The following is a 56963-nucleotide window of genomic DNA, read 5'->3' on the forward strand; positions in this document are numbered from 1 at the left end:
TTTTTATGTACTTCTCTAGAAGATGAACTTCGAGATACCTAAGTCTAGACTTGGTTGCTTTCTTCTCTGTCAAGTCGTTTTTTTTTTTCCGCATGTCTCGTGGGCTCGGAGACGTGTATAAGAGACAGCTTCCTGGCATCCGACGGCAGCGGCTCAGGAAACTGCGAACCGCGCTCCACTGAGCGAGGTTCCGGTTAGCTACATGCAGAGCCAACATCTTAAGAATTACTGTGACAGAACCTCTGCGGGACTTAACTTCTCGCGCCAGATCATCGCCAGTTGTGAAGTGCCTGGACGGTGTGATATCGCAGCGATGGACCATGCGGTCAACTCCTACCTGCGCAGGCACGACACGTTCCGCAGTTGGTTCAAACAGACCGACGACGGCAAATTTGTTAGACATGCAATCGAAGATCCGGCGGAAATCGAGTTCATGCCGGTCGATCAGGGCCACATGACCGTCGACGAAATACGCGATCACGTCGTGGGGATACCGAATCCACTGGAGTGGGGCTGCTTCACTTTCGGCATTATTCAGAACGAGAATCATTTCACGTTCTTTGCCGCCATGGATCACGTGCACGGCGACGCCACCTTGATCGGCACGACGATGATGGAAGCCAATGGCATGTATTCGGCGATGAGCGGAAGCGGCCAGGCACTCGAGCTGCCGGAAGCGGGAAGCTTCGACGATTTCTGTGTCCGCGAACGCGAGTACACGTCGGCCCTGACGCTGGATTCGGCAGGTGTGCGCGCATGGATCGAGTTCGCCGAGAACAATCGTGATGGTTTCCCGGAATTCCCACTGCCGCTTGGTAATCCGGACAAGTCATTGAGCAGTGCCTGGAGTTCTCAGGTTTTGATGGACACACCGCAGACGGAGCGCTTCGATGCGGCATGTGCGGCCGCGGGAGCCCGTTTCGTCGGCGGATTGTTTGCCTGCCTTGGTCTGGTCGAGCATGAGTTCACCGGTGCACTCACCTATTACGGTCTCACGCCGAGAGATTCGCGTACGGCGGGCGACAATTTCATGACGCAAGGGTGGTTTACCGGCCTGATCCCGATTGTCGTGCCCGTCGCGGCGACCTCTTTCAGCGACGCCGCCGGCGCGGCTCAGGCGTCATTCGATTCGGGTCTGGACATGGCGAGGGTGCCGTACTACCGCGTGTTGGAGTTGGCGCCGTGGTTGAACTGGCCGCAGCCGAACTTCCCGGTTTCCAATTTCCTGCACGGCGGTGCAGCACCGCTCAACGCTATCCTCGCGGCAGGCGATCTGGGCCTCGCGAACAACATCGGGATGTACCCGGACAATCGGTTCTCGTACCAATTGACGATCTACATCTTCAGGTACGGCGAGGGCACGGTGATGGCGATCATGCATCCGGACAATGCGGTCGCCAAGAAATCGGTCACGCGGTACATGGACGCAATGAGGTCGGTGGCTTCGCGGGTTGCTGACAGCGGGCACTGGGGGCGCGTCGCGTAGCGGCGAGCAAATCGATGCGATGCGCAACTTGGGCGCGAGGGTGAGGACGAGATGCGACGGCTAGCCGATTTCGTGGTGCGGTGGCCCTGGGCGGTGATCGGGGTCTGGGCGGCACTGCTGGTGGCTCTGCCGCTGGCATGTCCGTCGCTGAGCGACATGGCCCAGAAGCATCCGCTCGCCATCCTGCCCAGCGATGCACCGTCGAGTGTCACCGCGGAAAAGATGACCGAGGCGTTCCACGAATCGGGGAACAACGACCTGCTGTTGGTGGCCCTGATCAACGAGAACGGGCTCGACCGCTCTGACGAGGCGACCTACCGCAAGCTGGTGGATGCGCTGCGCGACGACGTCGCGGACGTCGAGAGCGTGCAGGACTTCGTCGCCACCCCACAACTGCGGCAGTTTCTGACCAGCAAGGACAAGACCACCTGGGTCCTCCCGGTGGGGCTGGCCGGCGAGTTGGGCACACCGCGGGCCATCGACTCCTTCAACCGGGTTTCCGAGATCGTCAAGCTCAGTACGGCCGGTAGCCCGCTGCAGGTGCACCTCACCGGGCCCGCGGCCACCGCCGCCGACCTCACCGTCGCGGGGGAGAACGATCGGCTGCCGATCGAGATCGCCATCGCGGTCCTGGTGCTGGCCGTGTTGTTGGTGGTCTACCGAAGTCCGGTCACCATGCTGTTGCCGCTGGTGACCATCGGCTCGTCCCTGCTCATCGCGCAGGCACTGGTGGCGGGGTTCTCCGCGTTGACCGGTGCCGGCGTCTCGAATCAATCCGTCGTGTTCTTGAGCGCGATCATGGCCGGTGCGGGCACGGACTATGCGGTGTTCCTGATCAGCCGCTATCACGACTATCTGCGGTCGGGGGATGGCTTCGACCAGGCGGTTCGCGCGGCGATGCTGTCGATCGGGAAAGTGATCACGGCGTCGGCCGCGACGGTGGGGGTCACCTTCCTGCTGTTGAGCTTCACCAAGATGGGTGTGTTCAGAACGGTCGGAGTGGCCGCAGCGATCGGTATCGCCGTCGCCTACCTGGCCGGGCTGACGTTGCTGCCGGCCATCCTGACGCTGGTCGGGCCACGCGGATGGGTGAAGCCGCGGCGCGAACTGACCTCCCGGTTCTGGCGGCGGTCGGGAATCCGCATCGTGCGCAGACCGGTGCCGCACCTCGTCGCCAGTCTTGTGGTGCTGGCCTTGCTGGCCGGTGCCGCGATCTTCGCCCAATACAACTATGACGATCGCAAGGTCGTGGACGCGTCGGCACCGAGTTCGGTCGGCTACGCCGCGGTCGAACGTCACTTCCCGATCAGTCAGTCGATTCCCGAGTACATCCTGATCCAGTCTCCGCACGACCTGCGCACACCCAAAGGCATGGCGGACCTCGAGCAGATGGCTTCGCGCGTAGCCCAGCTGCCCGACGTGGGCCTGGTCAGCGGCATCTCCCGGCCCCTGGGCGAGGTGCCTGCCGAGTTCCGGGCCACGTTCCAGGCCGGCATCGTCGGTACCCGGCTGGCCGACGGTTCCCAGCAGATCGACCAGCGCTCAAGTGACCTCAATCGACTGGCGGCCGGGGCCAACACGCTGGCCGGCAGCCTCGCGCAGGTGCGAGCTCAGATCAACCAGATCGCGCCCAGCCTGCAGAGTGTGGTCGACACCTTCTCGTCGGTGCGCACCGAATACGGTGGCGACAAACTGGTGAAGGACGTCGAAACCGCGGCCAAGCTCGTGCAGAGCATCAATGCGCTGTCCAACGCGATGGGATACAACCTGTCGGCGGTCAAGAACATCTTCGGCTGGATCGAACCTGTCCTGGCGGCGCTACAGAACAACGCGGTCTGTGACACCAACCCGTCCTGCGCGGAAACCCGGGTCCAGTTTCAGCGACTGGTCGACGCGAACAACGGCGGCAGCCTCAACGAGATCAACGATCTCGCCCACCAGTTGAACGGCGCGGGAGACGACAAGCAGACCGTCAACTCCACGGTGACCAAGCTGAACGCGGCACTGGCCAGCGTCAACAAGGCCGTCAAAGCCATGGGGCTCAACAAGCCCGGTGGTCCGCAGTCGGGCCTGAAGGATCTGCAGCAAGGTGCCAACCGCCTGGCCGGCGGAAGCCGGGAGGTCGCCGGCGGCGTGGACGAACTCGTCAAGCAGATCAAGGTCATCTCCTCCGGATTGGACCAGGCCTCGTCATTTCTGTTGACGATGCGCAATGAAGCGACCGATCCGGCACAGGCGGGGTTCAACATCCCGCCCGAGGTGCTGAACATGCCCGAGTTCAAGAAGGCCTCGGCGGCATACGTTTCGCCGGACGGCCGCTCGGTGCGGTATCTGGTCCAGACCGAGCTCAACCCGTTCAGCTCCGAGGCGATGGATCAGGTCAACCAGATCCAGGATGTCGCCCGGGGTGCCCAGCCGAACACCACGCTTGCTGACGCCGAGATCTCGATGGGCGGCTTCCCGGCCGCACTTCGCGATACGCGTGACTACTACCAGCAGGACATCAAGTTCATCATGATCGCGACCCTCGTCGTGGTCCTGGCGATCCTGATGTTGCTGTTGCGTTCGATTCTGGCACCTCTCTACCTCGTCGGGTCGGTGTTGGTCTCATACTTCGCGGCGTTGGGTATCAGTGTCCTGGTGTTCCAGAACCTGCTCGGCGAGCAATTGCATTGGAGCGTGCCCCCACTCGCGTTCGTGGTGCTCATCGCGGTGGGTGCCGACTACAACATGCTGTTGGTGTCGCGTCTGCGCGACGAGTCCCCGCACAGCACGCGCTTCGGTGTCATCCGCACCCTGAGTTCGACGGGAGGCGTGATCACCGCCGCGGGTCTGATCTTCGCCGCCTCGGTGGCCGGCCTGATGTTCTCTTCCATCGGCATAGTGGTGCAAGGCGGTTTCATGATCGGGATCGGCATCCTGCTGGACACGTTTGTGGTGCGCACCATCACGGTGCCGGCCATCGCGGCCCTTATCGGTAAGGCGAACTGGTGGCCCTCGCGCGCCGCGGACGGGAGGTTGCGCACGTGAGGAGCAGTTTGGGTCCCGCGCACGTGAGCACGGGTGAGCGCGCACGCGTGATGTGTGTGAAACTACGAAACGAACCGGGGTGATCGGGAGTGGAGATGAAGAAACTCCTTGCAGGACTTGCTTTGCTGATGACCACAAGCGTCACCGGATCCTTCGGCGTCGTCGGGAACGCGTGGGCCGATGACGCCCCGCCGCCCGTGCCTCCGCCCGGCGGCCCGGCCGCACCGACGCCGTCGAACCCCGGGACCGCTTTCGCCTTGGGCGGCGCGCACGTTCTCGGGATCCCCTACGACGAGTACATCCGGATGACCGGTGAGCACTGGTTCCCCGGGATGAAGCGAACGAAGGTCGACTACCCGGCGGGCCAGGTTCAGGGCCATACCCTGGAACGTTTGTTCCCCGGCATCGGTGCGGTCGGAGAGCGGTTCTATCCGGGAATCGGCCTTGACGGGCCCAGCATCGGCGAGTCGGTCGATGAGGGCGAGGGAAACCTCGACGCGGCAATCCGCAACGGCGGCAAAGGAACAGCGATGGGGCTGTCCGAGGGCGCACTCGTGCTCAACGCCGTGAAGGCGCGCCTGGCCAACGACCCGAGTGCCCCGCCGCCAGACCAGCTGAGCTTCGCGACATTCGGCGATCCGATCGCCAAGCATCCCTTCGGCGAGAGTTTCCTGACCCAGAACTTCCCCGTCGGCAGCGTCGTGCCGTTCATGGACTACCGCATCCCGGCGCCGGTGGAGAGCCAGTACCACACCGACCAGTTCATCTCCGCCTACGACAGCATCGCGGACTGGCCGGACCGGCCGGACAACTGGATGAGCGTCATCAACGCGATCGCCGGGTTGGCCACCGGTCACACCGCGATCGCGTTCACCAATCCGAGTAACGTTCCGCCGCAGAACATCAGGACGACGGTCAACTCCAAGGGTGCGACAACGACGACGTACCTGGTGCCCGAGGAACACCTGCCGCTGGTGTTGCCGTTCAAGTACCTCGGATATGACCAGCACACACTCAACGAGCTGGACCGGGTACTGCTGCCCATGGTGGATGCCGGTTATTCGCGAAACGACGATCCGGCAACCGCGCCGGTCACGGTGGACCCGGTACACGGGTTCGACCCGGCCGAGGTCACCGCTCCTGCCAACGAGGCGACCTTCGGTGGCGGCACCGACCCGATGTCGGAGCTGGCCAACGCGGCGTTGTCGGTGCTGAACCCGAACGGCGCGGGCTGACGCCCTCTCCAACCGATTGATTCGACCAGTTACGGACGTGATGTGATGCCTAGCCCCCAGTCATCAATTCTGTCGATGCTGCACGGACGCGCCAGTTTGCGCCCTGACGACGTTGCCTTCACCTTCACCGATTACACCGCCGACCCGGCGGGCGTCGTCGAGACGCTGACGTGGTCGCAGCTTTCGCACCGGACGATGAATGTGGCGCGCGAAATCAGCCTGCACGGGTCGGTCGGGGACCGGGCGGTGATCCTGGCCCCGCAGGGCCTCGAGTACATCCTGGCGTTCTTGGGCGCGATGCAGGCGGGGTTGGTGGCGGTTCCGCTTCCCTTGCCTCATCGCGGTTCGAGTCATGACCGGGTCAGTTCGGTCTTCGTGGATACGAAGCCTTCGGTCGTGCTGACGACCTCCGCGGTCGCCGAGGACGTCGGTGACTACGTGGATCAATCGCGGATGAACACCGCGCCGAAGATCGTTGCGATCGATTCGCTGAACTTGGACGCCGAGGACGGGCCAGCCGGGTTCGACAGCGGTGCAGTCGAATTCCCCACCACGGCGTATTTGCAGTACAGCTCGGGTTCGACCCGGTTGCCCACCGGTGTGATGATTTCGCACCGCAACGTCCAGGCGAACTTCGAGCAGCTCATGCGGGGCTTTTTCGCCGACACCCAACTCGGGTCCATCCAAGACGCCACGATTGTTTCGTGGCTGCCCTTCTACCACGACATGGGCCTGGTGCTGGGCGTCTGTGCACCGATCCTGAGCGGCTATCGCGCGGTGCTGACGAGCCCGCTGGCGTTTCTGGAACGCCCGGCCAGGTGGGTACAGGCGCTGGCTGAGCATCCCCGGACTTTTTCTGCCGCACCGAACTTCGCGTTCGATCTGGCTGCCCGCAAGACCAAGGACGCCGATCTTGCCGGGATGGACCTCAGTGGCGTGGTGGGCATCATCAACGGTGCCGAGCGCGTCGAGCCCGCTACGTTGGAACGATTCGCAGATCGGTTCGCCCACTTCGGATTCCGGGATCACATGCTGCGTCCGTCCTACGGATTGGCCGAGGCGACCGTGTTCGTGACGACCGGTACGTGGAGTGAGTCGACGGAGCCCGTCGCGTTCGACGTCGACGAGCTGTCTGCGGGCCGGGTCCGGCGCTGCCCAGCTGGAAAGGGCTCTTCGCTGGTCAGATACGACCTGCCGCGGTCGCCTGCGGTGCGCATCGTCGACGCCGAGACCAAGCGGGAATGCGCCCAGGATGTGGTCGGTGAGATCTGGGTGCACGGCGAGAACGTCGCCGCCGGTTATTGGAGCAGGCCACCGGAGGAACAACAGTGCTTCGGAGCCACCCTCGTGGACCCCAGCCCGGGCACCCCGGACGGACCGTGGTTGAAGACCGGTGACCTGGGCTTCGTCTCCGGGGGTGACCTGTTCATCGTCGGGCGCATCAAGGATCTGTTGATCATCCGCGGCCGTAATCACTACCCGGAGGACATCGAGGCGACGGTCCAGCAGATTACCGGCGGCCGGGTCGCCGCGATCTCCGTTCCGTTGAACAGCACCGAGAAGTTGGTGACCGTGATCGAGGTCAAGAAGCGGGCCGAGTCCTCGCTGGAGGCGGTGCACTGGCTCAAGGAGATCAAGAGCGACGTCACCTCCGCGATATCCAACGCGCACGGCTTGAATGTCGGGGATCTGGTCCTGGTCTCCCCGGGCTCGATTCCCACGACGACGAGCGGCAAGGTCCGCCGCGCGGCCTGTGTCGAGCAGTACCGGCAGGACGAGTTCACGCGCCTGGACGCCTGAGCGGCGCCGGTATCACCGGCTGGGTGTTCAGAGGCCGGCGAATCCTACGGCGAGGAGTACGCAGCCGACCGTGCCCAGCACGGCGGCCACCTTGCGGTGGCGTTGTGTCTGCAGCCAGTCGTGTAGGGCGGCGAGGCCGGCGCGCGTGCGCTCCGGCGCGACCAGATACGAGATCAGCGGGATTTCGACGAGACCGAACGCCACCACGTTGAACAGCAGGAGCGCACCCACTTGGGTGGCTGCCGCGGCGCCGGAGGCGACGATGAGCGCCAGCGCGGCGAGATAGTCGACCGACGGCAGGGCGATGCCGAGTCCAGCGGCGCTCGCGGTCCACAGCGAATGGCCGCCCAGCAGCTCCTTGAGGCGCGTCACCAGTGGTCCGGGTTGCCGGTCAGGCCGCGGACCGAACATGCGGGCAGGCCTGCCGATGGCGAGGACGGCCGCGGCCACCAGGGCCAGCGCCCCCACCGCCAACTGGACCCGGGGCAGGGTGAAATGTGCCGACCCCAGGGCGGGCCGCAGCATGAACAACACGATCAAACCGACCGCCGTGCCCATCGCGAAACCTCCGATGAGGAATGCCAGCAGCTGCAGCAGAGGTCGTGGCCGGTTGAGCATCACGACGGTCATTCCGATGCGGAACGGCTCCAGGCTGACGGCTGCGGCCATCACCAGAAGCGGAATCCACATGATGGACGCCAACCTACCGGCCAGTGGACCGGTGGGCTGAGCAGGGACAGGGAGCTGTGTGAAGATGGAGGTGCTATGAGTGCAACAGAATTGAGCCCGACGTCGCTGCGTGAAGCGTTCGGCCACTTTCCGTCAGGTGTCATTGCGATCGCGGCCGAGGTAGCGGGCACTCGGGTCGGATTGGCTGCCAGCACCTTCGTGCCGGTGTCGCTCGACCCGCCGTTGGTGTCGTTCTGCGTGCAGAACTCGTCGAGCACCTGGCCGAAGCTCAAGGATCTGCCGTCGCTGGGGATCAGCGTGCTCGGCGAATCCCATGACGAGGCGGCTCGTACCCTGGCGGCCAAGACCGGTGACCGGTTCGCCGGCCTGGAGACCGAGTCACGCGAATCCGGCGCGGTGTTCATCCATGGAACCAGCGTGTGGCTGGAAAGCGCCATCGAGCAGTTGGTGGAGGCCGGCGATCACACCATCGTGGTGCTGCGGGTCAATGACATCACGGTCAACGCCGACGTGGCACCAATCGTTTTCCACCGCAGCACGTTCCGTAAGCTCGGCGCCTGACTCCGGCGGCCGGAGTCAGGGGCGTGCGGCGAGTTCGTCGCGGTATTTGGCGATGCGCTGCTCGATCTCGCCCGCATCGTCTGGGCGGCCCTCTTTACGGGCCAGTTCAGCCCGGACCGACAGTTCCCTGATCGCCGTCCGGATCTCGTTGATGCTGTGAGTCTGTCCCATGCTCATAGAGCTGCCTTTCGACGCTGATTGGCTGCTTTTCTCGAGCGTACGCCGCTGACCCTTGGCGGCCGGTTCAGATTTTCTGTAAGCCGATGATGACCGTTCGCCACAACTGCGCACCGACGTCCTTCTGTTCGGGCGGACAGTCGACTTGGACGACCAGTCCGCGGACGAGTGCGTAATACGACAGCTCCTTCCTCGAAGACAATGCGAAGGAATCCTTGGTCGTCGATTCCGGAGGGGCAACCACCGCGTGCTCCAGGGCTCGCGTGCCGGTCTCGATAACCTGACCGCCCTTTGTGGTGGTCCAGGTGACCTTGCCTCCTGCGCACCGCTCGTACCACTGCTTGGCGTAGTCGAGGCTGGTCGGGTCGTCCGACACAAAGACCGTGAGTGCGAAGAATGAACTCTGTTCGTCGTTGCCGCCCGGGTCGTCGACCGGATACATCGTCCGCGAAATCGCGGCGTAGTTGTAGAGTTCAGGGTCGTCGTTGCTCAACCCTATGTCGGTGTTCCTGGTGAATGGATCCCGCGTGCAGCCTGGTGGCTCAGAAGTGAATTCATCCTCAGCGTCGGGGTCGTAGTGGTACGTCGAAGGACGGGTTCTCTTCTTCGGGTCGTATTCCGTGTAGCCCGGTGGGTACAGCGAGTCGAAGTCGATCGCGTTGAGGACCATCGTGGGCGGCTTGTCGCTGAGCAGGGGTTTTGCCTCCCAACGAGCGTCGGTCTGATCGACGGGGACCGAGCGTGGCCAAAGCAACCACATCACCAATGCGATCACCATGAGGAGAACCGCTAGGCCGGTGCCGCCCACGACCAAGCCGCTGCGCGATAGTTTGCGCGGACCATCTGTCCTGGGCGGATCCGAGTACCCCCACGGGTCAGGAATCCCGGCGGGCCCAATCATGGTTGCGGCCCTGCCGTATCGCACATGACAGCGGCCAGTCGACTGAGCGGAGTGCCGCCTGAATCGCAGAAACCAGGTTCGCCCGGCGGCCGAATCTCCGTATCGTCCGGGTATTCCGGCCGAACCTGCTCACTGCTCGGACCTTCCACTCGAAGCGGGCCCTCGGCTGGTCCAGGGCTTTCCGTTGGAGCGGATCCCGGGGCTGGTTCTGGTGCTTCGGGTTGTGCGGTCGCGGGTCTGGGAGGTTGCTCGGCGGCATCCTCCTGCTGCTCTTTCGCCAGGCGCGCAGCTTCAGCCTGCTGTGCGATCTCTCGGTCACGCATATCGATGCACTGCTTCATGCGGTCCTCGTCATCTGCGTAAGGGCAGGGCCCGGTTTCGGACTCGGTGAAGTCGATTCCACCGCCAGGTCCGCGTATGTAGTCGTAGCCGTCCGGCGTCTTGGTGAGCGCCCCACCCTTGAGGGCCGCGAGTTTGATGGCCAGCCGCTGGGGCGTTTCGCGTACGAACGTTCCGATATCGGCACTCCGCGACGGGAATTTCGTGAAGCACCCGGGGTCTTCTTTGGCGGCCTCGACGGCAGGTGTGAGCATCTCTCGTGCCTTGGTGAAATGGCCTTGTTTGAGTTCGTCGTCACTCAACTCTTCTGCGATCAGGGCGAAGTTTCCCCGCGGCGGGCAGGCACTCGGCTCCATCTCGTGCGCCAACCGAAACTGTTCGAGCGCGCCGGCAACGTCGTCGCGAAGCATGAGCAGATCACCGTGCGCGAACTTCTCCCGGAAGCCGGACCCCATACTGCTGGCATCGATCCACTCCAGCGTGTTCTGCATGGCCGCGTCGTCGCGAGTGGCGAACTCACCGGTCAGCTTGTTGCCGAGGACGCCGACGCTGGCGAGCTTGACTGCGAGCAGGAGTAGCAGCACCAGTATGGGAAGCGACCGCAGCAGCAGCTTGCGCCGGAGGATCAGCCGACTCGGGCGCGCGGTACCAGATTCTCGTTGCTCGGTTTGGTCTGCCGAGCTGGATTCGGCGGGTGACAGAGGCTGCATCATTTCCCTGCCGTGCCCCTTCTGCGCCGTAGCCAGTTCCCGGCCAGCCCGTAAAACTCGACACCGAACAGCACCCCGGCGATCGCGGTGAAGAGCCAGTAGTACTCGGTCCGACCCGGGTGCGGCAGATTGGGATTGACCGGGTCGGCAGTAGTGGCCTGGGGCATCGCCGATGGTAGCTCTTCCACGTCGAGCATTCCGTTCTCCCGCTTGATGAACGGAATCCCGAGACTGTGGGCCGCGGCGGTCAGCGCCTCTTCGTTGAGCGGCACGTCGGTGTTGTAGCCGAACACCGCGCCACCGGACACCTGGCCCAGCGGAATGTCGAACGCCGAATCGTCCGAGTCACTACCGGCGCCGAAGATGAATACCAGGTTCGCTGAGCCGGGGTAGGCGTGAGAGGCGGCGCTGAGTTGTTCTCTTAGTAGGGAATTCGACGCTGCTACATCGGTTTCCGCCACACGGTCGGTAGAACGCTCTCCGTAGAAGTTCTGTAGGAATGGAACCAGGCTCCACTCGTCAGGGGAAATCGGCCATTCAACCTGAGCGGTGTCCGCATAGGAGATCACACTGAACCGGGCGTCTGGGTACTTCGACAACACCGCCTGGGCATCGGTGCTGGCGCCTTTCAGGCGAGTTTGTTTGGCGCCCATGGCGGTCGATGATCCAAAGTCGTTCGCCCCCATGCCCAAGGAGCGGTCCAATACCAGGAACACGTTGGTATTCGATTCCTCAGCCGTGGTGGTGAGCCGTGGTGGAGGCTCGGCTTTTGATTCGTCACCGATGCGGGTAGCGGCCACGGCCACACACACGATCGCCATTACCGCCGCACTGAGCTGTAACCAGGCCGTACGGCTGGGCATCCCGTGGTCACGGCGTGCCGAGGCGACGGTCGCCATGATCCGCAGGACGATGGCCACGAGCGCGAGTGCGACGATGAGCCAGATCGGAAATGCTGGGGCGACACTGAGTTTCATTGCCTCATCCCCAATCGTGCTGCAGCTAGTCCAATGGCCGCGATCAACGCGATCTGCAACAGAATGTCTGGCACATCCCACTGGAACGGGGGAAGTTTGCGTGCCTCGTCCTGATCATCAAGTGCCGACGGCGGCGGGCTCGACAAGATTTTGTCAACGGCACTCTGCAACTCTTCTTTTTGGTTGGCGATCTTCCTAGGTGTCGGCTTGTCCCAGCCGACGCCGTAGCCCAGGTTAGTGAACAGATATTGGCGGCCACCGGAATCCTTGACGAGGCTGTCGAAGAACTCGCCGGCGGTGGTTCCCGGCACTATCGTGTTCAACTGGATCGCGGCATCTCTTATGACTCCGGCAAGCATGTCATTGGAATAGATGGGCGGGGTGCTGCGCGAGTACTTGGTGTCGCCGATGTAGATGATCGCCCGGCCGCGGCCGTTGTCCGATCCAATTGCGGGTAAGCCCATCGCGCACAATGCGATTGTGTCGTTGACGTTGGTGACAGCGGTAAGGGTGCCCCGCTCGAACAGCATGACTTTTTGCTTGAAGTCTCTGTTGTCATCATCGTCCGATGGGCCCTGGGCTATCTCGGCGAGCTCATCGAGACGATTCGACACCCATGGTAGGTCCGAGGTGACGGGGAAACTGCGGTAGAACTCCTTGGTCATCCCGATACGCTGATTGTCGAACCCGTCCACTTTCTCGCGCATGATTGACATCAAATTGCCGATGGCGATGCCGTCGGAGTTGGCCGAGGTAATGTGGAATTCCGGACCGAAACACAGCATGATGTCGACGTGCGGGTTGTCGGACCCGGTCGGTTGTGGTTGAAACGTCTTGGCCGGTCGGAGGGTGGCACCAATGAGCATGACCACCGCTACGAGCGCCATTACCAGGGCCGCGATCGAGAGCCGTTCGTGCACCCGCAGCGCGCGTTGGTATTCGGGTAGCTGGGTGAGCCGGAACGACCTTGCCAGATAAGGCAATTCGCCTCGAAAGCCGCCACTCGAGCTGCGCATGAGCTGCCACAGCGCGACGCCGATGGCGATCGCGATCGGCAGCAGTAGGAGAGGCCATTTCACGCCCATGTCAGCACCGCCGTCCGCGCTGCCTGGACGACGTCGGGAACGGCCTGTGGATCGACTTCGTGGAACTGGCCCGGATAGGTCATGGCCAGGACATTGAGAGCAGAGCTGGCCAGAGGGCTGTATGCGACGTCCGTCGCCGTCATCCTGCGGGCCTGGAATCCGGTACGAAAGTCGATGAAATTCCTGAAGATTCGGCTGATCTCATGAAACGCGTCGCGGGTGGAGAGCTGCCCTTCGCGATGCTGTTGCTCAACCTTGGTCAGTGACCGGGAGAACTTGAACCGCAGCACCTTGTAGCTGATGTCGCGGATCGCCGGGATCCGCCGTAGCACCTCTATGGGCAGGGTCCACACGATCACCCCGACGATCCAGCCGATGACGAGGACGACCAGGAACGCGGCGCCGATCACCCACCACACCGGGTAGGACATGGGGGGAAACAGGAAGTCGATCGCGTCGTGCATCAGCGGCGTCCCTCCGACAGCGTAGACAGGGCCGGGCCGATGTCTGCCCGCGACGAGATGCGTACACACGGGCTGGCGAGTTGCGCGATGAACGACTCCCATTCGGCCCGCCGCGCGGCCTCCGCGCGGCGGTAGGACTCCAGTACCTTGGTTCCGAGGACCGACGGGGTGAGCAGGGCCTTGCCGGTGGCGACGTCGAGCACTTCGTCGGCAGCGTGCGGTTGCCCGAGGATGTCGAGGTCTTCGATCAGGATCCAGTGAATCGCGTTGCGGCCCCGCAAAGTCATTGCCGCTGCCACGAGTTCAGGTGTGACGGCGGGCTGGTCGCACACGATGTAGATCGCGTACCGCTTGTCCAGATTGCCCGCTACGAACTCGAGCTGCCTGACGATGTTCGACGGGTTGCCGACCTCGATGTTGATGTGGCTGAGCAGGATCAGGATCTGCTCAAGATGGTCCTCGCCGGTCTTGCCCGGTTCGATGGACGATCCGCGGTCGTCTCCGTAGACCAGGCTGATCTTGTCGGCCTGGGCCGAGGCGACCAGCCCGACCGCGCCGAGGGACAGGATCGCCAGGTCGCGTTTACTTTCCCCGCTTGGGGAATGGGCCAGCAGGTTGGCCCCGGTGTCGGCGATCAGCAGGAACTCCTGGGCCTTCTCGGCGACGTACCGGCGGACCACCAAGTGGGTGTTGCGGGCCGACGCCTTCCAGTCGATATCGCGGACGTCGTCACCGATGGTGTACTCGCGCAGGTCGACGAAATCATCGCTGCGGCCGAACTGCAGCGAGGTGTGCCCGCCCTCCAGGACCCGATGTGACCGCAGGCGCATCCCGACGGCCCGAGGGTCGAAATTGAGTTGGGCCCGGACCCGGTTGAGAATTTCCCCCATCGTGGCTCGCTACGGCGTCGGAACGCGGTGCAGGATGCCGTCGATGAGATATTCCGGGGTGATGCCTTGGGCCGACGCCTGGAATTTGAGGATGATGCGGTGCCGGAGAACACGCTTGGCTACGGCTTTGACATCGTCGGGAACCGCGTATGGTCGGCCTTCCAGCAGCGCGTGTGCGCACGCTGCGCGGCAGAGGGCGATGGTGGCGCGGGGACTGGCGCCGAACTGGATGAGGTCGGCGAGTTGGGGCTCCAGGTAGTTTTTGGGATGCCTGGTCGCGTTTACGATGTAGCTCGCGTACCTGACGATCGAGCGGTCGATGAACACCCGCTTGAACATGGTCTGCAGCCAGAGCACCCGCTGCGTATCGAGCTGACCGTTCCCGGCTTCCGGATGCGCGTCGAACACCCCGCCGGCGATCCGGGCGACGACTTCCTCTTCCTCCTCGGGCGTCGGATACGTGAGGATGTCCTTGAGCATGAAGCGGTCCATCTGCGCTTCGGAGAGTTGATAGGTGCCTTCTTGGTCGATCGGGTTCTGCGTCGCGAGCACCAGGAACGGGTTTGGCAGAGGGTAAACCGTTCCACCGATGGTGGTCTGGCGTTCCTCCATCGCCTCCAGCATTGCGCTCTGAGTTTTCGCCGACGACCGGTTGATCTCGTCGAGCAACACGATGTTGGCGTGCACCGGACCGAACGAGACCTTGAACTCACCGTTCTTCTGGTCCCAGATCTGACCGCCGGTGATGTCGCTGGGTAGCAGGTCAGGTGTGCATTGAATGCGCTGGAACCGTGCGGCCAGGCTTTCCGCGAGGGTCTTGGCCGCCGTCGTCTTCGCCAGCCCGGGAACGCTTTCCAGCAGGACGTGCCCAGAAGCGATGAGCCCGATCAACAGCGACTGCTGCAGAGTTTTCTGGCCGACGATCTTGGCCGAGAGCGCGTTCTGAAGGTAGTGGACCGTCCCGCCGACGCGTTGGAGGTCCTCATGGGACAGCTGAGGTCCGGACAACTGCATGCGTAATCCCCCGTCGAAGCGCGCCGTGTGTCGGATTGAGACTAGCAACGGTCGGCGCAGCCCAGGTGCAGGAATTTTCCGGTCCCGGATGGGGGAGATTAGGCACCGAATGTGCGCTCAGATCGCGTCCGCCGAGCGAATTCACGATCTGAGCGCACGCTCGGGTTTCAGGGGCTAGCGCCTGAACAGCTTGTTGCCCAGCCACACGATCGGGTCGTACTTGCGATCGGCGACTCGTTCCTTCATCGGGATCAGCGCATTGTCGGTGATCTTGATGTTCTCCGGGCACACCTCGGTGCAGCACTTGGTGATGTTGCAGTAGCCCAGGCCGAAGTCGTCCTGAGCCATGTCCTTGCGGTCCAGTACGTCGAGCGGGTGCATGTCCAGCTCGGCGATGCGCATGTGGAACCGTGGCCCGGCGAATGCCTCCTTGTTCTCCTCGTGGTCACGCACCACGTGGCAGACGTTCTGGCACAGGAAGCACTCGATGCACTTGCGGAATTCCTGGCTGCGCTCGACATCCTCTTGCTGCATCCGGTACTCGCCGGGCTGCAGGTCCTTGGGTGGGGTGAACGACGGGATCTGGCGGGCCTTTTCGTAGTTGAACGACACATCGGTCACCAGATCGCGCATCACCGGGAATGTCCGCAGGGGCGTGATGGTCACCGTCTCGTCCGGGTCGAACGTCGACATCCTGGTCATGCACATCAGCCGTGGGCGGCCGTTGATCTCCGCCGAGCAGGATCCGCACTTGCCGGCCTTGCAGTTCCATCGGACTGCGAGATCGCCGGCCTGGGTGGCCTGCAGCCGGTGGATGATGTCGAGCACCACCTCGCCGTCGTTCACCTCGACGGTGTAGTCCTGCAGTTCGCCGCCGGTATCGTCTCCGCGCCAGACTCGCAGGCTCGCGTTGTAGGCACTCATGCTCAGCCTTTCCGATCGGGGTGCTCGGCCAGTTCTTGTGCGGTGTAATACTTTTCGAGTTCAGACAGCTCGAACGTCGCCAGCAGGTCCTCCCTCATCGGCAGCTGGGATTCCGGCGTCACGGTCACGTCCGGCACCACCTGATCGTCGCCGGCCGCACGGCACACCAGAAGCGTGTTGCGCCAGTTGGCGTCCATCTCCGGGTAGTCGTCGCGGGTGTGCCCGCCGCGGCTTTCGGTTCGGGCCAGCGCGGCCTTGGCCACGCATTCGCTGACCAGCAGCATGTTGCGCATGTCGATGGCCAGGTGCCATCCCGGGTTGAAGACGCGACCGCCCTCGACGCTGACGTTGTGTACGCGCGTGCGCAGCTCGGCGAGCTTGGCCAGCGCCTCCTCGATCTCGTCGGCCTTGCGGATGATGCCGACCAGGTCGTTCATGCACTGCTGGAGCTCGGCGTGCAGGGTGTACGGGTTCTCGGGATGCGCGTGAGATTCGAACGGTGCCAACGCCAGCTCGGTGGCCTCGACGAGCGCGGCCTCCGTCACCTTAGGTCGTTCGGACAGCGCGGCCACATAGTCGGCCGCACCGAGACCGGCGCGACGACCGAAGACCAGCAGATCCGAAAGCGAGTTGCCGCCAAGACGATTCGAGCCGTGCATACCTCCCGAGCACTCGCCCGCCGCGAACAGCCCCGGCGTGGCCGCACCACCGGTGTCGGGATCCACCTCGATGCCGCCCATCACGTAGTGGCAGGTGGGGCCGACTTCCATCTCGTCCTTGGTGATGTCGACCTCGGCCAGCTCCATGAACTGGTGGTACATCGAGGGCAGCCGGCGCTTGATCTCCTCGGTCGGCATCCGGGACGCGATGTCGAGGTAGACGCCGCCGTGTGGCGAGCCGCGGCCGGCCTTCACCTCGGAGTTGATGGCGCGGGCCACCTCGTCGCGGGGCAGCAGGTCAGGCGTGCGCCGTGCCGAGTCGTTGTCCTTGAGCCACTGGTCGGCTTCTTCCTCGGTCTCGGCGTACTGGCCCTTGAACACCGCGGGGATGTAGTCGAACATGAACCGCTTGCCCTCGGAGTTCTTGAGCACCCCGCCGTCGCCGCGGACACCCTCGGTGACCAGGATGCCCTTGACCGACAGTGGCCAGACCATGCCGGTCGGGTGGAACTGGATGAACTCCATGTTGATCAGGCCGGACCCGGCGCGCAGCGCCAGCGCATGGCCGTCGCCGGTGTACTCCCACGAGTTCGACGACACCTTGAAGGACTTACCGATACCGCCGGTGGCCAGCACGATCGCCGGCGCTTCGAACAACACGAAGTTGCCGCTCTCGCGGTAGTAGCCGAAGGCGCCCGCGATCCGGTCACCGTCCTTGATGAGATCGGTGATGGAGCATTCGTGGAAGACCTTGATCCGGGCCTCGTAGTCGCCGAGTTCCTTCTTGTCCTCCTGCTGCAGCGAGACGATCTTCTGCTGCAGCGTGCGGATGATCTCCAGGCCGGTGCGGTCACCGACGTGCGCCAGCCGCGGGTAGGTGTGCCCGCCGAAGTTGCGCTGGCTGATCCGACCGTCCTTGGTTCGGTCGAACAGCGCGCCATAGGTTTCCAGTTCCCAGACCCGGTCCGGGGCTTCTTGCGCGTGCAGCTCGGCCATGCGCCAGTTGTTGAGGAACTTGCCGCCGCGCATGGTGTCACCGAAGTGCACCTGCCAGGAGTCCTTGGTGTTGACATTGCGCATGGCCGCGGCGCAGCCGCCCTCGGCCATCACGGTGTGGGCCTTGCCGAACAACGACTTGGTCACCACCGCTACCCGCAGACCGCGTTCGCGGGCCTCGATCACCGCGCGCAGACCTGCTCCGCCGGCACCGATCACGACCACGTCGTAGGAGTGCCGTTCCAGCTCACTCATTGATTCCACTCGCCTTCTCGCGTGTACGTACTTGTCGGCCAAAGAAACTCGGTCAACCGAGGTCAGCCAATGAACCTGAGATCAGAAATGGTGCCGCTGGCCACCAACATGACGTAGAAGTCGGTGAGGACCAGGGTGCCCAGTGTGATCCAGGCGAAGAGCATGTGGCGGGTGTTGAGTTTGCTCACCTGTGTCCATATCCAGTAGCGCACAGGGTGTTTCGAGAAGTGCTTCAGCCGGCCGCCGGTGACGTGACGGCATGAGTGGCAGGACACCGTGTAGACCCACAGCAGAATGACGTTGCCGACCAGGATGACGTTGCCGAGGCCGAATCCGAAGCCCGATGGGGAGTGGAACGCCACGATCGCGTCGTAGGTGTTGAGCAGTGAGATGAGCACCGCGGCGTAGAAGAAGTACCGGTGCACGTTCTGCATGATCAGCGGAAGACGGGTCTCCCCGGTGTATTTCGCGTGTGGCTCGGCCACTGCACAGGCGGTCGGTGACTGCCAGACCGACCGGTAGTAGGCCTTGCGGTAGTAGTAACAGGTCAGCCGGAAGGCCAGCAGGAACGGCAGCGAGATGAACGCCATCGGGATGAACCAGGGCAGCTCGCCGACCCATTGACCGAGGTGGCTCGATCCGGGCGCGCACGCCGTGCTGACGCACGGTGAATAGAAGGGCGTCAGGTAGTGGTAGTCCTCTACCCAGTACGCGCTTCCCCAGAACGCCCGGACCGTCGCATAGATGACGAATGCCGCGAGCCCCAGATTGGTCAATAGTGGTGCCTGCCACCACCGGTCGGTCCGTAGGGTGCGTTGGGGGATCTGCGCTCGTGTCGGCGAGAAGACCCCGGTCGCGCGACGGTCAGCGGTGGGTGCGCTCACGGTTCCCTTTCTGAGGTTCAGTTGTTTTCTCGGGCGTCAGACGCCCGTGAGCTCAGCGGTATCCGCCGAGACCCTCGTCGGCGACGTCCTGCCAGAACTCGCTTCCGTATTGGGTGTCGGGGATGCCGATCTTCTCGCGGGCCGGTTGTTGGCGTGTCACGCCGTGACGCATCTCCAACTCTTCGGCGTCGATGTCCAACCGCTCGATATCGTTGAGGATCCGCTCGGCGTCGTTCACCACGCGGCGCGTCGCGGGGGAATCCCCGTACTTCGACGCCAACGTGGTGACACAGCGACGCATGTCGCGGATCAGGTTGTGGAGTTCGGAGAACTCGGTGGTGGTGGACAAGTGACCTCCTCGGGCTGAAGGTGTCAGGGCTCACAGTACGACAACCAATGCTAGCCACATCACGATCGCGACGTGATGCGCATCACGTCCGCGGCGGCCTCGCCGAGCGCTCGCAATCACCGACCGGAACCCGGGTCGTAGGCTGGCTTTCGCCGGCTTCGCATCTGGCCGAATGACACCTGAGCAGGACATCTGAGCACCCGGAGGATCTATGAGTGAGACCACGTTGCAGCAGCGGGCGGCGGCGTTGCTGGCGCTGCACCAGCCCGGCAACCCCGTTGTGTTGCCCACGGTGTGGGATGCCTGGTCGGCCCGGCTGGTGGTCGGTGAGGGATTCTCCGCCCTGTCCGTGGGCAGCCATCCGCTGGCCGATTCCATCGGCAAGGCAGACGGCGAGGTGATGTCGTTCGACGATCTGCTGACCCGGGTGCGGCAAATCACCGACGCGGTCGACGTGCCGGTCTCGGTGGATATCGAGTCCGGCTACGGAGAGCCGCCGGAGCGGCTCATCGAGGGACTGCTCAGCGTCGGCGCGGTCGGGCTCAACATCGAGGACACCGTGCATCGGGAGGGCAAGCGCCTGCGTAGCTCGGCCGAGCACGCCGAGCTGGTGCGGCAGTTGCGTGTGGCAGCCGACGCCGCCGGTGTGCACGTGGTGATCAACGCGCGCACCGACTTGTTCCTGCGCAACGACGGAGACGACGCCGACGAGCGCTCGCGCGAGGAGCCGACAGGCACCGACCGTGTGGATCGCGCGATCGCGCGGTTGTCCGAGGCGGCCGCCGCGGGTGCCGACTCGCTGTTCCCGCCCGGCCTGCGTGACCCGGAGGCGTTGGCACGCTTGGTTTCTGAGGTGCCACTTCCGGTCAGTGTGACCGTTCCGCCCGATACCGCCGACCTTGCCGAGCTGACGGCCGCCGGCGTCGGGCGCATCACTTTCGGCCCGTTCCTGCAGGCCGTGCTGAGCGCGCGGGCAAAAGAGGTGCTCGGCCGCTGGCGGTAACCGTCGGCGATTTGTGCGAACTGCCGCTTCTGGACGTGCGATTTGTGCCAATAATGACGCACTGATACATCGAGCAGGCAGGGTGCATGCGATGGACTGGCGCACGAGACGCGCGGTGACGTTGGCGGCAGCGGGCGGGGTGGTGCTCGGTGGGGTGGGCAGCCCACCGGCGTCGGCGACGACGATGGTGCCGTTGTCGAATCACATCCGGAACTGCGATTTCGCCGAAGGTCTGTTCCTTGACGGTATGGGTTCGGGCAGTGGCGGCGGATTCGCTCAGATCGGCAGCGATGGGTCGCACGTGAGTGCCCAGGTGACCATGCAATCGGCAAGCCCGGATGCGGACTACCGGGTGCGGCTGATCCAGATGCCGCGGTCGGCGGCGGCCACCTGCAGTGCCGGTGATCCGGGGGTGTCCAACGGCGTCTTGCACACCGATGCCAGCGGCACTGCCACCATCACGGTCTCCGGCCCGGTGGCTGACGGAGCAACTCAGGCTTGGGTGGTGGTCGAGGGGCCGCCGGCGCCTGGGCGCATCCGCGGTGCCGTCTACAGTTCGGACTTCCTCGCGAACATCTGATGCATGCAAAAGCCGGTGGGGTCCAAGGGATTTCACCGGCCTTTGGTGTCACCGCAGGCGGATGCGGACGGCCAGTGCGGCGCAGCCGATGACCACGGCGCCCCCGGCCACCGTCGTCCAGGTGAGCCGTTCGTGCAGTAACAGTGCCGCCCAGGCGATGGTCATCACCGGCTGGACCAACTGGACTTGGCTCACCTGCGTCATCGGCCCGATGGCCAAGCCGCGATACCAGGCGAAAAACCCCAGATACATGCTGACCGCGGCCAGGTAGCCGAACGCGGCCCACTGCGCAGGCGTCGCGTGTGGCGGATGCTGCGCCATGTCCAGCACCGTCAACGCCAGCATCACCGGCGCCGCGATCACCAACGCCCAGGACACCGTCTGCCAGGCACCCAGTTCCCGCGCCAGCAGCCCACCCTCGGCGTATCCGACCGCCGCCGCCAGCACGGCGCCGAACAGCAGTAGGTCCGGCCAGCTCAGGTGGCCGAATCTGGAGCCGTGCACCATCGCGAATACCACCGCGGCCAACGCCCCGGCTGCCGCCATGGTCCAGAAGGCGACCGGGGGACGCTCATGGCCGCGCAGTACCGCGCACACCGCGGTGGCGGCAGGCAGCAGTGCGACCACGATGGCCCCGTGGCTGGCGGGAACGACGGTAAGGGCGTAGGAGGTCAGTAGCGGAAAGCCTGCGACGACACCGGCCGCCACGACGGCCAGCCGGGCCCATTGCCGGGGCGAGGGTCGGGTCTGCCGGGTCAGCGCGAGGGCGGCCCCGGCGATGGCGGCGGCGACGACGGCGCGGCCGGCCCCGATGAACAGCGGGGACAGCCCGTCGGTGGCCACCTTGGTGAACACGATGGTGAAAGAGAACGCGGTGACGCCGAGCAGTCCCCACCACAGCCCAGTGTGGGATAGCGCCAACGGGCTCCTCCGAGTAGCGCTACTCTGTATCGACATGGACAACGATAGCACTGAGCGAATCGTGTCTGGCCTGCGGAAGTGGATCGCCACCGCGCCACCGGGCGCGCAGCTGCCCTCCAACCGGTCCCTGGTGGCCGAATACGGAGCCAGCCCGGTGACGGTCGCCAAGGCCATGCGTGCGTTGCGCAGCCTGGGGCTGGTGGAGAGCAGGCCCGGGGTCGGGACGTTCGTGCGGGCGGTGCGTGCCGCGCGCCTGCCCGATTACGGCTGGCAGACCGCTGCACTCGGATCGCCGCAGGCCCGCCTCCCCGCACTGTCGGCGCCGCTGCGCGGCGTCGCGCCGGACATGATCGCGCTGCACTCGGGTTATCCCGACCGCGAACTTCTTCCCCAGCGGCTGGTCCGTCCGGCCTTTGCGCGGGCGGCCCGCGGTGACGCCGCGCTGAGTCCCGCCGGCGTGGCCGGCCGGCCGGACCTGCAGGCCTGGTTCGCTCAGGAGCTGGCGGAGGCCTTCGGGGCGGGCGTCACACCGCCGACGGCGCGCGAGGTGATCGTGCTCCCCGGCAGTCAGAGCGGTCTGAGTTCGATCTTTCGCGCCCTGGTCGGGTTCGGGCAGCCCATGTTGATCGAGTCGCCCAGCTACTGGGGCGCCATCCTGGCTGCGGCCCAGTGCGGTGTGCGGCTGGTCCCGGTGCCGAGTGGACCGCGCGGGCCTGAGCCGGAGGAACTGTCGCGGGCTTTCGCCCAAACGGGTGCCAGGGTGTTCTACGCCCAACCCAACTACGCCAATCCGACTGGCGCCCAATGGGATCCTGAGCTGGCAAGCCAGGTGCTCGAGGTGGTACGCAGCCACGGCGCCTTCCTGGTCGAGGACGATTGGGCGCACGACTTCGGCATCGACAGCACCTCCAGGCCGGTCGCGGCTGCCGATGACGCCGGGCACGTCATCTATCTGAGGTCGCTGACCAAGAGTGTGTCGCCGTCGATCCGGGTCGCGGCGATGGTGGCCAGAGGTCCCGCCCGCGACCGGCTCCTGGCCGACCGGGGCGCGGAGTCGATGTATGTCAGCGGTGTGTTGCAGGTCGCCGCACTCGATGTGGTCACCCAACCGGCCTGGCGTACCCACCTGCGCGACGTGCGTCAGCAGTTGCAGGCGCGGCGCGACCTGCTGATCGGTGCGTTGGCCGAGCACGCTCCCGGCGCTCAGCTCGAGCACGTGCCCCGCGGCGGGCTGCATCTGTGGCTGCGCCTGCCCGATGCGATCGACCTGGGGCGCCTGGTGCGCGAGTGTGAGACCGATTCGGTGCTGGTCGCGGCGGGCAACGAATGGTTTCCGGCCGAACCGTCCGGGCCGTATCTGCGACTGAACTATTCGGGCCCGGATCCGCAACGTTTCGCCGAGGCGGCGCGGGTCATCGGTCACGCGATCGCTCGGCAGCTGGGTTAGCTGGACCTCACTGCCGGGCTTCCTCACATGTGCGTCGCGGGGACCGTGAGCACACCGTGACGGGCGGTTCACACAGGGCGACAATTCGGCAACTTCGGGTTCCTAACCTCGCCGTATGTCGTCAACACAGAACGTCGTGGTCGTCGGACACGGCATGGTGGGGCACCGCTTCGTCGAGGCGTTGCGGTCGCGTGACGCCGCAGGCGCCTGGCGGGTCACCGTCCTGTCGGAGGAAGCTGACGCAGCCTATGACCGGGTCGGACTGACCGGGTACACCGAGCACTGGGACCGGGCCCAACTCGCGCTGCCGGGCAATGATTACGCCGGCGATGACCGGGTGGATCTGCGCCTGGGATGTGCGGTCGCCGAGATCGACCGGGAAGCCCGTACGGTGCGAACCGTCGCCGGCGAGAGCTTCGACTACGACGCACTGGTGCTGGCCACCGGGTCGTACGCCTTCGTGCCGCCGGTGCCGGGGCGCGACCTGCCGGGGGTGCACGTCTACCGCACGCTCGATGACCTCGACGCGATCCGCGCCAGTGCCAAGAGCGCCATGGACTCGAAGTCGCCGGTGGGCGTGGTGATCGGTGGCGGTCTGCTGGGCCTTGAGGCGGCCAACGCGTTGCGGCAGTTCGGCCTGCGCACGCACGTGCTGGAGATGTCACCGCACCTGATGTCGGCGCAGCTCGACGAGGCCGGCGGCACCTTGCTGAACCGGATGATGCGGGGCCTGGGCATCGAGGTACACACCGCTGTCGGCACTGACAGCATTCAGCCGGCGCAGCGGCACAAGCCGCTGCGCAAGTCCGACATCGACGATTCGATACGGATCTCGCTCAACGACGGGACCTCCATCGACGCGGGGCTGGTGGTCTTCGCCGCCGGTGTGCGCCCACGCGATGAACTGGCCCGCGCGGCAGGTCTGGACATGGCGCAGCGCGGTGGCGTGCTGACCGATCTGTCCTGTGTCACAAGCGATCCCAGTATCTACGCGATCGGTGAGGTGGCGGCCATCGAAGGCCGCTGCTACGGCCTGGTGGCGCCGGGCTACACCACCGCCGAGGTGGTGGCCGACCGGCTGCTGGGCGGTGAGGCCGAGTTCCCGGGCGCCGACATGTCGACCAAGCTCAAGCTGCTGGGCGTCGACGTCGCCAGTTTCGGTGATGCCAAAGGGGTTACGCCGAACTGCTTGGAGGTCGTGGTCAACGACCCTGTCAAGCAGACCTACGCCAAGCTGGTGCTCTCCGATGACGCCAAGACGCTGCTGGGCGGCATCCTGGTCGGTGACGCATCGGCCTACGGCGTGCTGCGGCCGATGGTGGCCAGCGAACTCCCCGGAGACCCGCTGGCTTTGATCGCCCCGGTCGGGGACAGTGACGCGTCCGCGCTGGGCGTGGCCGCGCTGCCGGACATCGCGCAGATCTGCTCGTGCAACAACGTCACCAAGGGTGATCTGAAGGAAGCCATCTGCGGCGGCTGCGACGATGTGCCCAGCCTGAAGAAGTGCACGCTGGCCGGCACCTCGTGCGGCTCCTGTGTGCCGCTGCTCAAGCAGCTCCTGGAGGCCGAAGGTGTCGAGCAGTCCAAGGCCCTGTGCGAGCACTTCAGTCAGTCGCGCGCAGAACTGTTCGAGATCATCAGCGCCACCGAGATCCGCACCTTCTCCGGCCTGATCGAGAAGTTCGGCACCGGAAAGGGTTGCGACATCTGCAAACCCACCGTCGCGTCGATCCTGGCCTCGACCAGCTCCGACCACGTACTCGATGGCGAGCAGGCCTCGTTGCAGGACTCCAACGACCACTTCCTGGCCAACATCCAGAAGAACGGCAGCTACTCGGTGGTGCCGCGGTCGCCCGGCGGTGAGATCACTCCGGAACAGTTGATCCTGATCGGCGAGATCGCAAGGGATTTCGACCTTTACACCAAGATCACCGGCGGGCAGCGCATCGACATGTTCGGCGCACGGGTCGAGCAGTTGCCGCAGATCTGGGCGCGCCTGGTCGAGGGCGGAATGGAGTCCGGGCACGCCTACGGCAAGTCGTTGCGCACCGTCAAGAGTTGCGTCGGTAGCACGTGGTGCCGTTACGGCCAACAGGATTCGGTCAACATGGCCGTCGAGATCGAGAAGCGGTACCGGGGCCTGCGGTCACCGCACAAGATCAAGATGGCGGTCTCGGGATGCGCCCGGGAATGCGCCGAAGCGCAGAGCAAGGACGTCGGCGTCATCGCCACCGAACAGGGCTGGAACCTGTATGTGTGCGGCAACGGCGGCATGTCGCCACGGCACGCCCAGCTGCTGGCCGGCGACCTGGATGACGAGACGCTGATCCGGTACATCGACCGGTTCCTGATGTTCTACATCCGCACCGCGGACCGTCTGCAGCGCACGGCGCCGTGGCTGGAGGCGATGGATGGTGGGCTCGACCACCTGCGCGAGGTCGTCTGCAACGACTCCCTCGGTCTGGCCGCTGAGTTCGAGGCGGCCATGGAACGCCACGTCGCCGGCTACGCCTGCGAGTGGAAGGGCGTGCTGGACGACCCGGAGAAGCTGTCACGCTTCGTGTCGTTCGTCAACGCACCCGACGTCGACGACCCGACCGTCACGTTCACCGAGCGCGGTGGCCGGAAGGTGCCGACAAGTTTGGGTATGCCGTCGATCATCCAGGAGGCGAAATGACACTGCTCGACGACCACAAGGACATTCACGCCTCGACTCCGTGGGAGTGGACGACGGCGTGCCGGTATGACTTCCTGATGCCGTGCCGGGGTGTGGCGGTGCTGCTGCCCGATGGCTCGCAGGCGGCCCTGTTCCGCCTCGACGACGGCTCGCTGTATGCGGTGGGCAACATCGACCCGTTCTCCGGTGCGGCGGTGATCTCCCGCGGGATCGTGGGTGACCGGGCCGGCCGGGCGACCGTGCAGTCACCGATCAAGAAGCAGGCCTTCGCGCTCGACGACGGCAGTTGTCTCGACGACGACGCCGTGTCGATCCCCGTCTACCGGACCCGCGTCACGCCGGGCGGGTTTGTTCAGATCTCCGCCTGATCGGCTGTCCGGCTCCAGTGGGCGTCGCGCCCCTGGAGCTTGCGGCGCTGCACCACGCCGCGCCGTTCGAGCACCGTGAGATTGCGGTACACGGACTCGATCACGACCGGTGCGCGGAAGTGCTCGTGCATGTCGTCGCGTAGCTGTGCGGTGGTCATCGGCCGAGACGTGCGATCCAGTGCGTTGAGCAGGTGCTGACGCAGACGTTCGGCCGGGACCCGGTCACCGGGTCGCACTGCCGAGCGCGTCGTCTCGACGGGCTGCGCCCGCCGGTGTGGTCACCTGCACGTTTGTCTGTACTCCCGCCGAATAGCCCGATGATCGCGACAACGATAGCTGAGTTTTCGGCCCAGATCTGACGCCCAGAGCCGCCGGCAAACCGTCGGGTCCTGGTTACTTGGGCAAATACCTGTACAGAGCTGGTTTTGCCGCGAAATTTGCCAGAATTGCACGGTCGGGATAGTTCTCGAAGCTGTGGTGCGCATCTCGCTGGCTAACTAGAATAGTTCGCTGGAGTGTGTTTAGACTCCCTCTCAAGGAAGCGTCGTCAGAGGGGCTGACAAGGGATGTTTGCGCGTTCGGTAGTGAATTTGGTGGGGGCGGCAGCGATGCTGGGCGCACTCGGGGCGTTGTTGATGCCCCTGGCCTTGAACGCCGTGGATCGCACCGGTCAACCCATCGCATGCGGTAACGGAGCGCGGCCGGACTACCGCGTCGCCGCCCAGCAGGACCAGCTCAACCTCGATCAGCACACCTTGGCCGGGCCGGGATTCATGGCCAGCGATTACGTCGAGCAATGTTCGGCGATGGTCGGCACGCGGCGTTCGGCGGTCTTTTCGGTGGCGGGCGCCGGCAGCGCGCTCCTGCTCGCGGGATGTGCCGGGCCGCTCATCGCCCGGTCGATCCGCTTACGCCACGGCCGGCAGACTGAGCACCCCGGCGCGGCGGAACCGGTTCGCAATCAGCCGCACCATGCCGGGGTGGGTGCCGAGTGGCTCACTGACGATGTCGGCGCCGGATTCACGCAGCCGGTCCTGGAAAAGCCCGTCGGCGAGCAGGTAGGACGCCACAGCTATGCGGCGATGGCCGCGGCTGCGTTGCGCGGCGACGGCTTCGGCAACGCTCGGCGCTCCGGTCGCGGCGAAGGCCATTTCTACGCGATCGCCGGTCACCGCTGACAGCAGCGCCGCGGTGCGACGAAGGTCGGACTGCGCGCCGCGGTCCGAGGTGCCGGCTGCCGCCAATATCACCGAATCGCCCGGACGCCAGCCTGATTCGATGAGGCGATCGGCCAGCACCCGGACCGTCCCTTGACATGGGCCCAGCGGCGCGGTGACGGTGACGGCCGGGTGCCCGCTGGCCGCCACATGGGTGGGCACGTCGACGCGGACGTGGTACCCGGCAGCCAGGAATGCCGGCACCACCACCGCCGGGCAGTCCGTCGGCAACGATGCGAGGACCTCGCTCGGGGGCGGGCCCACCACGTCGACGAACGAGACGTGCACGGGCCGGCCCAGTACGTCGGACACCCGTGCGGCGAGATCGCCGATCATCGCCACCCCGCCGGGCTTGCGGGTTCCGTGGGCGACCAGAACGAGGCTCATTGTGCCCTGACCATCTCGCTGTCGTCGACAGCGAGCCGATAGCCCCGTTTGACGACCGTCGACACGATGCTCTTGTCTCCCAACGCAGTACGAAGCCTCAACACCGCGGTCTCCACGGCGTGGGTGTCGGTGCCGGTGCCGGGCAATGCGCTCAGCAGATCGAACCGGGACACCACCGCGCCCGGACGGTGTGCCAGGGCCCGGATGGTCGCCATACCGGCAGGGGACAACGACTTGACCGCGCCGTCCACCAGAACGCAGGTGCCCCGGATCTCGAGCGTGTGCCCGGCGACCCGCACGGTCCGCGCCTGCAGCAGCGGCAGCTCATCGGTGATGTGACGGGCCAAGGCGCCCAACCGCATTCGTTCCGGTGCCGAGGTCGGGACACCGAGCCGGACCAGTGGTCGTGCGGTAACCGGGCCGACACACATGGCGTGGACGTCGGTGCGCAGTGCAGCGAGCACCCGGTCGGCGATATCCATCTCGGTGGCGCGCATCAGCACCGAGGCCACTGCCATCGCCGAGGTGAAACTGACTGCGTCAAAACGTCGTTCGGCGATTCCGGCGACCATCTGGTCGAACTCGCCGTCCCGCGGCGCGGGATGCCAGCGGTACACCCGGATCGGCACCACCTCGGCGCCCGCGGCGCGCAGCTCGTCGAGAAACTCGGGGAACGGATCCCATTCGTCGGTGGCCCCGTGGAGTTGCACGGCGATGCGCTGTCCGGCGACGCCCTGCTCGATGAGGTAGCGCAACACTTCCCGGGAGGATTCCGATTCCGGTGACCATTCCTCGGGCAGGCCCGCGGCCCGCAACGCCCCCGTGGCCTTCGGGCCACGGGAGACGATGCGGGCGTTGCTCAGGGCGTCGGTGAGCTCGGCGGCCAGCCCCCAGCCGTCCGCCGCGGCGAACCAGCCGCGAAAGCCGATACCGGTGGTCGCCACCACGATGTCCGGTGGGACGCCGATCAGCGACGCGGTGTGGGCGCGCAACTGTTCGTCGTCGGGCAGCGGAACCATCGTGATGGCGGCCGCACTGGTCACCGTGGCGCCACGCCTGGTCAGCAGTGCGCTCAGCTCATCGGCACGTCGGGCGGAGGTCACCGCCACACGAAAACCGGTGAGCGGTGCCCAGTCGGGCTCGTTCATATGTCCAGTAGAGGCATCGCTTGTTTCCAAGTGATTAACCGGCCATTGCCGAGGCGTGTCGGTCTACCGGGGCTGATGTGACTGCCGTCGCAGCCGGGCGCCGGACGTAACGGAACCAGGTGCATGCCGAGGCCAGCACGTAGAAGGCCAGGAAGATGCAGAACGCGGCGGTGGCCGATCCGCTGGACAGGTAGGACTGCCGCAGCGCCATGTTGATGCCGAATCCGCCCAGGGCGCCGATGGCGCCGGCGAAGCCGATCAGGGCACCGGACATCGACCGCGACCAGTGCTGGCGGTCGTCTTCGCTCATGTCCAGAGAGTGGCTGCGGGCCTCGAAGATGGACGGGATCATCTTGTAGACCGAGCCGTTGCCGAGGCCGCTGAGCAGGAACAGGGCGACGAATCCGATGACGTAGCCGGCCATCATGAGGCTGTTCGCGGCAGCGGCGGTGTGATCGTCGATCATGCTGATGGCGACCAGCAGGCCGGCTGCCATGATCATGCCGCCGAACACCGCGAGGGTCACCCGCCCGCCGCCGATCCGATCGGCGAGCTTGCCGCCGTACACACGGGACACCGAGCCCAGCAGCGGGCCGATGAAGGCGATCTGTGCGGCGTGCAATGAGGCCTCTGCCGCGGTCTGGCCGCCGGCGGCGAAGTTGATCTGCAGAACTTGGCCGAAGGCGAACGAGAACCCGATGAACGACCCGAAGGTGCCGATGTAGAGCAACGAGATCACCCAGGTATCGCGTTCTGACAGAATGGCTTTCATCGCGCCCAGGTCGATCTTGTGTTGTTCGAGGTTGTCCATGTACAACGCCGCGCCGATGCCGGCGACGGCCAGTGCCACCAGGTAGACCGCGCACACCCAGTACGGGGCGCGGTTACCCGCGGTGGCGATGACCAGCAGACCGACGAGCTGGATCATCGGGACGCCGATGTTGCCGCCGCCGGCGTTGAGGCCCAGTGCCCAGCCCTTGAGTCGTTGCGGGTAGAAGGCGTTGATGTTGGTCATCGACGACGCGAAATTGCCACCGCCGAAGCCGGCCAGGGCCGCGCAGATCAGATAGGGCCACAGCGGCAGGCCCGGATTGGCCAGCAGCGCGATGGTTCCCACCGTCGGGATCAAGAGCACGAAGGCCGAGAACACTGTCCAGTTGCGACCGCCGAAAGTGGCGGTGGCCAGCGTGTAGGGAATTCGCAGGCAGGCACCCACCAGGGTGGCGGTGGCACCCAGCAGGAACTTGTCGCCGGCGGAGAAGCCGTACACGGCTTCGGGCATGAACAGGACCATGACCGACCAGATCGACCAGACGGAGAAGCCGACGTGCTCGGCGAACACCGACCAGATCAGATTCCGCCGCGCGATGTATTTGTTTCCGGCCTCCCAGGCCACGGTGTCCTCGGGATCCCAATTGGCTATGCGATTCGATTTCAGCAGAGTGGGCATGGCGCAAAAGTAGGAAGCGTTTATTGCAGAGGTGCTCCCGGCGATGACCCGGCCGTGAAATTCCGCTCACCCGCTCACATGCAGGGATGTGAGCCTGTGCTTTCGGTGGTTACCAGACGTCCCCGTTGCGCCAGTCGCAGGTGATCTCCGCGGTGGTGTCGAGGTCCATGCCGGCCGGCAGGTCGGTGGGCAGCACCAACAGCGATCCGTCGTCCTCAGGTGTGCGCGTCACGCCGGCAGGCGTCAGCACCGACGTCGGCCCCTGCCAGGGCACCCAGCCGCGGGCCGAGTACATGTCTCTGGCGGACTCCGTCGAGCTGAGCCCGCCGACTTGGTAGGCGCCGCGCAGTACTTGCTCGACGGCATCCATGACGGCGGTGGCCAGGCCCTGGCCGCGCCAATCCTCGCGCACCGCCACGGCTTCCACGTAGCCGCAGCGCAGCGCGGTGTCGCGATAGATCAGCCGCCGCTGGACCACGGCCGCGTGGGCGATCAGGGCGCCGTGATGGCAGATGAACGCGTGCATGCCGCCGAGGGCGTGCTCCCAGTCGGCTTCTGTAAAGGCACCGCTGGAGTCGTCACTGGTTGCGCTTCGGAACGCCTCGACGACCATGCGCCGAGCACCCTCGCGGGTCTCGTGGTCGAGATCGGAGGTGTGGACCAGACGCGCGGTGTGCAGGATCCCGCCTCGGACTGACGGCGCGCTGACATCCTGGAAGGGCACACCCATGTTCTACCAGCGCTGTGCGCCGGTGTCTGCACGTTGTGGGCCGCCCAGCGCATCGGCAGAGCGCCCCGGGCGCCGTTTTCCACGCCTGGGTCGTTGATCGCCGGCGGGATCGCAACCCTGACGTAGAAAACGACGACGGGAATGGCGCCTGCGACTAACCCTCGAACGGCTTGCGGGGGTGCGCCCAGTGCAGTCGGACGGTCTGACCGGGCCGGACCTGGCCCAGCTTGTCGATGTCCTCGTCGGTCACCACACCGATCACCGGATAGCCGCCCGTGACCGGGTGGTCGGGACCGAGGATCACCGGAAAACCGTTGGGCGGTATCTGGATTGCCCCTCGGGTCGCGCCTTCGCTGGGCAGCTGGCGGTCGGGCCAGCGGTAGTCCAGCGGCATGCCGACCAGACGCATCCCGACCCGGTCGCTGCGGGTGGTCACCAGCCAGTTGGTGCGGATCAGCACGTCGGGGTCGACGAACCAGTCGTCGCGCGGGCCCGGTACTACGTTGAGTTCCAGCACGTCGTCGCTGATCGAGGCGACCGGGGCCTGGTCGGTCTCGGGCAGGTCGGCGGTGTGCTCGCCGACTGGCAGGATGTCGCCGGGCCGCAGCGGGGCCGGGCCGATCGCCGACATCACGTCGTAGCTCCGTGAACCCAGTATGGGTTCGATGGCGATGCCACCGCGGACCGCGAGGTAGCTGCGCAGCCCTGAGTGCGGCGCCCCCAGCGAGATCACCTCACCCTCGTGGACGTGGTGAATGCTGTTGGTGCCGAATGGAATTCCATTGACGGACGGGTCGGTGTCGGCCCCGGTGACCGCGACGGTGACGTCACCGCCGACCACCCGCGCCGAGAACCCGCCGAACATCACCTCGACCGTGGCATGCTCGCCGGGGTTGGCGACCAGCCGATTGGCCAGCGTGTGGGATCGACGGTCGGCGGCGCCCGATCGGGTGACGCCGAGGTGGGCCATGCCGGGCCGGCCGAGATCCTCGACCAGCGCCAGCGGTCCGGTGCGCAGCACTTCCAATGTGGTCATGACGTCCTCCTCGCCGACTAGCCGATGGCCCGGAACTGCACCCAGGTACCCGGGGTGAGCAGCGCGGGTTCCTCCCGATGAACGTCGAACAGCACCGCGGCGGTGCGCCCGATCAACTGCCAGCCCCCCGGCGACTGCCGGGGGTAGATGCCGCTGAACTCGCCGGCCAGCGCCACAGCCCCGGCCGGAACACTGGTGCGGGGCTCGGACCGGCGTGGCACCTGGAGTCGCTCGTCACCGCCCACGAGGTAGGCGAATCCCGGGGCGAAGCCCATGAATCCGACCTGCCACGGAGTGCCGGTGTGCGCCGCGATCACCTGCGCCGGGGTCAGCCCGGTCAGGGTCGCGACGTCGTCCAGGTCGGCGCCGTCGTAGACCACGTCGATGGTCACGTCCGGTTGGCCGGTGGGGCGGACGGGCGCCGATCCGGGTTGCAGCCGCAGCTTGCTGAGCCGCTGCCGGGTGGGCGCCTGGTAGCGCGGGTCGGCCAGCTTGATCAAGATCGTGCGCGAGGCGGGCACGATATCGAGCACACCTAGCAATTTGGCCGCCGTGAGGGTGGCGGTCCACGCCAAAACATCGGCAGTGCTGTCGAACTCGAGCAGCAAAGCCTGATCGCCGTAGTCGCGGGCGGTGCCTGGGTTCAGGCTCGGTCCCGCGTCCATCAACTCTGATGTCACACTCATGACCTGAAGCTACCCGTCGGTAGCTAAGAATGCTCCAGCTCTATGAACCTTGCCAGAGGTGCCTTATCGAAGCCTCACACGGCGACCTGATAGGTGGGCTCACGGCGCTTGATCGCGGCGATCACCCGGTAGGTGATCGGCAGCATGATCACCTCGACCGCGGTCTTGTAGACCCAGCCCAGCGCGGTGTAGGTGACGAAGTCGCCGAAGGTGCTGATGCCGATTGCCCCGGCCGCGATGGCGCAGAAGACCAAGGTGTCGCCGAGTTGGCCGGCGAATGTGGATCCGATCAGCCGGGCCCACAGGTGCTTTTCTTTGGTTCGTTCTTTGATTGCGACCACGACCCACGCATTGATGGTCTGTCCGACGATGAAGCCGGCCAGGCCGGCCACGATCAGCTGGGTGTAGGCGCCGACGACGTTCTCGAAGTGTTCCTGATTGGTGTAGAAGTCCGCTGCGGGAAGGTAGATCGTCACCCAGAATGCCAGGGCGGCAAGGGCATTCATCGAGAATCCGAGGAAGATGGCGCGACGGGCGGCCTTGAATCCGTACACTTCGGACAGCACGTCGCCGATCACATAGGTGAGTGGGAAGACGATGAAGCCGCCGTCGGTGATGATCGGTCCGAACGCGACCCCTTTGGTGGCGGTGACGTTGGAGATGATCACCAGTGCGGTGAAGACCGCGACCAGCACCGGATAGTAGGCCGAGCCGACGATGGCGGTGCCGCGGTGCTCGGGGCTCTCCTGGGTGCTTGTCACCCGGTCATCTTGTCAGGTCAGTGCCTGGTGGAGCAGGGGCGGCAGTTGGTCGGCCACCACGGGGTAGGACAGTGGCGACGCGAATGCGATGGCGCCGGCCAGGTCTTTGGGGGTGAAAATGTGCCGCTTGCGGGTTGTGGCCCGCAGCTCGGCGATCGCCGGATCGGCCAGCAGGGCGTCGCGCTCCTGATCGCTCTCGGTGGTCCAGATCAGGACATCGGCGGCGTCGAGTGCCGCGGCGATGTCTGCACGCGGGATGAGGGTGGGTGTCTGGGGCACGGCGAAGCCCATCTGGGTGAGAAACTCGGTGCGCCATCCGGTGTGCGCCTGCACATTGTCGCGGAACAACGTGCCGCCCAGCAGCAGGGCCTTTTTGCCGGCGAATCCCGGGTTGTTGGTGGCCACCGTCTTGAACTTGTCGTCCACCCCGGCGATCAGCCCGGTCATCGCGTCGTTCTGGAACAGGGCCTGGCCGATCAGGGTGGCTTGGTCGCGCCACGGTTCGAAGAACGCGTCGGGCCCGGACTGTGCAAGGGTCGGGGCGATCTCGGAGAGCTTGGCGTAGGTGTCGGCGTCGAGCCCGGCGTTGGTGGCCACGATCAGGTCTGGCTTGAGGGCTTCGATCTCGTCGACCTGGATGCCCTCGGTCAGGTTGAGCACGGTGGGCCGGGCGCCGCCTAGTCTCGGTTGGGCCCAGGGCCAGACCGCGTACGGCTGGTCCCCGAACCACTCCGTCGTGGCGACCGGTACGGCACCGAGGGCCAGCAGGTCATCCTGTCCGGTGAACCCAGCGCTGACCACCCGCTGCGGCGGACCCGGGATGTTGGTGTCACCGAAGAGGTGGCGGACGGTCACCGAACCGTCCTTCCTGACCTCGCCAGGCTTTTGCGTGCTACATGCGGCGACCAGGGCCATCGTTGCGGTGACCGTGAAAAACCCTCGCCGTGACCAGGTTGTCGGCACTTAGCCAGGGTAACCGTTGGCCCGCGTCGAGGTGCGCACTGCAATGGGACCGATTACTGTCGATCCCGCATATTTGGCGTCCTCGGGATTACTCTCGGCACGCGGGGACCTACTGAGGAGTGGTCATGCGGAGCATGCGGCGTCCGGCGTTACTCGGTCTGGTTGCTCTGACCGTACCGATCGCGATCGCCACTGCGCCGCCCGCCGCCGCTGATTGTGTCGACGCCGGCGGTTCCACGGTGTGCGCCCAGGGCGACATCCGCGGTGGGGGTCCCACTCCGCCGAAGGCCGGCCCCTACTACCCGTACCCCTGCGCCAACGACTGGTACTGCGGCGACTGGGGTTTGGAGATCAACCTCGATCCGGACCGGCCTGACAACGGCGGCGGTGGCGGCGGTTGGCGACCGGGGCGTCGTTGAGCCGTAGCCCAGTCATTCGAGTCATCTAGGAGCCACGATGTTCACCCGTGCGATCGCCACCGGCGCAATCAGCCTGTCGCTCTTGGTCATTGGTGCGCCCGTTGCCGCGGCGGAAGAACCGAACTGCACCGCTGCCGACCTGGCCGGGGTGATGGCCGGCGTCCGCGCGGGCACCTCGGCATACCTGTTCACTCACCCCGACGTGAACGCGTTCTTCACCAGCCTCAAGGGGCAGTCGAACGAGCAGATGGCCGATTCGGTGCGGGTTTATCTCGAGGACAAGCCGCAGATCCGGGCTGAACTGACGGGGATCCGCCAGCCGGCGATCGATTTCCGCAACCGCTGCGGCGGTTAGCCGCGACGATCAGGTCCTTTCCAGCCCACGAAGCAGCACGGCCATCCCGTACTCGAACGCATCGTCGGCACGCGCGGGTCGGGGCGCGCCGGTGGCGAGCGCGGCGGTCAACTCCGGGCCGACGGGGACCCCGGACTCCCACGGTCTGTCGGGTGCGGTCAGGTCGAGGGCCGATCCCAGCACGTAGTTGTCTACGAGGGTGATGATCCGCAGGGTGTCGGTGGGGTTGAACCCGGCCCGGGTCAGGGTCACGGCCAGTGCGTTGTACATCCTGAGCGCCTGGCTGCTGTTGACGGCATGGGCGGTGAGCAGGGGAATCAGCCGCGGGTAGCGGGCGAAGCTGTCGCGGTACGAACGCATGATGTCGGCCAGGATCTCGGCCCACGGCCGGTCGGTGTCGATGTCGGGCAGCTCGACTTCTGACATCGCCCGTTCGCGGAGCAGTTCGACGATGTGCTCGCGCCCCGATACGTGGTTGTACAGCGACGACGGGCTGACCTTGAGTTTGCGGGCCAGTTCGGGGACGGTGAATCCGCCGGTTGTGTTGACGAGATCCATTGCCGCACTGGCGATTCGGTCCGGTGACAGGATCGGTATCGACGGACGCCCCATGGGTTGTTCCCCCTTGATTTCGTCTCTTCGCTTTACATCTGGTGGTCTGCGTCACACAATAAACGAATTCCATTCGCTTTAGAAGTAGATGAGGAACGGTTCGTGACTTCCTTCCCCGTGCCAGACAAGGCCCGGACGCTATTCCACGGCGGTGTCATCTGGACGCCCACGGTGACCACGGATGCGCTGCTCATCGCCGACGGGGTCGTGCAGGCCGTGGGCGCCGACGCGTTGGCATCGGCGCCCGATCGCAAGGTCGACCTCGAAGGCGGCTTCTTGATGTCGTCGTTCGGTGATGGTCATGCGCATCCGTTGTTCGGTGGCTTGGAGTCGGCAGGCCCGGCGGTTCGCCCGTGCCAATCGGTCGACGAGATCGTCTCGGTCGTCGGTGAATTCGCCGATTCTCACCCCGACCAGGAGTGGATCATCGGCGCGTCATATGACGGCAGCCTCGCACCCGGCGGGTTGTTCGACGCCCGATGGCTCGACGCCGCTGTCCCGGACCGGCCGGTGGTGTTGCGCGCCTGGGACTACCACACGTTGTGGGTCAACTCGGCTGCGCTGCAACGCGCCGGGATCACCACTGACACCCCGGAACCGGCGCTCGGCGAGATTCCGCGCCACGAGGACGGCTCACCGCTGGGCACCCTGCGCGAGTGGGGTGCGACCGATCTGATGGGCGCGGTCATGCCGGCGCGGGACGAGGCCGTGCGCGTCGCGGCACTGGCCACGGCCGCCGACTACTATCTGGCCCGTGGCGTGACCTGGGTTCAGGACGCCTGGGTCGAGCCGGCCGAGTTGGACACCTACCTTGCGGCCGCTCGGCAGGGCGCCTTGCGCATGCGGTTCAACCTGGCGTTCTATGCCGATCCGCGCCACTTCGACGCTCAGGTGACGCAATACGCCGCTGCCCGGGACCGGGTCCAGGCCGCCGGCTCGCCGATGCTGACCGCGCAGACGGTGAAGTTCTTCGCCGACGGCGTGGTCGAAAACGAGACCGGCGCGCTGCTGGAACCCTACTGCTCAGGCCTGCATTCACACGGTATGCAGCTGTGGGAGGGCAACGCACTGGCCGAAGCGGCCAGACGAGTCGATGATCTGGGCTTGCAGATCCACATCCACGCCATCGGTGATGCCGCGGTCCGTCAGGCGCTCGACGCCATCGAATACGTTGCCCGGCACAATGGTCCGCGGGATCGGCGGCCTGTGATCGCGCACGCGCAGTTGGTGGACGACGCCGATCTGGGCCGGTTCGCCGAACTCGGGGTCATCCCGAACATGCAGCCGCTGTGGGCGCAACTGGATGCCTTGATGACGGTGCTCACGATTCCCCGGCTGGGGGCGCAGCGGTCGGATCGGCAGTACCGGATGCGAACGCTGGAGAACTCCGGTGCGGCGCTCGCATTCGGGTCGGACTGGCCGGTGTCCTCAGGCGCGCCGCTGGACGGTATCGCGGTCGCTGTCTCGCGGTGCACCGCGGAGGGAGAGCCGGCGGGCGGCTGGACACCGCACGAGATCCTTCCGATCGAGCACGCACTGTCCTCCTACACCACTGCCGTGGCGTATCAGGCGTTCGCGGAAGAGAATTGGGGCAGCATCGCGCCGGGCGCGAGTGCTGATCTGGTCTGGTTGGACCGTGATCCACGGTATGTCGCGCCGCCGGAGCTTCCGGCGGTGACGGTGCGCGCCACCTATCTGCAGGGCACGCAGGTCTATTCGGCCGCGGAATGAGAGGAACTGGCATGTCCGATGTGGCTGAAATGACCGAGGGGCGGCTGCGCCGTGCCCTGGGGCTGCCATCGTTGGTGCTCTTCGGTCTGGTCTACATGGTGCCGCTCACGGTGTTCACCACCTACGGCATCGTCACCGAGACCACCGGCGGCCGGCTGTCGGTCGCGTACTTGGTGACGCTGGCCGCCATGGTCTTCACCGCGCGGTCATATGCCGCGATGGCCGTTGCCTTTCCGGTCGCTGGTTCGGCGTACACGTACACGCAGAAGTCTTTCGGTGCTCCGGTCGGGTTTCTCGCCGGATGGTCCCTGCTGCTGGACTATCTGTTCTTGCCGATGATCAACTACCTGGTGATCGGGATCTATCTGAATGCCGCGCTGCCGGCGATCCCGGCCTGGGTCTTCATCGTCTTGTCCATCGCCGTGGTGACGGTGCTCAATGTCGTCGGCATCGTGTCGGTGGCCAGGGCGAACTTCGTCATCATCGCGGTGCAGGCGATCTTCATCGTGACGTTCCTGGTGTTGGCCTGCTCCAAGGTGTTGAGCCTGGGCAACCTCGACCTGATGGCGCCGATTCATGGTGACGGCAGCGAGACGGGGTTCAGCCCGGTGCTGGCCGGTGCGGCGATCCTGTGCCTGTCGTTCCTGGGTTTCGATGCGGTGTCGACGCTGTCCGAGGAGGCCAAAGAGCCCAAACGGTCTGTGCCGCAGGCCATCATGATCGCCACGCTGGTGTCAGGCGTGATCTTTGTCGTGCTGTCCTATCTCGGGCAGCTGGTGTTCCCGTCCAATCAGTTCTCCGATGTCGAGTCCGGGTCCCTGGATCTGATGCTGACCGCGGGCGGGCAGTTCCTGCAGACCTTCTTCACCGCGGCCTATGTCGCCGGTGCGCTCGGGTCGGCGATCACCTCGCAGGCCTCGGTGGCCCGCATCCTGTACGCGATGGGGCGCGACGGCATCTTGCCGCGGCAGTTCTTCGGTTACGTCGCGGCGCGCTTCGCCACCCCGGTGTACGCGATCCTGGCCGTGTCGGTGGTGTCATTGCTGGCCATCGTGATCTCGTTGACCACGCTGGCCTCACTGATCAGTTTTGGTGCGCTGGTGGCGTTCTCGGCGGTAAACCTCTCGGTGATCAAGCACTACTTCGTGGACAACGGGGAAAGGCAAGGCGTTCAGGTGATCACCAACCTGGTGCTGCCACTGATCGGATTCCTGCTGACCGTGTGGCTGTGGACGAGTCTGTCCGGGTTCACCTTGATCGTGGGATTGTGTTGGCTGGCGGTGGGATTCGTGTGGCTGGCCGGGGTTACCCGCGGTTTCCAGCGGCCGACGCCGGTGCTGGATCTGAAGGAGTAACCCCGGGCGAATGCCCGCCGAGTGGCCACCTGTGACACGCGGTTGCGTGAAAGGCGTGCGACAAGTGGCCATTCGAGCCGTTGCCGGGTCAGGCGACGCTGATGGTGACGTCGATGTTGCCGCGGGTCGCGTTCGAGTACGGGCAGACCTGGTGTGCGTCATCGGCGATCGCTTGGGCGGTCTCCCGGTCGACTCCCGGGATGGTCACCTTCAGCCGGGTCCGCAGCGAGAACGCGCCGTCTATGTTGACCAGGTCCACCTCGGCGTCCACCGCGGTCTCGGCGGGCAGCTTCACGTTGTGCTTACCCGCGGTCAGGCCCATGGCGCTCAGGAAGCATGCCGACCAGCCGGCCGCGAACAACTGCTCCGGGTTGGTGCCGGAGCCGTTGCCGCCGGGCGGGGTGAGCTGGATGTCGAGGTTGCCGTCGGAGCTGTAGGCCTCGCCCTGGCGCCCGCCGGTGGTGTGGGTCTTGGCGGTGTAGAGGACGTTGCCGGTCTGGCTGGTGGTCACGGGGTTCTCCTTCGAGTGGATGGTCGGCTCCAAGTGGATGCGTTAGAGATGAACATGGGGGATCGCGTATTTCATCCCGTCCGATTAAATCGGATCCGATATAATTTGGACCATGGCACCCGAGGCTCCGCAACTGTCCGATTTTCTGTGCTTCGCGATCTATTCGGCCAACCTCGCGTACGGCAAGGCCTATAAGCCGATCCTGGACAAAGAGGGGATCACCTACACGCAGTACATCGCGATCGTCGCGCTGTCCGAACAGGACCACCAGACGGTCGGCAGCCTGGGCGAGAAGCTGTTCCTGGAGTCCAACACGCTGACTCCGATCCTGAAGAGGCTCGAAGCGCTGGGATACGTGATCCGGCAGCGTGATCCCGGCGACGAGCGTCAGGTGGTCGTCAGCCTCACCGACGCCGGGCGGGCGCTGCGCGCGCAGACCCTGGAGATGGACCTGCTGGCCGCGACGGGTCTGTCACTGGACGAACTCAGGACCATGCAACGCGGTGTGTCCACCCTGCGGGACAACCTGCGCAAGCACGTTCAGGACACCGTCTGACAGTTGTGCTGCTCGGGCACGACCAGGACCGGTGTCGTGGAATGCGCGACGACGGCCGCGGCCACACTGCCTTCCAGGTGACCCAGCAGGCCGTCGCGGCGGTGCGGGCCGACCACAATGAGGCTCGCGTTGTGCTCGTGGGCGGTCTCGACGATGCCCTTCCAGATCGGTGCCCCCTCGACCGCTATCGCCTGTGCCGAGAAGCCGGCCCGGGTGGCCAGCGACGCACCGTGAGCCGCTGTCTGCTGAGCGGCCCGACGTACCTCGGTGGCCTGATCGGCGTCGAAATGCGCGGTGCCGACCGGCGTGAATCCGACATCGACGGGTTGCCAGACACACACCACCAGGGCGTCACGCTCGACCGAGAGTTCAGCCGCGGCATGTTCGATGGCAGACGCCCCGCGCGACGTTCCGTCGTACGCGAACAGCACGGGCCCCGGGGTGCCGGGACTCGGTCCCGGCGCGGTCGGCACGACCGGACGGGCAGCGTCAGGCGGGACGTTCGGGGCGGGCAGTCCGGGGCGCAGCCGCGCCAGCAGCGGCGGCGAGTACCAGGCCGGGGATTCACCGTCGAGGAACAGGTCCAGGTCGGGCCGCTGCGGCCGAGCGCCACTGAGCGCGTAGACGGCCACCCCGAAGGCCGCGCCGCCGACCGACAGGCCGAACCCGACCCACAGCGCGTCACCGGCGCCCGCGGTGAGACCGCCCGCCGCGGTGGCCGCGAAGTGGGCGAAGATCGGCGCCACCATGAAGGCGGCCACCGCGCGCAACAACTCGATGATCGCGAACACGCGCTGAAGGCTGTTGGACTGCAGGGAGAACCCGGCGACGAACAACGCGGGGGCCACGGTGGCACCCAGCGCCAGCCCGGTCAGCGCCGAAGCGACGAGGGCGAGCGGTTGGTTCGCCGGAATCGCGAGCCGGAACATCACGATGCCCGCGGCGAGCAGGCCCATGCCGACGAGCGGGAGGTAGTGCATCGACCGTCTGGTGATGACGGCACCGAACACGAAGGCCATGACGATGGCGCCGGCCAGTTCCGGCAGATACAGCAGGCCGACCCGCACGGGACTGTAGGTCTGCATGAAGACTTCGGCCGTCAGCGCCGTCGCCGCCACCGAGGCCGCCGCCGCGAACAGTGCGACGCCCACTCCGGCGACGGGGATCGCACTGGTGAGCATGGTGCGGACAGTCAGCAGGGGGCGAGGAGCCTTGAACTGGTAGACGATGAGCACCACGATCAGCGCCAGGCCACCGAGCATCGGCACGATCACTGCGGGGTCGGTGAAGGCGTGGCTGGTCAGTTGGGACGCCCCGATGAACGCGGCGGCGCAGCCGACGGACGCCAGACCGATCGCCCGTAGGTCGCGCGGGGCGTCGAGATCAGCGGGCGGAGCGTCCTCGAATGTCAGGGCGGCCATCACCAGGGCCAGCAGCGCGATCATCGCGACGATCCAGAACAGCGGCCGCCAGGCGTGGGCCTCGGCCTGCACGCCACCGATGAACGGGCCGAGCGCTACCGCGCCGAACACGCACATGTTCATGATCACGGCGGTGTTGCGAAGCTTGTCCCTGGGGAAGCCGATGGTCAGCGGTGGTGCCGCGGCGATCAGCAGCATGCTGGTGGCCAGCCCTTGCAAGATGTGCCCGCCGATGAACATCGCCCCGTTGACCGCCGACGCGGCGATCACCGACCCGAGGACCAGGACGACCGCATAGGACAGCAGCATCCTGCGCTGCGGCAGGTGCTGGGCGAACTGCACGGCCAGGACCGTGCCCACCGCGTAGGCGGCATTGCCCAGGCCGAAGCCGAGGCTCATGGCCTGCGCCGACAGGTGCAGTTGCTCGGAGATGATCGGCACCAACGGGTCGACGGCCGCTGACAATGCCAGGTAGGGGATCAGGGCCAAGGTGACCATGGTGGCCACCGCGGGGTACCGGCCGGCGAGTGGACCTTGTCGCATCAGCGCCGCCCGGCGAGTTGGGTTGGCAGTGCGTGGCGTCGTTGCGCCACCTTCGGACAGTCAGCTGACAAGTTCGGTTGGCGCACGTGTCCGTTGAACCGGCACCGACCTTAGTTCTATTCCCTATGCAAATGTTTTGTGATGGGCATTACAGCTCCAGCCGGATTTTGAGGTGATCTCCCGAGCGGGACATGGCAGCGGCGTACCCCTCGGCGGCCTGCTCGAGCGGCAGGGTGTCGGTGAAGATGCCGTCGACATCCATCCGTCCCTCCTGCAGCAGGGGGATCAACTCGGACCAGGTCTGCTGCACCGGTGCGGTGGTGAGGCGGATGCTCAGACTGCGGATCAGGCAGGCCAGCGCCGGCAGCGGATAGGGCTGCAGGTCGTGCACGCCGACGATAGAGACGGTGCCGCCGGTGCGGACCGCCTCGATGGAGTCGTTGATCGAGGCGTCGGTGCCCACGGCGTCGATCACCGCGTCGACACCGAGCCCGCCGGTGGCTTCGCGGATCGCCTGAACCGCCGGTGGTGCGATCCCGACGGCGCCCCACTTCGCCGCGCGAATCCGCCTGCTCTCGACCGGGTCTACCGCGAAAACCCTTGCCGCGCCCAGCGTCAACGCGCTGCGCAGGGCGCACATGCCGACTGAGCCCAGCCCGACGATCGCCACCGATCCACCGATCGGGATGTCGGCACGTTTGGCCGCCGCCCACCCGGTGGCCAGGTTGTCGGTCAGCAGCAGGGCCTGCTCGGTGCTGATGCCTTCGGGGATGGACAGCAATTGGAAGTCGGCGGCGGGCACGGCCAGCAGTTCGGCCTGGGCGCCGCCCAATACGCCGGAGCCGAAGATCTGCGGCCCCTGCACGCAGCGGATCGGGTCATGGGTTGCGCAGCCGGTGCACTGGCCGCAGCCGGCAACCGACGACACCAATACCCGGTCGCCGGTCTTGAATCCGGTGACTGCCGAGCCGGTTTCGATGACGGTGCCCACCGCCTCGTGGCCCAGGGAGACCGGGTCGACGATCGGGTAGTGGCCTTCGAGGAAGTGCAGGTCCGACCCGCAGATGGCGGTCGATTCCACCTTGACGATGGCCCCGTCGGCGCCGGGCAGCACCGGGTCCGGCCGCAATTGGACACTGACCTGCCCAGAACTTTCCACGACGACCGCGCGCATCTCAGGCCTCCTGCATTGTGAAGTCAGACCAAACGGGTTCGTTGATGGCAGAACGGTATTCACTCAACCGCCATGGGCTGACGGTGTGGATCTCACCGTCGGCGTTCTTGAAATACGAGTGCTTGATCGACGGCTGTGCCCACACGGTTTGGCGGATGGCCTCCTGCGAGCGCCGATGCCATTCCTTGGTCGGCTCGGGCAGCGGCTCCATGGTTCGCAGACCTTGGGTGATCAGGTGCTCCAGACACTGGTTGATGTAGCGCATCTGCAGCTCGGAGTTGAGGATCAGGCTGCCGCCGTGGGCCAGGTGGGTTCCCGGACCGTAGGTCATGAAGAAGTTGGGGAAGCCGGGCACCGTGATACCGCGGTAGGCGTAGGGTCGCTGCCCCCACGCGTCGCGCAAGTCGATGCCGTCGCGTCCCGTGATGGTCATCGGGAACAGCACGTCGGTGGCACGAAAACCGGTGGCGTACACGATGATATCCGCGTCGTACGTTTCGCCGTCGGCCGTGACGACGCCGGTCGGGGTGATGCGCTCGATCGGGGTGCGGATCAGGTCCACGTTGTCGCGTTTGAGGGTGCTCAGCCAGCTGCCGTTGTCCTGCAGTGTGCGCTTGCCGGTGGCCGGATAGTCGGGCAGCGCCTTGGCCAGCAGCTCGGGATCGTCACCGACCTGGGTGGTGATCCAGTCGGTGAACATGATGCGGGCGATGGCGTTGATCTCGCTGACCGCGTTGCCCTGGTCGTCGTAATCCGGGTCCACCCGCGCGGCGTCCAGTCCTTTGTCGGCTCCGGGCCACAGCAGCAGGAAGCGGTACCACCGGCCGTAGTACGGCAGATGTTCCATCGCCCAGCGCACACCGTCGGCGACCGGCTCGTGGTACATCGGGTTGGGGAACATCCACTGCGCGGTGCGCTGGAACACCGTGAGGTGTTCGACGTGAGAGGCGATGGCCGGGGCGATCTGGAAGCCGCTGGCGCCGGCGCCGATCAGCGCGACCCGCTTACCGGTGACGTCGACGTCGTGGTCCCACGCCGCCGAGTGAAAAGCCGGTCCCGCAAAGGTTTCCGCGCCGGGGAAGTCGGGGATCTGGGGCCGGTTGAGCTGCCCGACGGCGGTGATGACGGCGTTGGCCCGCAGCGTCTCGGTCCCGGCCGCCGAGCGCACGGTGACGTTCCACATGGTGCCGTCCCACGCGGCCGAGACCACCTCGGTGTTCCACCGGATGTGCGGTTCGAGGTTGTGGCGATCCACCACGTCTTGGAAGTACTGGCGCAGCTCGGGCTGCTCGGCGAAGAAGTGGTCCCAGTGGTTGCTGGGCTCGAAGCTGTAACAGTAGAAGTGATTGGCCACATCGACGCGGGCACCCGGATAGCTGTTCTCCCACCAGGTTCCGCCCGGGCCGGCGTTCTTCTCCACGATCGTGAAATCGATGTCGGCCTGCTTGAGGCGCACCCCGGCCAGCACGCCGGATTCCCCGCAACCGATCACCACGACGCGGAACCCGTCGGTGTCCTCCAGCGTGGCGGGCCGGCGCGGGTCGACGGCTTCGAGGTCGAGTTCCTCGAGCATCAGCGGCAGGTTGTCGTCGTCGACTGGCTCGCAGGCCGCCCAGTCCAGCATCTCCCGGACCAGGTCGGCGGGCAGCGGTTCGGGGACGGGGCAGCCACGGTCGCGGTAGTCGGTGATGACCGGCAGCGCGACCTCACGGACCCGCGCCTTGTCCTCCTCGCTCATGAAGCCCTGGACCTCGTTGAGGAACAGCCCGGCCTGTTTGAACTCGCGGATGAACCGCGGGTCACCGGTGATGTGTACGAGCGAGAGCAGCAGGGTCGGGATGCTGACCTGCTCCAACGCCGCCGCGATGTCGGCGTCGGGCGTGGTGAACGGCTGGCCGACGTGGAAACTCCGGGTCACGCGGCGTTACGCTACTGCCCGTAGCGTTATGTGACAAGGGTCGGTTTCGGTCGCCTTGGGTCAACTGGCGTCAGCTGGGCCGGATCCCAGCGTCACGCAGCCGTTGTTGGAGGGTGAGTGCGATGGCAAGTCCGCCCGCGGTCGTCGGATGCAGGGGTGCCGCGTCGTCGACACCCTGGACGTAGGGCTGGCTGCTGCACAGTCCATGCCCGGCGAAGTTCGGGCGCACCGTCGAGAATCCGGTGGCGGCCGCTCCCTCGGCCAGTACCGTGTTCACCGCATCCAGGCGGGCGGCCAAGGTCCGTACCTTGTCCTCGGTAATCCCCACTGTCGCAAGGCAATCCTGAGCCCCGTCGAACGGGTTGTAGTAGAGGTTCACCAGCACGGCGGGCGAGTCGGGCGCGGCTCGTAGTTGGGTCAGCAGCACAAAATAGTCGCGGGTGAAGTCATTGAGCTGCTGCTGGAAAAAGGCTTGCTCGGCGGTGTTGTTGCACCCTTCGCGAGCGGCACAGGCGCGCAGCAGTGCCGACCAATTCATGTCGTTGGCGCCGATATTGATCACGATGGCAGCCGGGGCGCGGGCCAGCGCGGCCGAGAGCTGCGGGGCGATGATCAGCGAGCCCGCACGTTGCGGCCCCAGCAGCCCGTCGCGGATGCTGGCCCCGCTGCAACCCAGGTTGGTGACCTTCCAGTCGGTGGCAATGTCGAGCAGGTTCGGGAAGGAGTCGACACTGCGCCGGCAGGCCCGGTCGTACTCGTCGGCCTCGGGCAGCGGTGGGTTGCCCAGGCCCGCGGCAATGGAGTCGCCGATGACCACAATCGGCCCGCTGTCGGGCCTTCGAGCATGAGGGGTCACGGGCAGGGTGGGGGGCGGGGCCGCACCGACCAGGGCTTGCAGAGAGTTGATCTCGCGCAGCCGCTGTGGGGCGCTGTATGCGGTCACCATGATTGCACCGAGGTTGACCGCTTCGGTGATCACGAGGCCGACGATCACCAGCGCAATCGAGGCGCGCATCGAGTAGCGACGCCAACCGGCGATCGCGGCCAGCAGGACCACCGCAGCTGCCGCGCTCGCGCCGACCTGCCAAGCGAAGTACCGCTTCCAGCCGGCCACCAGACCGTCCTGCAGTGCCTGGGCCGCCTGCGCCTGGCTGGGTTCGGTGCCCGCACCGACCAGTTCGGCGAGCTGCTCAGACAGTGTGATGCGGGTGAGTTCGATGCGGGGTCGCACCGGTCCGACGAACTCGACCGTAGTGGGCAGGTGCTGACCGAACAGGTCGAGTTCTCCTGGCCCCGACCAGCTGTGGGTTGGAGCGGCGGCCCCGACCCGCAGGGTTTGTCCCGCCGTTTCCACGGTCTGCATCGGCGTGATCAACAGTCCCACGGCGATGGCCAGCATTGCGACGACCGCAACGGTAATCGCATGCAGCAGAGCGCGACCCAGCCAGACCGGGTGCATAACCCCCATTATCCGCCCGCTCGTCCATCGAGCGTTGGCGGTCGGTCAGAACGGAATCACAGCGAGAAGTGATCGTCGATGACGCCGAGCCACACCTGCGCCGCGTCGATGGCCACCTTCTCGCTGATGAAGGCGTGTTGTGTTCCGGTGTAGATCTCGCGGAATCCGCGCTCCAAGCGGCTGCCCTCCCGGATCGACGTGGTCCCCGCCGCGAGATGTGCCCATTCCGCGGCAGCGCGGGCCACATCGGTGGCATACACCGCCGCCACCCGCATGTCAGCGCGAAGCCTCGGCGTCAACTCCGCCCCGGCATCGACGGCGGCCTCGGCCGTGCCGAAGGCATCGAGAACCAGGAGGCGGGCTGCGCGCCATGCCGCGACGTGATGGGCGAGGTTCTTCTGGAAGGTGGGGCGACTGGCCAGCGAGGCCATGTCCGACATCCGGAACTTGGTGGCCGCCAGCTCCTCGACGTCGTCGAGCATGCTCTTGGCGACGCCGAGCGCCCACGCCGCGTGACCGGCCGCGGTGACCGGCATCATTCCCATCCGGCCGGCGGCCGATGCGCCTCGTCGCGGTTCTCTGGTGAACAACCGGAATGTTCTCGACGACGGCACGAAGAGGTCGGCGACGTTGTAGTCGAAGGAGCCCGTGCCCTTGAGGCCCTGCACATGCCACCCGTCGGTGAAGGTCACTTCGCCTCGGGGAATGACGGCCACCATGAGTTCGGGTTCACCTTCACGGATCCATCGCATCTCGCCGTCCTCCATCGGGATGAAGCCGGCGGCGATGTAGGCGGAGTGGCCGGTCCCCGAACCGAAATTCCACGATCCGGTCAGCCGGTAGCCACCCTCGGTGACGATTCCCTGGCCGTTGGGCGCGAACTGGCCGCCCAACGTGACACGGTCGGCGTCGCCTCCGAAGACCTCGGCGAAGCCCTCGTCGGGGAGATATGTCGCCGCAGCGAACGACGACGGAAGATTGGCGATCCCGATCCAGCCGAACGAGCCGTCCTGCCAACCCATCTCGATCCACATCTCGATCATCTCGGCAAGAGACGGTTCGAGCCCGCCCGCGGCCGCCGGGTTCAGGGCCGTCATCAGACCGCTGTGCCACATCGCGTCGACGATCGGGGGCGCAAGTGTCCGCAACTGCTCGCTCTCGGAGGCTTCCTGCGCCACCACGTCACGAAGCGTCCTGGCCAAGTCGACCGGACTCACCCGCGCAGTCGTCGTCATCGGATACCCCTTCGGATCGGTGGTGGTGCGTGCACGCTGCCGTGGGCAACGGTAGGGAAAGTACCCGGACAAGCGCGCCCTTGCCGCTACGTTGGCCGTTGTGAACAGATTCGGGTCCAAGGGTGTGCTCGTGACCGGTGCAGCGTCGGGTATCGGGAAGGCCACCGTCGAGCGGTTGCTGGCCGAGGGCGCCACCGTGGTCGGTGTCGACATCGCGGACGGGACCGACGTTGCCGGCGATCGATTCGACTACCGAAAAGCCGACGTGCGCGACGGTGAGGCCGCCGAATCCGCGGTCAGCGCGGTGGTCGACGCCGTCGGCCGGCTCGACGGGGTGGTGCACGCGGCGGGAGTGGCCGGCGGCGGACCGGTCCACCTCGTTCCCGACGAGGAGTGGGACCGGGTGCTCGACGTCAACCTCAAGGGCACCTTTGTCGTCACCCGTGCCGCGCTGCGACAGATGATGCAGCAGAACCGGGTTGACGGTGAACGCGGGGCACTCGTGCATCTGTCCAGCGTCGAGGGCCTGGAAGGCACGGCGGGAGGCAGCTCGTACAACGCGGCCAAGGGCGGCGTCGTCCTGCTCACCAAGAACGTCGCGATCGACTACGGTCCCAGCGGAATCCGCGCCAACGCCATCTGCCCCGGCTTCATCGAGACCCCGCTCTTCGATTCGGTGGTCGGCATGCCGGGAATGGATCAGGCGCGTGAAGCCCTGCGCCATGAACACAAGCTGCGGCGGTTCGGGCAGCCCGACGAAGTCGCCTCGGTGGCAACGTTTCTGCTCTCAGCCGAGGCGAGTTTCGTCAGCGGCCAGGCGATCGCCGTGGACGGCGGGTACACCGCGGGCCGCGACCACGGCGTCACCGATCTGCTGGGGTTGGGGGAGCACTAGTGCACAGCGCGCCTCACGACGTCCACTCCTGATAGAACGGCGGCATCTCGGAAGCCCGCCCGGTGAACTCTGGGGCGCGCTTGTCGAGGAAGGCCCGCACACCGTCGTGGCCGTCGCCGATGCTCGTATAGAACATCGCCAGGGAGTCCACCCGGTGCGCGTCGACCGGATGCGGCTCGGCCGCGTTCCGGTAGAGCATCTGCCGCATCAGCGCGACCGACACCGGTGAGCGGTCGCGAGTCCACGCATCGGCCAGCGCCCGCGCCTCGGCGAGCAACGCGTCCGGTTCGTGCACGGCCTGCACCAGTCCGATCTCTCGGGCGGCGTCGGCGGTGAGGATGTCGGAGCGGTACACCAGGTCCAAAGCCGTTGGCATTCCGACGATCCGGGGCAGGAACCAGGTCGAACACGCTTCCGGGGTGATGCCGAGCTTGCCGAAGACCAACCCGAAGCGGGCCTTGGTGGACATCAGCCGGGCGTCCATGGCCAGCGTCATCGTCGCGCCGATCCCGACCGCGGCCCCGTTGATGGCGCCGATCACCGGCTTGCGGCAGGCGTAGATCGCGAGCGTTACCCGGCCGCCGGTGTCCCTGACCCGGCGCAACTCGGGGTCGTCGAGGTCGGCCATGTCGGCCAGGCTCGGTGATTTCGACTCGTCGAGGCCGAATACATTGCCCTCGCTCGACAGGTCCATGCCGGCGCAGAAGGCACGGCCCTCGCCGGTGACGATGACGGCACGCACCGCGTCGTCGTCGTTGACCGCCACGAAGGTGCGCTCCAGCTCATCGGCCATCTCGACGGTGAAAGCATTGAGGTTGTCCGGGCGATCGAGGACGACGGTGAGGATCCCGTCGTCGAGTTCGTGCCGGATCGTCGTGAAGTCCACGGATGCTCCTCCTCGGGTTCGGTTGCTCCTCAGATACTGCCGGTAGGTCACCACGTGAGGTCAACGCGGACTACCTTCGTGGGATGGACTTTGACGAGTACCGGGGCCACGATGCCACCTCGTTGGCGAAACTGGTTGCTGACAAGCAGGTTTCGGCGGCTGAGCTGCTCGCCACCGCCCAGCAGCGGGCTGCGGCGGTCAACCCGAAGATCAACGCCATCGTGCGCGATGTCCCGGCCTCGCCGTCCGACGATCTGGCCGGTCCGTTCGCCGGGGTCCCGTTCTTGATCAAAGACCTGGCGCAGGACTACGCGGGCTTGCCCAGCTCGGCTGGTTCACGTGCACTGAAGTCGCTGATCGCCCCCGAGCACGCCACGGTGGTGCAGCGCTGGATCGACGCCGGCCTGGTCATCTTCGGCAAAACCAACACCCCCGAGTTCGGCGCGAAGGGCATCACCGAGCCCGAGGTGTGGGGTCCGGCACGCAACCCCTGGGATCTGAACCGTTCGCCAGGAGGCAGCTCCGGAGGCTCGGCGGCGGCCGTTGCCGCGGGCATTGTGCCCTGCGCCGGCGCCAACGACGGCGGCGGATCGATCCGCATCCCGGCGGCGAGCTGCGGTCTCGTCGGGCTGAAACCGGGCCGTGGGCTGACGCCGTCGGGTCCGGCGGTCGGGGAATCCATGCACGGTGCGGCCGTACAAGGGGTCGTCTCGCGGACGGTGCGGGACACGGCGGCGATGCTCGATGTGCTCAGCGGCGGCGAGCCCTGGGGACCGTATGTGCCGGGCCTGCCGGCCGAGTCGTTCGCGTCGTGTGTGGGGGCTGACCCGGGGAAGCTGCGGATCGGGCTGCGGGTGCCGTCGGCGATCAACCCCGCACCTCACCGCGAGGCGTTCGCCGCCGTCGAGGCAACGGCTGCCGCGTTGACCGAGCTCGGCCACCATGTCGAGGAACTCCCGCAGGCGCCGTTCGACGATGCCGCGCTGGCCCGTGACTTCCTACTGACCTGGTTCGTCTACAGCGCGTGGGAGCTCGCCGAGGCCAAGCGGCTGACGGGTGCGGGGGATGACGATTTTGAACGTGACACGCTCATCATGGCGGCGATCGGCCGCGCCACTAGCAGCGTCGACTATCTGGATGCGGTGCAGCGGCGCCAGGAGCACACGCGGCGGCTGAGTACCTTCTTCGAGTCCTACGACCTGCTGTTGACGCCTTCCTTGGCCACGTTGCCGCCGCGGATCGGCGAGTTCGATCTGCCGGTCGCATTGCAACGTGGCGCGGACGTGTTGATCAAGACCCGTACGGCAAGCATGTTGCGCTACACCAAGATCGTCGACGACATGGTGGACAAGAACCTCGGCTGGGTGCCTTACACGCAACTGGCGAATATCACTGGCCGCCCGGCGATCTCGTTGCCTGTGCACTGGACGGCGGAAGGGCTGCCGCTCGGCGTCCAGTTCGTCGCACCGCTGGCCGGTGAATCGCTGCTGCTCAAGCTGGCGGCTCAGCTTGAGCAGGCCATGCCCTGGGCCGGTCGTTTTGCCCCGGTCTGACGGGGTGCGCCATCCGAAGCTACTCGGTCAACTGGCTCGGCGCTGCTTGCCGCCAGGAGTCGAGCACAATATCGCGGAGCTCTTGCCGATCCTCTAGTTCAGCCAACCGGACCCGCACCCAGGCCGAGGCGGCCTCGTGTTGTGGGACCCAGAATTTGTGCGGTTCGGCGGCGATCAATTCCTCACGGTCAAACCGAGGGCAGCGCACCGCAAATGAGGTCTCGTCGTCGGGCACGGTGACGAACATCTTGCCCGCCACGTCGAAGGTCGGATGGCCCCAGCGCTCCTTCTCGGTGGTCTCGGGGAAGGAGAGTGCGATGCTGCGCACATCGTCAGCGTCGAGCACGGGGTATCGGACCTCCGATCGCGCATGGGTTTTCGCTCCGGCAGCCTACCGGGGGCCATGACGTGGCGGACACCTCGGCGGGGGCAGCCCGTTAGGTGATCGACCCGAACTCAGCGCGAGGTCTTGTCTGCCGGGGCCGGCTCGGGGAAGAAGTAGTCGGTGACGTCGACCGACTTCTTCCGGACGAGCATGACGGAAGCGGCGGCGATCAGGCTGGCGGCGGCCAGCGCATACAGGCCCCAGGTGACGGTGCCGGTGGCTTGTTTGATCAGGCCGAACCCGAACGGCGCGACGAACCCGCCGAGATTGCCCAGCGAGTTGATGATCGCGATCGCGGGTGCCAATACCAGTGGGTGCATGGAGGACTGGGGGATTGACCAGAACAGGGGGCTGGCGCTCTTGAAGCCCATCGCCGCGATGCACAGGAACAGGAGAGCCAGCAGTGGCGAGGTGATAGCCGCGAGGTAGGTTCCGGCGGCGGCCGTGAGGAGGGCGAAGATCAGCAGGGGACGGCGCAGGTCAGGCCTGCGATCGCCGAGGCGGGAGGAAAGGTACATCGCGATGACGGCGCTGATCCACGGCAGGCTCGACAGCAGGCCGACGGTGATGTCGTTGAGGCCGTCGATGCGGCGCACGATGGACGGCAGCCAGAAGGTGTTCGCGTAGATGGACAACTGGATGGCGAAGTAGATCCAGCAGAACAGCAGCAGCTTGGGGTCGGCCAGCATCTTCCAGCGGTTGCCCTTGCCTTCGACGCCCGATGCCCTGGTCTTTTCGGCTTCCTCGACTTCGATTGCGTCGATGAGGGCGTCCTGCTCGGCGCGGGTCAGCCACCTGGCATCACGGATCTTCGAGTTGAGCATGAAGTACGCGACGACGCCGACGAGGACAGACACCATGCCTTCGATGAGGAACAGCCACTGCCATCCGCGCAGGCCGCCTTGACCGTGCAGCGAGAGCAGCGGGCCCGACAGCGGACCGGAGATCGCGGCGGCGATGGAGGAGCCGGCGATGAACAGGGCGGTTGCCCGTCCGCGGTGGCTGTCGGGCAACCACTTGGCCATGTAGTAGATGACCGCCGGGAAGAAGCCGGCCTCGGCCATGCCGAGCAAGAATCGCAGCACGTAGAACATTTCGGCGCTTCGGACGAACATCATGGCGGCCGACACCAGGCCCCAGCTGATCATGATGCGTGTCAACCAGATCCGGGCGCCGAACTTCTCCATCAGGATGTTGCTCGGAAGTTCGAACAGCGCATAGGCCACGAAGAACACGCCTGCGCCGAAACCGTAAGCGGCAGCGCCGATTCCGACGTCTGCTTCGAGGTATTCCTGTGCGTAACCGATGTTGGCGCGGTTGAGCTGATTGCAGATCAACATGATGATCAGCAGCGGTACGACGCGGCGGAAGAATTTCGACACGGCCGACTGCAAGTCGGCGGACGCGGATTGCGTGATCGACACTTCCGCTCCTTTCGAGATACCTCGGCGAGTGACCCGCCTCACAATGGAATGTAAAGCAGGTTATTGATGCACGTCCAAGACCAATTGCGCATCAGCTAATCCAGCCTTTGTATGAGTTGCCCGCGAATCCGCTGTCATCTCTACGGAAGATGGCTTACATCTAAAGCAATCGTTGGACTTGATGGTCTCCACCCGGTCAGATGGACCCATGGCATCAGCCGGGAGCCCGGCTATCGCCGCTGAATGAATGCCCTGATTTCCCAAAAGAATTCGTTGCCCTAGGAGTGCCACATGTCCGTCGTCAGCTTTCAGATGACATCAGTGCTCGACCCCGAATCCGTCATGGACGTGTTGACCGACTTCGGGCCCAGGCGTCCCGAGCTGTGGCCGACGATCGACGCGGACCATTTCCAGGTGCACTCGCTCGGGGATACCTGGGCAGAAGTGACCGAGGGGACTGCCGCGGCGTGGGAGCGTGCACGTTACGACTGGGATGTCCGGCGGCGGCGCGTCACCATCACCACCCATGACTCGAAGGTCTTCGGCCCGGGCGGTGGCTGGACATTCCAACTCGCTCCGCAGGCCGGCGGCACCCGGATCGACATCCACTTGGTCCGCGATCCGCAGGGAATCAAGCGAAAACTGCTCGCCGCGCTGCTGCCTGTCGTTGCCCCGGCGTCGTTGAAGAAGTCGTTCGCCGGACCGCTGCAGGCTAGGTGAAGGTGTCGGGCGGGCCCTACCGTGGCGCTCGCAGATTCAGGGTGCGCCGGCCGGCGGCGACCAATTGTTCGTACAGTTCGGTGTCATCCACCCCGTCGAACTCCACGCCGACGGCCGCGGAGATGCCGGCCATGACGATGGCTGCCCTGATCTGACCGTTCGCTCCGGGCTCCGCGCCGGCGAGCAGATCCGCCTGCCGTTTCACGAGGGCGCGCACTGGCGGGCGATGTAGCAGATAGTCGCCGACGCCGGGATCGCCGGTGAGGATGGGGAACAGGTCCCGGTGGGACACGGCCAGGGACACGTATCCGGCGAGCATGGCCTCGGCTTGTGCGCGAGCGCCTCGCTGGGCTTCGGCTGTCTCGACGAGGTGGGTCAGCTCGTCGATGACGGGTGCCATTACGGCGGTCAGCAGCTCGTCGCGGGTCCGAAAGTGGTAGTAGATCGCCGATTTCGTCAGGCCGAGCTCATCGGAGATCATCTGCAGCGACGTTCCCGCCACGCTGTGTCGCCGGAAGAGGTCGACGGCGGCGCCGATGAGCTTCTGACGTGTCGCTCCGCGAGTGTCCGATGCTGGATCGCTCACGCGGTCCCCCTAAATGTAGTGTGCCTAACAATTTGCTCTCCACTGACCAATCGTACAGTCTAGCCCTGTACGATTGGTCAGTAAGCAGCTGTACGTTTGGTCAGTGGATATGCCCCGGCCGGTCAGCTCGGAAGCCCACTCGAGGAGCGCATCATGACGTTGGACACCGTGCCGCAACCACCCGTTTTCACAGGTGCCTCACCTCTGCGGGACGTCGACTTCTTCCACGACCCGACAATGGTGGCCGACCCGTACCCGGTGCTGGAACGCATGCGTTCGACCAGTCCGGTACTCTGCGAACCATCCCTCGGCGTCGTCGTGGTCACGGGATACGAGGAAGCCTTGGCCGTCGTCAGCGACCATGAGTCGTTCTCGTCCTGCAATACCGTCACCGGTCCGGTGCCCGGATTCCCGGTGCCTCTCGACGGGCTCGATGAATCCGAGGTGCGTGCCCTGATCGAGGCTCATCGCGACGAGTTGCCGTTCAGCGACCAGCTGCCCTCGTTCGATCCGCCCAAACACACGGCGCACCGTTCGCTGCTGTCGCGGCTGATCACCCCGAAACGCTTGAAAGAAAATGAAGAGTTCATGTGGCGCCTCGCCGATCAGGTGCTGGAACCGTACGTGGCGGCCGGTGGCGGTGAATTCATCCGTGCCGTAGGCAATCCCGTCGCGTTGCTGGTGATCGCCGATCTGCTCGGAGTGCCCGAAGCCGACCGACCCGAGCTCACGGCTCGGCTTACCGGAGACGTGTCGCTGGGCAGCACCAACGAGACCGCGATGGAGCACGCGCCGCTGGAATATCTCTACGCCCGTTTCAGCGATTACATCGAGGATCGGCGTCGGCGCCCCCGTCGCGATGTCATGACCGAGATGGCCCACGCCACGTTCCCGGATGGATCGACGCCGGAGGTGATCGATGTGGTGCGGGTGGCGGCCAATCTGTTCTCCGCGGGCCAGGAAACGACGGTCCGGCTGCTGTCCTCGGCGCTGAAGATCCTGGCCGAGGATCCCGAGCTGCAACAGCGGCTACGGCGCGCACCCGAGCTGGTGACCAACTTCGTCGAGGAGGCGCTGCGCTTCGAGAGTCCCATCCGAGGTGATTTCCGGCTGGCCCGTGCCACCACGGACGTCGGCGGGGTCCAGATACCCGCGGGAGCGGTGGTGATGGTGCATTACGGTGCGGCCAACCGGGATCCGCGTCAGTTCGACAATCCCGACGTGTTCGACCTGGACCGGCACAACGCCCGGCGGCACATCGCCTTCGGTCGGGGCGTCCACAGTTGCATCGGCGCGCCGCTGGCCCGGGCCGAGGCGAAAGTCGTCATCCAGCGTCTGCTGGCGACCACCAGCGCGATCGAGATCGATGGCGCCCACCACGGGCCCGCCGACGCACGGCGTTACGACTATGTGCCGACCTACATCCTGCGAGGCTTGACCGATCTGCACCTCAAGCTGACCCCGGCGGCCGACACGGAAAGCGCCGAAGCCGTCACTGGCTGACCCGAGCAGGCGATCCTCCGCAGCACCCTTACTACTACTGATAGCAATCGAAGGAAAAGTAACCATGTCAACAGATTTCGAGCGTCGCGACCGTCGGGTCTTCGACTTGTCCGGTAAGGTGGTGGTCGTCGTAGGCGGCGGGCAGATGCCCGGCCCCAAGATCGGCAACGGCCGGGCCACGGCCATCGTGGCGGCCCGCCACGGTGCCGAGGTGGTAGTAGTGGACCGTAATCTGGCGTCTGCCCAGGAGACGGTGGACATGATCACCGCCGAGCGCGGCAACGCCTACGCCGTCGAGGCGGATGTGTCCGAAAAAGACGACTGTCAGCGCATTTTCGACACCGCGATGCAGCGCAGCGGTCACGTCGACGGCATGGTGTACAGCGTCGCGATCAACCCGCCGTTCGATCAAGTGAACAACTCGATGAGCGTCGAGAACTTCAACCACGGCCTCAACGTGAACATGCTGGGGTGTTATTACTGCAATCTCTTTGCCGCACAGTGCATGGAGAAGAACGACAGCGACTCCACCGGCAGCATCGTGAACTTCTCGTCTATCGCCAGCATCAAGAACGAGGTCGGGCTCAACATCGGGATCATGCCGTACGCCCTCGGCAAATGCGGGCTGAACTACATCACCGAACTCACCGCGACCCAGTATGCCGACGCCGGTATCCGTGCCAACACCTTGATGCTGGGCCCGATCGACTCGACGCTGGGGAACACCGATTCCCAAGAACTGTTCGGCTTCGAGCCCGAGGAGGTCGACGAGGCCTACCGCGAGGTGGTCAAGCTGAAAATGGGCCGGGCAAGTGCCTGGGAGACCGGATATGCGGCGCTGTATCTGCTGGCCGACGAGTCGCGCTTCATGACAGGACAACAGATCCGGCTGGACGGTGGCGCCACTTTGGTGCGCTGAGTG

Annotated in this window: 53 protein-coding genes and 1 pseudogene; 20 read left to right on the top strand and 34 right to left on the bottom strand. The window is 65.7% G+C overall.

Annotated elements, in window-relative coordinates; translation table 11 throughout:
• Positions 1-130: 130 nt before the first annotated feature.
• The 4 genes and pseudogenes from E0T84_RS21770 to E0T84_RS21785 form a co-directional block, all read left to right on the top strand.
• Positions 131-1486, top strand: a pseudogene (locus tag E0T84_RS21770) (condensation domain-containing protein); the annotation flags it as partial.
• 51 nt (positions 1487-1537) lie between these two features.
• Positions 1538-4516 (top strand): RND family transporter, encoded by a 2979-nt coding sequence (locus E0T84_RS21775; protein WP_138745514.1) that lies wholly within the window; start codon positions 1538-1540, stop codon positions 4514-4516.
• Positions 4517-4611: 95 nt separating this feature from the next.
• Positions 4612-5751: an acyltransferase PE gene (pe, locus tag E0T84_RS21780; protein ID WP_070189546.1), complete on the top strand. Its 1140-nt coding sequence runs from the start codon at positions 4612-4614 to the stop codon at positions 5749-5751.
• 45 nt (positions 5752-5796) lie between these two features.
• Entirely contained in the window at positions 5797-7551 is a 1755-nt protein-coding gene (locus tag E0T84_RS21785; RefSeq protein ID WP_138745515.1) for an AMP-binding protein, read from the top strand.
• 27 nt (positions 7552-7578) lie between these two features.
• Here the strand turns inward: E0T84_RS21785 and E0T84_RS21790 are convergent, their stop codons facing one another.
• Complete coding sequence (locus E0T84_RS21790; protein ID WP_070189548.1) at positions 7579-8241, bottom strand: GAP family protein; 663 nt, start codon at positions 8239-8241, stop codon at positions 7579-7581.
• Positions 8242-8316: 75 nt separating this feature from the next.
• Here E0T84_RS21790 and E0T84_RS21795 point away from each other — a divergent pair, with 75 nt between their 5' ends.
• Positions 8317-8802 carry a flavin reductase family protein gene (locus E0T84_RS21795; RefSeq protein ID WP_070189549.1) on the top strand — a complete coding sequence of 162 codons (486 nt, stop codon included), beginning with the start codon at positions 8317-8319 and terminating at the stop codon, positions 8800-8802.
• A gap of 15 nt (positions 8803-8817) precedes the next feature.
• On the opposite strand, the gene E0T84_RS21800 is transcribed toward E0T84_RS21795, so the two are convergent.
• The 12 genes from E0T84_RS21800 to E0T84_RS21855 all read right to left on the bottom strand — a co-directional run bounded on the left by E0T84_RS21800 (position 8818) and on the right by E0T84_RS21855 (position 19426).
• On the bottom strand, positions 8818-8973 hold the full coding sequence (locus E0T84_RS21800; RefSeq protein ID WP_212757726.1) for a hypothetical protein: 156 nt from the start codon (positions 8971-8973) through the stop codon (positions 8818-8820).
• A 73-nt stretch (positions 8974-9046) separates the two neighbouring features.
• Entirely contained in the window at positions 9047-9787 is a 741-nt protein-coding gene (locus E0T84_RS21805; RefSeq protein ID WP_138745517.1) for a hypothetical protein, read from the bottom strand.
• 89 nt (positions 9788-9876) lie between these two features.
• Positions 9877-10932, bottom strand: coding sequence for a hypothetical protein (locus tag E0T84_RS21810; RefSeq protein ID WP_138745518.1), 1056 nt, complete (start codon positions 10930-10932; stop codon positions 9877-9879).
• A complete protein-coding gene (locus tag E0T84_RS21815) occupies positions 10929-11906 on the bottom strand; it encodes a VWA domain-containing protein (protein ID WP_138745519.1) in 978 nt (325 codons plus the stop codon). The genes E0T84_RS21810 and E0T84_RS21815 overlap by 4 nt, the downstream gene beginning before the upstream one ends.
• The gene (locus E0T84_RS21820) at positions 11903-12991 is read right to left on the bottom strand and encodes a hypothetical protein (protein ID WP_138745520.1); all 1089 of its coding nucleotides are present in this window, start codon (positions 12989-12991) and stop codon (positions 11903-11905) included. Before E0T84_RS21820 ends, E0T84_RS21815 begins: the two co-directional genes overlap by 4 nt.
• Complete coding sequence (locus tag E0T84_RS21825; protein ID WP_138745521.1) at positions 12982-13455, bottom strand: hypothetical protein; 474 nt, start codon at positions 13453-13455, stop codon at positions 12982-12984. The genes E0T84_RS21820 and E0T84_RS21825 overlap by 10 nt, the downstream gene beginning before the upstream one ends.
• A complete protein-coding gene (locus E0T84_RS21830; protein WP_138745522.1) occupies positions 13455-14345 on the bottom strand; it encodes a DUF58 domain-containing protein in 891 nt (296 codons plus the stop codon). The genes E0T84_RS21825 and E0T84_RS21830 overlap by 1 nt, the downstream gene beginning before the upstream one ends.
• A gap of 9 nt (positions 14346-14354) precedes the next feature.
• Positions 14355-15359 (bottom strand): MoxR family ATPase, encoded by a 1005-nt coding sequence (locus E0T84_RS21835; protein WP_138745523.1) that lies wholly within the window; start codon positions 15357-15359, stop codon positions 14355-14357.
• A gap of 174 nt (positions 15360-15533) precedes the next feature.
• A complete protein-coding gene (locus E0T84_RS21840; RefSeq protein WP_138745524.1) occupies positions 15534-16283 on the bottom strand; it encodes a succinate dehydrogenase/fumarate reductase iron-sulfur subunit in 750 nt (249 codons plus the stop codon).
• A gap of 2 nt (positions 16284-16285) precedes the next feature.
• Positions 16286-18193 carry a fumarate reductase/succinate dehydrogenase flavoprotein subunit gene (locus E0T84_RS21845; RefSeq protein ID WP_138745525.1) on the bottom strand — a complete coding sequence of 636 codons (1908 nt, stop codon included), beginning with the start codon at positions 18191-18193 and terminating at the stop codon, positions 16286-16288.
• 62 nt (positions 18194-18255) lie between these two features.
• The gene (locus E0T84_RS21850) at positions 18256-19077 is read right to left on the bottom strand and encodes a hypothetical protein (protein WP_070189552.1); all 822 of its coding nucleotides are present in this window, start codon (positions 19075-19077) and stop codon (positions 18256-18258) included.
• Between the two features lie 52 nt (positions 19078-19129).
• Positions 19130-19426: a hypothetical protein gene (locus tag E0T84_RS21855; RefSeq protein WP_070189553.1), complete on the bottom strand. Its 297-nt coding sequence runs from the start codon at positions 19424-19426 to the stop codon at positions 19130-19132.
• 211 nt (positions 19427-19637) lie between these two features.
• Here E0T84_RS21855 and E0T84_RS21860 point away from each other — a divergent pair, with 211 nt between their 5' ends.
• Both E0T84_RS21860 and E0T84_RS21865 read left to right on the top strand, forming a co-directional pair.
• Positions 19638-20429: an isocitrate lyase/phosphoenolpyruvate mutase family protein gene (locus E0T84_RS21860; RefSeq protein WP_138745526.1), complete on the top strand. Its 792-nt coding sequence runs from the start codon at positions 19638-19640 to the stop codon at positions 20427-20429.
• 91 nt (positions 20430-20520) lie between these two features.
• Positions 20521-21009, top strand: coding sequence for a hypothetical protein (locus E0T84_RS21865; RefSeq protein WP_138745527.1), 489 nt, complete (start codon positions 20521-20523; stop codon positions 21007-21009).
• Positions 21010-21057: 48 nt separating this feature from the next.
• Here the strand turns inward: E0T84_RS21865 and E0T84_RS21870 are convergent, their stop codons facing one another.
• Entirely contained in the window at positions 21058-21966 is a 909-nt protein-coding gene (locus E0T84_RS21870; protein ID WP_138745528.1) for a DMT family transporter, read from the bottom strand.
• Here E0T84_RS21870 and E0T84_RS21875 point away from each other — a divergent pair.
• From E0T84_RS21875 to nirD, 3 genes are all read left to right on the top strand, one after another.
• Positions 21965-23377, top strand: coding sequence for a PLP-dependent aminotransferase family protein (locus E0T84_RS21875; RefSeq protein ID WP_138745529.1), 1413 nt, complete (start codon positions 21965-21967; stop codon positions 23375-23377). The genes E0T84_RS21870 and E0T84_RS21875 overlap by 2 nt on opposite strands.
• A 115-nt stretch (positions 23378-23492) precedes the next feature.
• Entirely contained in the window at positions 23493-26054 is a 2562-nt protein-coding gene (gene nirB / locus E0T84_RS21880) for a nitrite reductase large subunit NirB (RefSeq protein WP_138745530.1), read from the top strand.
• Positions 26051-26422 (top strand): nitrite reductase small subunit NirD, encoded by a 372-nt coding sequence (nirD, locus tag E0T84_RS21885; protein ID WP_070188151.1) that lies wholly within the window; start codon positions 26051-26053, stop codon positions 26420-26422. The genes nirB and nirD overlap by 4 nt, the downstream gene beginning before the upstream one ends.
• Here the strand turns inward: nirD and E0T84_RS21890 are convergent.
• The 9 genes from E0T84_RS21890 to E0T84_RS21930 all read right to left on the bottom strand — a co-directional run bounded on the left by E0T84_RS21890 (position 26407) and on the right by E0T84_RS21930 (position 34800).
• Entirely contained in the window at positions 26407-26658 is a 252-nt protein-coding gene (locus tag E0T84_RS21890) for a transcriptional repressor (RefSeq protein ID WP_070188150.1), read from the bottom strand. The genes nirD and E0T84_RS21890 overlap by 16 nt on opposite strands.
• 672 nt (positions 26659-27330) lie before the next feature.
• Entirely contained in the window at positions 27331-28026 is a 696-nt protein-coding gene (locus E0T84_RS21895; protein WP_138745531.1) for a sirohydrochlorin chelatase, read from the bottom strand.
• Positions 28023-29174, bottom strand: a complete 1152-nt coding sequence (locus E0T84_RS21900) for a uroporphyrinogen-III synthase (protein ID WP_070188148.1) — start codon at positions 29172-29174, stop codon at positions 28023-28025. The genes E0T84_RS21895 and E0T84_RS21900 overlap by 4 nt, the downstream gene beginning before the upstream one ends.
• Before the next feature lie 34 nt (positions 29175-29208).
• Complete coding sequence (locus E0T84_RS21905) at positions 29209-30624, bottom strand: NarK/NasA family nitrate transporter (RefSeq protein WP_138745532.1); 1416 nt, start codon at positions 30622-30624, stop codon at positions 29209-29211.
• Positions 30625-30733: 109 nt separating this feature from the next.
• Entirely contained in the window at positions 30734-31348 is a 615-nt protein-coding gene (locus E0T84_RS21910) for a GNAT family N-acetyltransferase (protein ID WP_138745533.1), read from the bottom strand.
• A gap of 160 nt (positions 31349-31508) precedes the next feature.
• On the bottom strand, positions 31509-32390 hold the full coding sequence (locus tag E0T84_RS21915; protein WP_138745534.1) for a 5-oxoprolinase/urea amidolyase family protein: 882 nt from the start codon (positions 32388-32390) through the stop codon (positions 31509-31511).
• Positions 32391-32407: 17 nt separating this feature from the next.
• The gene (locus E0T84_RS21920; protein ID WP_171055135.1) at positions 32408-33076 is read right to left on the bottom strand and encodes an allophanate hydrolase subunit 1; all 669 of its coding nucleotides are present in this window, start codon (positions 33074-33076) and stop codon (positions 32408-32410) included.
• A gap of 74 nt (positions 33077-33150) precedes the next feature.
• Positions 33151-33837, bottom strand: coding sequence for a queuosine precursor transporter (locus E0T84_RS21925; protein WP_138745535.1), 687 nt, complete (start codon positions 33835-33837; stop codon positions 33151-33153).
• A 12-nt stretch (positions 33838-33849) separates the two neighbouring features.
• Positions 33850-34800 carry an ABC transporter substrate-binding protein gene (locus E0T84_RS21930; RefSeq protein WP_212757725.1) on the bottom strand — a complete coding sequence of 317 codons (951 nt, stop codon included), beginning with the start codon at positions 34798-34800 and terminating at the stop codon, positions 33850-33852.
• Between the two features lie 125 nt (positions 34801-34925).
• Between E0T84_RS21930 and E0T84_RS21935 the strand changes: the two genes are divergently transcribed.
• Positions 34926-35219, top strand: a complete 294-nt coding sequence (locus E0T84_RS21935; protein ID WP_371726210.1) for a hypothetical protein — start codon at positions 34926-34928, stop codon at positions 35217-35219.
• A 37-nt stretch (positions 35220-35256) separates the two neighbouring features.
• A complete protein-coding gene (locus tag E0T84_RS21940) occupies positions 35257-35574 on the top strand; it encodes a heme-binding protein (protein WP_138745536.1) in 318 nt (105 codons plus the stop codon).
• A gap of 9 nt (positions 35575-35583) precedes the next feature.
• Here E0T84_RS21940 and E0T84_RS21945 read toward each other — a convergent pair whose 3' ends face one another.
• On the bottom strand, positions 35584-36186 hold the full coding sequence (locus E0T84_RS21945; protein WP_138745537.1) for a TetR/AcrR family transcriptional regulator: 603 nt from the start codon (positions 36184-36186) through the stop codon (positions 35584-35586).
• Between the two features lie 102 nt (positions 36187-36288).
• Between E0T84_RS21945 and E0T84_RS21950 the strand changes: the two genes are divergently transcribed.
• Positions 36289-37917, top strand: coding sequence for an amidohydrolase (locus E0T84_RS21950; RefSeq protein ID WP_138745538.1), 1629 nt, complete (start codon positions 36289-36291; stop codon positions 37915-37917).
• 11 nt (positions 37918-37928) lie between these two features.
• A complete protein-coding gene (locus tag E0T84_RS21955; RefSeq protein WP_070945019.1) occupies positions 37929-39272 on the top strand; it encodes an APC family permease in 1344 nt (447 codons plus the stop codon).
• An 88-nt stretch (positions 39273-39360) separates the two neighbouring features.
• Here the strand turns inward: E0T84_RS21955 and E0T84_RS21960 are convergent, their stop codons facing one another.
• On the bottom strand, positions 39361-39783 hold the full coding sequence (locus E0T84_RS21960; protein ID WP_138745539.1) for an organic hydroperoxide resistance protein: 423 nt from the start codon (positions 39781-39783) through the stop codon (positions 39361-39363).
• 112 nt (positions 39784-39895) lie between these two features.
• On the opposite strand from E0T84_RS21960, the gene E0T84_RS21965 reads away from it, so the two are divergent.
• On the top strand, positions 39896-40339 hold the full coding sequence (locus tag E0T84_RS21965) for a MarR family winged helix-turn-helix transcriptional regulator (RefSeq protein WP_070945017.1): 444 nt from the start codon (positions 39896-39898) through the stop codon (positions 40337-40339).
• Here E0T84_RS21965 and E0T84_RS21970 read toward each other — a convergent pair.
• From E0T84_RS21970 to E0T84_RS21990, 5 genes are all read right to left on the bottom strand, one after another.
• Positions 40324-42303: a universal stress protein gene (locus E0T84_RS21970; RefSeq protein WP_138745540.1), complete on the bottom strand. Its 1980-nt coding sequence runs from the start codon at positions 42301-42303 to the stop codon at positions 40324-40326. The genes E0T84_RS21965 and E0T84_RS21970 overlap by 16 nt on opposite strands.
• 148 nt (positions 42304-42451) lie before the next feature.
• Positions 42452-43477: an alcohol dehydrogenase catalytic domain-containing protein gene (locus tag E0T84_RS21975; protein ID WP_138745541.1), complete on the bottom strand. Its 1026-nt coding sequence runs from the start codon at positions 43475-43477 to the stop codon at positions 42452-42454.
• Position 43478: 1 nt separating this feature from the next.
• Positions 43479-45395, bottom strand: a complete 1917-nt coding sequence (locus tag E0T84_RS21980) for an NAD(P)/FAD-dependent oxidoreductase (RefSeq protein WP_138745542.1) — start codon at positions 45393-45395, stop codon at positions 43479-43481.
• Positions 45396-45465: 70 nt separating this feature from the next.
• The gene (locus E0T84_RS21985) at positions 45466-46854 is read right to left on the bottom strand and encodes a GDSL-type esterase/lipase family protein (protein ID WP_171055136.1); all 1389 of its coding nucleotides are present in this window, start codon (positions 46852-46854) and stop codon (positions 45466-45468) included.
• A gap of 56 nt (positions 46855-46910) precedes the next feature.
• The gene (locus E0T84_RS21990; protein ID WP_138745544.1) at positions 46911-48089 is read right to left on the bottom strand and encodes an acyl-CoA dehydrogenase family protein; all 1179 of its coding nucleotides are present in this window, start codon (positions 48087-48089) and stop codon (positions 46911-46913) included.
• Positions 48090-48189: 100 nt separating this feature from the next.
• On the opposite strand from E0T84_RS21990, the gene E0T84_RS21995 reads away from it, so the two are divergent.
• Positions 48190-48984, top strand: a complete 795-nt coding sequence (locus E0T84_RS21995; protein WP_138745545.1) for an SDR family NAD(P)-dependent oxidoreductase — start codon at positions 48190-48192, stop codon at positions 48982-48984.
• A 13-nt stretch (positions 48985-48997) separates the two neighbouring features.
• On the opposite strand, the gene E0T84_RS22000 is transcribed toward E0T84_RS21995, so the two are convergent.
• Positions 48998-49870: a crotonase/enoyl-CoA hydratase family protein gene (locus E0T84_RS22000; RefSeq protein WP_138745546.1), complete on the bottom strand. Its 873-nt coding sequence runs from the start codon at positions 49868-49870 to the stop codon at positions 48998-49000.
• An 83-nt stretch (positions 49871-49953) separates the two neighbouring features.
• Here E0T84_RS22000 and E0T84_RS22005 point away from each other — a divergent pair, with 83 nt between their 5' ends.
• Positions 49954-51423, top strand: a complete 1470-nt coding sequence (locus E0T84_RS22005; RefSeq protein ID WP_138745547.1) for an amidase — start codon at positions 49954-49956, stop codon at positions 51421-51423.
• Between the two features lie 19 nt (positions 51424-51442).
• On the opposite strand, the gene E0T84_RS22010 is transcribed toward E0T84_RS22005, so the two are convergent.
• Positions 51443-51769, bottom strand: coding sequence for an MmcQ/YjbR family DNA-binding protein (locus E0T84_RS22010; RefSeq protein WP_138745548.1), 327 nt, complete (start codon positions 51767-51769; stop codon positions 51443-51445).
• Between the two features lie 110 nt (positions 51770-51879).
• Positions 51880-53232: an MFS transporter gene (locus E0T84_RS22015; RefSeq protein WP_138745549.1), complete on the bottom strand. Its 1353-nt coding sequence runs from the start codon at positions 53230-53232 to the stop codon at positions 51880-51882.
• A gap of 291 nt (positions 53233-53523) precedes the next feature.
• Between E0T84_RS22015 and E0T84_RS22020 the strand changes: the two genes are divergently transcribed.
• Complete coding sequence (locus E0T84_RS22020) at positions 53524-53952, top strand: hypothetical protein (RefSeq protein WP_138745550.1); 429 nt, start codon at positions 53524-53526, stop codon at positions 53950-53952.
• A 16-nt stretch (positions 53953-53968) separates the two neighbouring features.
• Here the strand turns inward: E0T84_RS22020 and E0T84_RS22025 are convergent, their stop codons facing one another.
• Complete coding sequence (locus E0T84_RS22025; RefSeq protein WP_138745551.1) at positions 53969-54538, bottom strand: TetR/AcrR family transcriptional regulator; 570 nt, start codon at positions 54536-54538, stop codon at positions 53969-53971.
• Between the two features lie 153 nt (positions 54539-54691).
• Here E0T84_RS22025 and E0T84_RS22030 point away from each other — a divergent pair, with 153 nt between their 5' ends.
• Both E0T84_RS22030 and E0T84_RS22035 read left to right on the top strand, forming a co-directional pair.
• On the top strand, positions 54692-56041 hold the full coding sequence (locus E0T84_RS22030) for a cytochrome P450 (protein WP_138745552.1): 1350 nt from the start codon (positions 54692-54694) through the stop codon (positions 56039-56041).
• A 64-nt stretch (positions 56042-56105) separates the two neighbouring features.
• The gene (locus tag E0T84_RS22035) at positions 56106-56960 is read left to right on the top strand and encodes an SDR family NAD(P)-dependent oxidoreductase (protein ID WP_070188557.1); all 855 of its coding nucleotides are present in this window, start codon (positions 56106-56108) and stop codon (positions 56958-56960) included.
• Positions 56961-56963: the final 3 nt, after the last annotated feature.

Source organism: Mycobacterium sp. DBP42, from assembly GCF_005924235.1.
Lineage (GTDB): Bacteria > Actinomycetota > Actinomycetes > Mycobacteriales > Mycobacteriaceae > Mycobacterium > Mycobacterium syngnathidarum.

Excerpts from the sequence above, each read along its gene's own strand:
- E0T84_RS21870 (WP_138745528.1), bottom strand. The coding sequence starts at position 21,966 with ATGTCGATACAGAGTAGCGCTACTCGGAGGAGCCCGTTGGCGCTATCC.
- E0T84_RS21990 (WP_138745544.1), bottom strand. The coding sequence starts at position 48,089 with ATGACGACGACTGCGCGGGTGAGTCCGGTCGACTTGGCCAGGACGCTT.
- E0T84_RS21815 (WP_138745519.1), bottom strand. The coding sequence starts at position 11,906 with ATGAAACTCAGTGTCGCCCCAGCATTTCCGATCTGGCTCATCGTCGCA.
- E0T84_RS21965 (WP_070945017.1), top strand. The coding sequence starts at position 39,896 with ATGGCACCCGAGGCTCCGCAACTGTCCGATTTTCTGTGCTTCGCGATC.
- E0T84_RS22020 (WP_138745550.1), top strand. The coding sequence starts at position 53,524 with ATGTCCGTCGTCAGCTTTCAGATGACATCAGTGCTCGACCCCGAATCC.
- E0T84_RS21970 (WP_138745540.1), bottom strand. The coding sequence starts at position 42,303 with ATGCGACAAGGTCCACTCGCCGGCCGGTACCCCGCGGTGGCCACCATG.
- E0T84_RS21830 (WP_138745522.1), bottom strand. The coding sequence starts at position 14,345 with ATGGGGGAAATTCTCAACCGGGTCCGGGCCCAACTCAATTTCGACCCT.
- pe (WP_070189546.1), top strand. The coding sequence starts at position 4,612 with ATGAAGAAACTCCTTGCAGGACTTGCTTTGCTGATGACCACAAGCGTC.
- E0T84_RS21790 (WP_070189548.1), bottom strand. The coding sequence starts at position 8,241 with ATGTGGATTCCGCTTCTGGTGATGGCCGCAGCCGTCAGCCTGGAGCCG.
- E0T84_RS21915 (WP_138745534.1), bottom strand. The coding sequence starts at position 32,390 with ATGACCACATTGGAAGTGCTGCGCACCGGACCGCTGGCGCTGGTCGAG.
- E0T84_RS21900 (WP_070188148.1), bottom strand. The coding sequence starts at position 29,174 with ATGAACGAGCCCGACTGGGCACCGCTCACCGGTTTTCGTGTGGCGGTG.
- E0T84_RS21895 (WP_138745531.1), bottom strand. The coding sequence starts at position 28,026 with ATGAGCCTCGTTCTGGTCGCCCACGGAACCCGCAAGCCCGGCGGGGTG.
- nirB (WP_138745530.1), top strand. The coding sequence starts at position 23,493 with ATGTCGTCAACACAGAACGTCGTGGTCGTCGGACACGGCATGGTGGGG.
- E0T84_RS21985 (WP_171055136.1), bottom strand. The coding sequence starts at position 46,854 with ATGCACCCGGTCTGGCTGGGTCGCGCTCTGCTGCATGCGATTACCGTT.
- E0T84_RS21795 (WP_070189549.1), top strand. The coding sequence starts at position 8,317 with ATGAGTGCAACAGAATTGAGCCCGACGTCGCTGCGTGAAGCGTTCGGC.
- E0T84_RS21940 (WP_138745536.1), top strand. The coding sequence starts at position 35,257 with ATGTTCACCCGTGCGATCGCCACCGGCGCAATCAGCCTGTCGCTCTTG.
- E0T84_RS21835 (WP_138745523.1), bottom strand. The coding sequence starts at position 15,359 with ATGCAGTTGTCCGGACCTCAGCTGTCCCATGAGGACCTCCAACGCGTC.
- E0T84_RS22035 (WP_070188557.1), top strand. The coding sequence starts at position 56,106 with ATGTCAACAGATTTCGAGCGTCGCGACCGTCGGGTCTTCGACTTGTCC.
- E0T84_RS21820 (WP_138745520.1), bottom strand. The coding sequence starts at position 12,991 with ATGGGCGTGAAATGGCCTCTCCTACTGCTGCCGATCGCGATCGCCATC.
- E0T84_RS21935 (WP_371726210.1), top strand. The coding sequence starts at position 34,926 with ATGCGGAGCATGCGGCGTCCGGCGTTACTCGGTCTGGTTGCTCTGACC.
- E0T84_RS22030 (WP_138745552.1), top strand. The coding sequence starts at position 54,692 with ATGACGTTGGACACCGTGCCGCAACCACCCGTTTTCACAGGTGCCTCA.
- E0T84_RS21975 (WP_138745541.1), bottom strand. The coding sequence starts at position 43,477 with ATGCGCGCGGTCGTCGTGGAAAGTTCTGGGCAGGTCAGTGTCCAATTG.
- E0T84_RS21775 (WP_138745514.1), top strand. The coding sequence starts at position 1,538 with ATGCGACGGCTAGCCGATTTCGTGGTGCGGTGGCCCTGGGCGGTGATC.
- E0T84_RS22005 (WP_138745547.1), top strand. The coding sequence starts at position 49,954 with ATGGACTTTGACGAGTACCGGGGCCACGATGCCACCTCGTTGGCGAAA.
- E0T84_RS21860 (WP_138745526.1), top strand. The coding sequence starts at position 19,638 with ATGAGTGAGACCACGTTGCAGCAGCGGGCGGCGGCGTTGCTGGCGCTG.
- E0T84_RS21825 (WP_138745521.1), bottom strand. The coding sequence starts at position 13,455 with ATGCACGACGCGATCGACTTCCTGTTTCCCCCCATGTCCTACCCGGTG.
- E0T84_RS21920 (WP_171055135.1), bottom strand. The coding sequence starts at position 33,076 with ATGAGTGTGACATCAGAGTTGATGGACGCGGGACCGAGCCTGAACCCA.
- E0T84_RS21955 (WP_070945019.1), top strand. The coding sequence starts at position 37,929 with ATGTCCGATGTGGCTGAAATGACCGAGGGGCGGCTGCGCCGTGCCCTG.
- E0T84_RS21945 (WP_138745537.1), bottom strand. The coding sequence starts at position 36,186 with ATGGGGCGTCCGTCGATACCGATCCTGTCACCGGACCGAATCGCCAGT.
- E0T84_RS21800 (WP_212757726.1), bottom strand. The coding sequence starts at position 8,973 with ATGGGACAGACTCACAGCATCAACGAGATCCGGACGGCGATCAGGGAA.
- nirD (WP_070188151.1), top strand. The coding sequence starts at position 26,051 with ATGACACTGCTCGACGACCACAAGGACATTCACGCCTCGACTCCGTGG.
- E0T84_RS21875 (WP_138745529.1), top strand. The coding sequence starts at position 21,965 with ATGGACAACGATAGCACTGAGCGAATCGTGTCTGGCCTGCGGAAGTGG.
- E0T84_RS21865 (WP_138745527.1), top strand. The coding sequence starts at position 20,521 with ATGGACTGGCGCACGAGACGCGCGGTGACGTTGGCGGCAGCGGGCGGG.
- E0T84_RS21845 (WP_138745525.1), bottom strand. The coding sequence starts at position 18,193 with ATGAGTGAGCTGGAACGGCACTCCTACGACGTGGTCGTGATCGGTGCC.
- E0T84_RS21840 (WP_138745524.1), bottom strand. The coding sequence starts at position 16,283 with ATGAGTGCCTACAACGCGAGCCTGCGAGTCTGGCGCGGAGACGATACC.
- E0T84_RS21785 (WP_138745515.1), top strand. The coding sequence starts at position 5,797 with ATGCCTAGCCCCCAGTCATCAATTCTGTCGATGCTGCACGGACGCGCC.
- E0T84_RS21905 (WP_138745532.1), bottom strand. The coding sequence starts at position 30,624 with ATGCCCACTCTGCTGAAATCGAATCGCATAGCCAATTGGGATCCCGAG.
- E0T84_RS21810 (WP_138745518.1), bottom strand. The coding sequence starts at position 10,932 with ATGATGCAGCCTCTGTCACCCGCCGAATCCAGCTCGGCAGACCAAACC.